We start from the raw sequence: 54,581 nt of genomic DNA, 5'->3' as shown, positions 1-54,581 counted from the left end.
GACGGCCGTGACGAGCCCGACGGCGGTGACGCCCCAGTACGCGCTGCGCCACCCGAGCTCCTGCCCCATCCACGTCGAGACGGGCACGCCGACGACGGTGGCGAAGGGGATGCCGAGCATGATCTGGCTCACCGCGCGCCCGCCGCGGCCGGGGGCGGCGAGGTCGACGGCGACGATCGAGGCGACGGCGAAGAAGGCGCCGTGCGGCAGCCCGGCGAGCATCCGGGCGCCGAAGAGCACGGGATAGCTCGTCGCGAGCGCGCTCAGGGTGTTGCCGACGACGAAGGCGGCCATGAGCGCGACGAGCATCGCGCGCCGCGGGACGCGCGTGCCGAGGACGGCGATGGTGGGGGCACCGACGACGACCCCGATCGCGTAGGCGGAGATCGTGTGGCCGGCCTCGGGGATGCTCACCCCGATCCCCTCGGCGATCTCGGGCAGCAGCCCCATGGTGACGAACTCGGTCGTCCCGATGGCGAAGCCGCCGAGGACGAGGGCGGTCATCGCGGCGCGGTGGGCGGTCGGTCCGAGGGCGGGGGGCGAAGGGGGAGCCGGGGGTGCAGCGGTCGTCACCGCAAGATTCTCCCCCCTCGCGAGGTGCGCGGCGAAACCGTCTCGGGCCGGCGCCGGCGCCACCTGCTCGTGACGGGTGGGTATTTCTCCCCATCGACGGTGCCACCTGCACCTCCATAGCGTGGGTGCAGCGCCCCACGGGGGAGGCGCCGCGCCCGAGGCGGGACCAGCAGGGGAGGTCCCGCCTCGTGGTGTGCCCCCCTTCGCCGGTCGAGAGGGTGAGCCCCCGCACGCAGGCCCGTGCCGACGCTGGGCAGACGCGCGAATACCGCTGGTCCGTGGGGTCATCCGCGGCTTGCGCTGTGCCACGATTACCCGCATGTCACACAACGCAGGGGGCCCCTCTGGCCCGAACGTCCCTCCGCCCCCCGGTCAGGGTCCCGGCGGTTCCTACGGCGGCCCGCAGGGCCCCGGCGGCCCTGGTGGTCCGGGTCAGCCCTACGGCGCCCCGCAGGGTGGCGCCCCCCAGAAGAAGAGCAAGACCGGCCTCATCGCCGGGATCGCGGGCGGCATCGCCCTGATCCTCGTGCTGTGCTGCGTCGGCGGCTTCTTCCTCTCCCGCGGTGACGACGACGAGTCCAGCTCGTCGAGCACGAGCGCCGCCTCGACGAGCGAGAGCACCTCAGAGACCTCCTCGGAGAGCCCCAGCGAGTCCGAGACCTCCTCGGAGACCCCGAGCGAGACGAGCAGCGACACCGGCTCCGGCTCCGGCGGCGACATCAGCCTCCCCTCCGAGTTCGACGGCTGGAAGAAGGTCGACACCAGCGTCAGCGCGCCGGCCGGCGGCCAGGTCGGTGCCTACACGAAGGGGCCCGAGGCCCTCTCGATCGTCACCATGGGCGAGAGCGCGGGCGTCATGGACAGCTTCGAGGGTCTGTGGTCGAACGAGGAGAAGGTCGGGGACGCGTCCTGCGGCAAGTACTCGAACCAGACCCAGTGCGCGAAGGTGCAGGACGGCAACATCATCCTCATCACGCACAGCGGTGACGCGAAGACCACGGCCGGCTACCTGGACGACTTCATCGCCGCCCTCTGACCGACCACCCGTCTCGACGGCCCTCGACCCTCACAGGCGGGGGCCGTCGTCGTGCCCGCCGACCCGCGGCACCCACGTCATAGGCTCCCGGCATGGCGACCTCTCACATCCGCACCACCCGTGACGGCGGCGTGGCCACCGTCGAGCTGCACCGGCCCGACAAGCTCAACGCGCTGACGCTCGACATGCTCGACGGCCTCGTCAGCACCGCCCACGAGCTCGGGCGCGACCGCTCGCTGCGGGCCGTGATCATCGCCGGGTCCGGCGAGTCCTTCTGCGCCGGGCTCGACTTCGCCACCGTCATGTCCGACCGGGCCGGTCTCTGGCGCGCCTTCGCCCCTCGGCCCTGGCGGGGGACGAACACCTTCCAGGAGGCGTGCTGGGCCTACCGCCGCCTGCCCGTGCCCGTCGTCGCCGCCGTGCACGGCAACTGCCTCGGCGGCGGGCTGCAGATCGCGCTCGGGGCCGACTTCCGGGTGACCACCCCGGACGCACGCTGGTCGGTCCTCGAGGGTCGCTGGGGGCTCATCCCCGACATGAGCGGCATCCAGGCGCTCTCGGAGCAGGTCGGCAAGGACGTCGCGAAGCGCCTGACGATGACCGCCGAGGTGCTCGACGGCGAGCGGGCGGTGGAGCTCGGCCTGGCCAGCGAGGTGGCGCTCGACCCGCGCGAGCGCGCCGGCGCCCTCGTCGACGAGCTGCTCACCCGCAGCCCCGACGCGCTGGCCTCGGCGAAGCGTCTCTTCGAGGGCACGTGGCACCGCGGGCCGCGGCACACCTTCGCCCGCGAGCGGGTCGAGCAGCTCGGCCTCCTCGTCGCCGCCAACACCAAGCGGGCGCGCTCGGCCGCCTTCGCCCGCACGACCCCCGAGTACGCCGACCGGGGCCGCCGCCTCCTGCCCTGACCCGCCGGATGGTGCACGCGCCCCGCACCGGGCAGGGGTGCGCTGGGAGACTGGGCCGGTGACCTCACCTCACCTCCCCATGCCCGACCTCGCCCCCGGCCTGCACGTGGTGCCCCCGACGCACGACGACGTGGCGGCGCTCGCGGCCCTCGCGACCGCGCAGAGACGGGCGGTGACCGGCAGCGGGTCGGTCGACGTCGACGAGGTCGCGATGGAGGTCACGGGCATCGGGTCGTGGACGCGTCGCCAGCTCCTCGTGCGCGACGGCGAAGGGGAGGACGCCCCCGTCGTCGCGTGGGCGAGGGTGCACGACCGTGCCGCCGGCCGGACGAACGTCGAGCTGACGGTCGCGCCCGACCGGGCGGACGGCGACGAGATCGCGGCGGCCCTGCTGCGCTGGGCCGAGGAGGTCGGCGTGACCTTCGCCGCCTTCCGCGGGCTCGGGGGCACGCTGCTCGACGTCAGCGTGCGCGCCGACGACGAGACCTACCGCCGCCGCCTCGAGGCTGCCGGGTACGAGGCGGTGCGCACCTGGCTGCAGATGAGCCGACCGGTGACCGAGGACGACGCCGGGCTCCCCGGCCCGCGCGAGGGGGTCGTCGTGCGCAGGGTCGCCACCCACGAGGACGGCATGCCCGTCGCCGAGGACGTCCAGACCGTGCACCGGATGCTCGAGGAGTCCTTCGCCGACCACTTCAACTCCTACCGGGAGTCCTTCGCGGAGTTCGTCCAGCGGCAGCGCGAGGCGACGGGTCACCGCTGGGACCACTGGTGGATCGCCGAGATCGACGTCGACGGGCAGTGGGTGCCCGGGGGCGCGGTCGTCTCCTCGGTGTCCGGCCGGGACGCCGACGGCCGGGTCGGCAGCTATGTCGACTACATCGGCGTGCACCGGCTGGCACGCGGGCGCGGGGTCGCGAAGGCCCTGCTGCACACCGTGATCCGCGACGCGCTGGAGCGCGGCCGCAACCGGGTCGCGCTCGAGGTCGACGCCGACAGCCCGACCGGTGCCGACGGGCTCTACGAGTCGATGGGGTGGACCACGGCGTACCGCACGACGTCCTTCCACCGGCACGTGGAGGTGCCCGGGGCGGACGGCCCGGTGCCGGTGGCCAAGCCGATCGACGACGAGGGCTGAGCCCGCGGCACCGGTCGGCTCGGCTCAGTCCTGCACCTCGAGCTGGAAGTCGAAGCCGCGCAGGCGCTCGGCGAGAGGCTCGGCCATCGCCGCCGCGGGGGTGAGCACGCCGCCGGGGCTGTCGACCTCGTCGAGCGCCAGGCACAGCGCGGCCTGACCGAGCATGATCGCGGTGCCGTTGTAGCCGGGGTCGTAGGGGGCACCCACCCGGGTGCGCACCTGCTGCCCGCTCGTCGTGCCCGCGACGACCTCCATCGCGAACATGCCCCGCTCGCGGGTCTCCTCGCTCGGGCCCTCGCCGGGCTCGGGGAGCACGCGGTCGAGGACGGCGCGGGTGGGGCCGAAGGCCATGCCCCCGGCCACCCCGAGCAGCCCGGCGGTCATCGCGACGGCCTTGAGCGGCGCGGTGCGCGAGCGTCCGAAGTCGCTCACCTCCTGGTAGCGGAAGTCGCGCCCGTAGGCGTAGCCGAGCAGCGCGTTGGTCCGGCGCACGACCCGGGTGTTGTACGACGCCATGACGAAGGGGCCCGTCCACCGGCCCTCGTCGGTGCGGCGCACCGGGATCGCCCGGGTGACGCGGGAGAGGGGAGAGGACCCGCCCCGAGACCTCGGGGCCGGCTCGGCTGCCCGGTCGGGGGACAGCCCGTAGGGGTCGGCGACGGTGCGTCGGGCGGTCTCGTCCTCGCGGGCGGCGATGGCCTGCTGGCGCATCGAGTCGATCGTGCCGCCGCTCAGCCCGCCGCGCATGCGCCGCACCGACAGGGTGGTCGTCGTCAGCTCGCCGAGCCCGCGCTCGCGGGCGGCCTCGGCGGTGAGCCAGACCCCGAGGTCCGAGGGCACGGAGTCGAAGCCGCAGGACGGCACGATGCGGGCTCCTGTGCGCCCGGCGAGCTCGTGGAAGGCGTCGGCCACGTCGTGCACGAAGAGCACCTCGCCGGTGAGGTCGGCGTAGTGGGTGCCGGCCTCGGCGCACGCTCGGACGACCTCGCGGCCGTGGCGGGCGTACGGGCCCACGGTCGTGGCGAGCACCCGGGGCCGGGCGGCCAGTGCGTCGCACGCGGGTCCGTCGGAGGCGTCGAGGACGACCCGCTCCCACTCGGCGGCGACCCCGCCGAGACGCTCGGCGACCGCGTCGAGCCGGGCGCGCGAGCGACCCGCGAGGGCGACCCGGAGGCCGGCGGGTGCGTGGTCGCGCAGGTGGGCGGCGGTCAGCTCGCCGACGAAGCCGGTCGCGCCGAAGAGGACGACGTCGAGGTCACGGGTGGTCGAGGCCATGACGCGACCCTACGCGGGCGAATTTCGGGGGAGCGCAAGACGCCTCCCCGAGCTGCTGAGCAGGTAGAACGGCAGGGCAGGGATCCCCTGACCGGCCCGAGGAAGTCCCCGCGGGCCCCCGCTTCAAGGAGGACGAGCATGACTCAGCCGAACGACGAGACGGTGCCCTCGGACGCAGCCCTCGGCGGTGTCCCGACGACCAGCGGTGACGGCGGCGCGGACGGCGGTGCCGATGGTGGCGCCGACGGCGGTGCCCACGGCCCCGCGGACGGCGGCGCCGGTGCGGGTGGCGACGGCGGTGCTGACGGTGGAGCCGATGGCGGTGCCGATGGTGGCGCGGACGGCGGTGCCGATGGCGGTGCTGACGGTGGAGCCGATGGCGGTGCCGACGGCGGCGCGACCCACGGCCCGGCCGACGGCGGTGCCCACGGCCCCGCGGACGGCGGCGCCGGTGCGGGTGGCGACGGCGGTGCTGACGGTGGAGCCGATGGCGGTGCCGATGGTGGCGCGGACGGCGGTGCCGACGGCGGCGCCGACCCCGTCGCACGTGGTCTCTGACATCTGTCGGTGAGCACCCCGACCTCGGGCCGGGCCGGTCAGGTGACCGGCCTGGCCCGACTCATCCGTACCGGGCGTGACGACTTCGCCCGGGATCACTGGGGCCGCGGGCCCCTGCTGTCCACCGCCGACCAGCTCGGCGGAGGTGGCTTCGACAGCCTCCTCGACGAGGACGCGGTCGACGAGCTGCTGACGACGCGGGGTCTGCGGACCCCCTTCGTCCGGGTGGCGAAGGCTGGTCGCACCCTCCCCGAGCGCTCCTTCACCGGACCGGCCGGTGTCGGCGCGAGCATCACCGACCAGGTCCGTGACGACGAGCTCGCGCGGCTCTTCGCCGACGGCCACACCATCGTCATGCAGGCTCTCCACCGCACGTGGGAGCCGGTGATGCGACTCGTCCAGGAGCTCTCGGACGACCTCGCGCACCCCGTGCAGGCCAACGCGTACATCACGCCGCCGCAGAGCACAGGCTTCTCCGCGCACTACGACGTGCACGACGTCTTCGTCCTGCAGATCAGCGGCGAGAAGAGGTGGCGCATCCACGCCCCCGTCCTCGTCGACCCCCTTCGCACCGAGCCGTGGGACCAGCGCGGCGACGCCGTCGCCGAGCAGGCGACGGGCGAGCCCGCGCTCGAGGCCACGATGCGGCCCGGTGACGTCCTCTACCTCCCGCGCGGGTGGCTGCACTCCGCGACCGCTCTCGGCGGCACGAGCACCCACCTCACCCTCGGCGTGCACACCTGGCAGGGCGGGCACGTCCTCGACGCCCTCGTCGACCACGCCCGTCGCGCTGTGGCCGACGACCCGCGGGTGCGCGCCTCGCTGCCCCTCGGCGTCGACCTCGGCGACCCGCACGCGCTCTCCGGCACCCTCGACCACGTGCGCGACGCCCTCGTCCGCGCCGTCCAGGAGGTGCCGGACGATGTCCTCGCGCAGAGCCTGCTCGGCCGGTCGCACGGGTCGCGCCGGGCCGCCCCCGTCGCGCCGCTGCGCACGGCGCGCGACCTCGCCGCCCTCGAGCAGGACCCGACGGGCTGGGTGCTGCGTCGGCGCGACCACCTCGGCGCCGTGCTCCACGGCGGCGTGCTGCGCAGCCGCGCCGGGACCGTGACCGTCGCCGCCGACGACTCCGCCTGCGTCACCCGTCTGCTCGACGAGGGCGTCGTCCCCGCGGGCGACCTCGGCGTCGACCTCGCCCGCCGTCTCGTCCTCGCCGGTCTGGCGACCCCGGACCGGGCGGTGTGACGAGGGCCCGAGCGCGCAGCCTAGGCTCGTGCCGATGACCCTGACCCCTGCCGACCAGCGCTGGCGGTGCTCGGTCGCCGCCCGCGAGCGCGACGACGCACCGATCGGCACGGCGGTGCCCGCCCCCCGGTGGATGCTCGTCGGGCACCCGGGCCCGTGGGCCGAGAAGGCCGCGCGCACCGACCCCGTCGCAGGTGTGCGCCCGGCTCTCGTCTCGCGGCTCGACGCCGTCGGGGCGCGGCTGCAGCTCATCCGCCCGCACGGCCGGTCCGAAGACTTCCAGGCCCCGTGGCCCGTCTTCCTCGTCGACTGCACGACGGGACGGATCGGGCGCTACACCTGGTCCGAGCCCGAGGACCTCGTCGAGATCGCCGCGCACTTCGCCGAGCTGCCCGAGGTCTGCACCGACCCCCTGGTCCTCGTGTGCTGCCACGGCAAGAAGGACGTGTGCTGCGCGGTCGAGGGGCGCCTCGTCGCCCGTGTCCTCGACGACGTGCTGCCCGGGTCGGTGTGGGAGACCACCCACCTCGGCGGTGACCGCTTCGCCGGCAACCTCGCGATCCTCCCGGAGGGCTCGATGTACGGCCGGGTCGACGGCACGAACGCACCCGACGTCGTCGTCGGTCATCTCGACGGCGTCGTCGACCTCGAGCGGTGGCGGGGCCGGTGCACGTGGAGCTCGCCCGAGCAGGTCGCGGTGCGCGACGTCCTCGCCGGCGGGGTCCGTCTCGCGGACGTGGCGTCGGCCCGGGCGAGCGCCGCGGGTCAGCACGAGTGGGACGTCGTCGTGAGCGCCGGGGGCGAGGAGCACGTCCGCCGCGTGCGGCGAGACTTCTCCGAGCCGCGGCGGCTGACGTGCGGTCTCGACCTCGCGGTCATGGCGCAGTGGTCAGTCGCCGAGCGGGCGCACTGACAGCTCGCCCGTGCCGCAGGTGCGGCCCTCCGCCGGCGGCTCCATGATGCGGGCCGCGTTGAGCACCGACACCCGGTCCAGGCTCGGCCGGCCCTCGAGGACCGAGCGGTAGAGGTAGCGCGTGAGCGTCTGCCCGCGGCACTGGTCGTCGATCGTCAGCAGGTCGAAGCTGCTCGGCTGGCCGACGAGCTCCTGGTCGGCCTCGTCGAGGCGGAAGTGCGAGAGCGTGCCGCCCCCGGTGAAGGTGCCGAGCGCGACCCGGTTGCCGTCGACGTCGGGGACGTGCCCGTGCCCGTGGACCCTCAACCGCCCCGGGGCGTCGGCGAGGGCGGGGGCCTCGTGCGAGAGCGTGAGGTCCGGCGGCTGGGCGTCGCCGAGGGCCTCGACCCATCGGTCGCGGGCGGCCTCCTGCGGCTCTGTGCTGCCGTCGTCGGCGTCGCCGTAGTACCGCGGGTCGCCGAAGCCGGCGATCCGCACACCGCCGACGTCGGCGAGGGCGTAGCTGCCGTCGCCCGGGTCGGGAAGGACGACGTCGTCGACCGTCGACAGGGCGTCGAGGAGCGCGGTGTCGTCGGCGGATGTCGCGTCGTGGTTGCCGCGGACGAAGACGTAGGGGACCCCGAGCGACTCGATACCGCGGGTGATCCGCGAGAGCCGCAGCTCCTCGACCCGGCCGAGGTTGACGAGGTCACCGGTGTCGACGACGACGTCGACGTCGCGCTCCTGCACGATCGTGCGCATGAGCGCGTACTGGTTGGAGGCGTGGATGTCCGAGACGAGCAGCACGGTGACCGCCGGGCGGGTGGCGATCTCGGTGGGCGTGTACTCGCTGCCCAGCGCGGCGGACAGGGCGAGGAGGTTGCGCAGGTAGGGCGCGGCCTGGCCGGCCCGCTCCTCGACGTCGGTGAAGAGCGAGGCGTTGTCGGCGGCCAGGCGCAGCAGACCGGTCGTCTCCAGGGCGGCGAAGCGCTCCTCGCGGTAGGTGCTCGCGGCGCCGATGCCGACGGCGGCGCACGTGAGGCCCCACACGAGCGCGGTGCCGACGACGGCCCGGGCCCCAGGTCGGCGGCGCCGCCACAGCGAGCGCACGGCGAGGACGGCGCCGGCGCCGAGCAGGGCGCCGCCGGCCATCCGCAGGCCCACGCCCACCGCGGCCTCCTCGATGACCCGGGCGCGCTCTGCCCCGCCGACGACGAGCTCGGTCGTGCTCACCCGGCCGCCGGCCACGACGTCGGTGACTTCCTCGCGGATCTGCGGCTCGACCTCGATGCCCGGGGCGAGGCCCGTGAAGTCGGCCGAGACGCTCCCCACGACCGTCTCGGCGCTGATCGAGGAGCGCTGCTCCCACGACGGCGACAGCCGGACCTGCGCGGAGTAGTAGTCGGTGCTCACCGTCGTCGGGAGCAGGACCGTCGTGACGACGCCCGTCACGAGGGCGACGAGCGCGGTGACGACGGCGGTGAGGACCACCCCGCCGACGCGGCGCACGGCGAAGGGGGACGGCATGGCTCGATGGTACGAAGGACGCCCCGGGTTACCCGCGGGTAGGATCTGGCCATGGATGCAGACGTCGTCGTCGTCGGACATGGCCTCGCCGGTCTCGTCGCCACCGCAGAGCTCGCCGACGCCGGTCGCCGGGTGCTCGTGGTCGACCAGGAGCCCCGCTCGGGGATCGGCGGCCAGGCCCACTGGTCCTTCGGCGGGCTCTTCTTCGTCGACAGCCCCGAGCAGCGCCGGATGGGCATCTCCGACAGCCACGAGCTCGCGCTCGCCGACTGGATGGGCTCGGCCGGCTTCGACCGGCCCGAGGACCACTGGCCCCGGGAGTGGGCTCAGGCCTACGTCGACTTCGCCGCCGGGGAGAAGAGGTCGTGGCTGCACCAGCAGGGCATGCGCTTCTTCCCGCTCGTCGGCTGGGCCGAGCGCGGGGACGGCACCGCGGACGGGCACGGCAACTCCGTGCCGCGCTTCCACATCACCTGGGGCACCGGACCGGGGGTCGTCGCCCCCTTCGCCGAACGGGTGGCCGCGGCCGAGCAGGCCGGCCTCGTCACCTTCGCCCACCGTCACCGCGTCGACGAGCTGCTCGTCGACGGGGGAGCGGTCACCGGGGTCCGGGGGGTGGTCCTCGCACCCGACGACCACCCCCGCGGCGAGAGCACGAACCGCGACCCCGTCGGCGACTTCGAGCTGCGCGCTCCCGCCGTCGTCGTCGCGAGCGGCGGCATCGGCGCGAACCACGACCTCGTGCGCGCGGCCTGGCCCCAGCGCCTCGGCGAGCCGCCGCGGCGGATGGTCACCGGGGTCCCGGCGCACGTCGACGGGCGGATGATCGCCATCACCGAGCAGGCCGGCGCGCGCGTCATCAACCGCGACCGGATGTGGCACTACGTCGAGGGGGTGCGCAACTGGGACCCGATCTGGCCCGGCCACGGCATCCGGATCCTGCCGGGACCGAGCTCGATCTGGCTCGACGCCACCGGTCGCCGCCTGCCCGCGCCGCTCTTCCCCGGCTACGACACCCTCGGCACGCTCGCCCACCTGAGGCGCACCGGGCACGACCACTCGTGGTTCGTCACGAACCGCACGATCGCCGGCAAGGAGTTCGCCCTGTCGGGCTCGGAGCAGAACGCCGACCTCACCGGCCGCTCGGTGCGCGCGGTCGCGCGTCGACCGGTGACCCCGGTGCCGCCGTCGGTCCAGGCCTTCCTCGACAAGGGCGTCGACTGGGTCGAGGCCGACTCGCTCGACGAGCTCGTCGCGCGGATGGGCGAGCTGCGCGAGGAGGGCGAGCCCGAGCTCGACGTCGAGACCGTGCGTCACGAGGTGCTCGCCCGGGACGCGCAGGTCGGCAACCCCTTCAGCAAGGACGCGCAGCTCGCGGCGATGGCGGTCGCCGGCCGCTACCGCGGTGACCGGCTGAGCAAGCGGGCCTACCCGCCCCACCCGATCACCGACCCCGCCCGCGGCCCGCTCGTCGCCGTGAAGCTGCACATCCTGTCGCGCAAGACGCTCGGGGGCTTCGAGACCGACCTGTCCGCCCGGGTGCTCGGCCACGACGGCGAGCCGATCCGCGGCCTGTACGCGGCGGGCGAGGCGGCGGGCTTCGGCGGCGGCGGGGTCCACGGGTATCGCGCGCTCGAAGGCACCTTCCTCGGCGGGTGCATCTTCTCCGGCCGCACCGCGGGCCGGGCGATCGCCGGCGAGCTCGCCGACTGACGCCGCCCGGGTCGAGGTGATGCGGTGCGTCCGGACGCACGACATCACCTCGACCGAAGCTGATCCCCCCTGTCGCCCCCTGACCGAGGAGGACGGCCCGGCCCCCTGCGCCGGGCCGCCCTCCTCGGCGGTCTAGGCCGTGCGCCGGGTCGCGTCCGGGGCCCGGCGGATGCCGGCCGCGGCGATGGCCCCGGCGAGGAGCGGCACGACGACGAGCACGACGAGCAGCGGCAGCCACGGGATGACGACGATCGGCGAGGCCACCACGGAGGTGCCCTCGACCGGGTCGAAGGACGTGCCCGTGAGGGGGACCGTGAGGGCGATGCCGGGCACTGCGCCGACGACCACCCCCAGGCAGACCCCGACCACCGCGAGGGCGAAGGTCTGCGCCCCGGCCATCCACCGGCGGGTGCGCCGGTCCGCACCGACGGCCGCGAGGGTCGCCTGGTCGCTCTCCTGCTCTGCGAGGCTCAGCGCCGTCGACGTCGTCGTGACGACGAGGAGCACCGCGGTGAAGATGCCGAGCAGGATCGCGATGATGAGGAAGAGCGGGTTCTGGTAGCCGCGCTCGACCTGCACCCCGCCGGTGTCGCCGACCTCGGTCTGGACGCGGTCCGCGACCTCCTGGCTCACCCCGTCGTCGCTGTGACCGACGAGCGTCCCGGTGACGAGGGGCCAGCCCGCGTCGTCGGCGACCTCGTCGGGGACGAGCAGGGTGAACCCCAGGCCTCGAGCAGCGTCGTCGTCGGACTCCGGCAGGTGGACGACCGGGAGGCGGGTGGCGCTCGTGCGGCCGTCCACCTGCGCGGTGCCGGTGTCGCCGTAGCGGACGTCGCCCCGGGTGACGGTGATCTCGCCGTCGCGCACCGCCCCGGCCGTGCGGTCGCCGCCGAGGAGGACGGCAGCGCCCGACCGGACCTGGCTCGCCTCGTCGCCGTCGAGGTCGAGGCGGCGCACGATCTCGTCGGCGGGCAGGACGGCCAGGCCCGAGGCGTTGGTCAGCGAGAGCGTGCCGGAGACGGAGGCGCAGCGGCCGCCCTGGGCGTCCACCGTCGCGTCGGCCGCCTGCTCGAGGGTGCACCCGGGCGGCAGGAGCTCGAGGACCGGCTGCGCCGCGTCGGGGTCGGAGTCCTGCGAGCCGGGCGTGCGCGCCGTCGCGAAGGTGACGCCGGGGGCGATCTGACCGGCGCGCGCGATGACGGCCTGCAGCGCGTCGGGCGAGGCGTAGGCGACGAGCTCGCCGGGCAGCGCGGAGGCGAGGTACTCGCGGCGGGACTGCTCGTCGTCGCTCGCGGTCGCGACGAGGGTCATCGTCAGCACGGCGGTGCCGGCGAGGATCGCGGCCACCGTCGGGGCGCTGCGGGAGCGGTGCCGGGCGAGGTCACGCGTCGCCATCCGCAGGGGCAGCGGCAGCCGGCCGCCGATCCTGGCGAGCAGGTGCAGGATCGTCGGGACGACCATGAGCGCGCCGAGCACGAGCGCGAAGGCTGCCGCCGCGATGACGAGGGCAGACAGCTGGCGCAGGGCGCCGCCGATGACGCCGGTACCGCCGAGGAGCACGAGCACGAGGCCGAGGACGAGCATCCACCGGCTGGGCGGCGGGGGAGCGTGCTGGCCCTTCATCACCCCGACGACGTCGAGCCGCGACAGGCGCTGCGCGGGCATGAGCGCCGCGATGACCGACGACAGCACGGCGAGCGCCGCGATGGCGAGGACGGCGAGCACGGGCACCTCGAAGGGCCCCATCGGCCAGCCGCGGCTGGTCGAGATCCACTGCGCCAGCCCCCAGGCACCGGCGACACCGAGGCCGGCGCCGAGGACCGAGCTGAGCCCGCCGAGGACGACGGCCTGGGCGAGCACGCTGCGGCGCAGCTGGCTCGTCGTCGCGCCGTTGCTCGCGGCGAGCGCGAGGGTGCGGCGCTGACGTGCCGCGCCGACGGCGAAGGCCGGTCCGACGAGGAGGGTGACGACGAGGACGAGCAGGACGCCGCCGATGACGACGATGTCGGTGACCTGGCCGTCCTGGGAGCTCTGCTGCGCGGCGATCGTCTCGGCAGCTCGGACGTCGACGGGGGGTCGAGCAGGACGGCGGCGCTCGTCACGGCGAGGCCGTAGCCGCCGAGCCGTCGTACCTCCTGCCAGCCCATCGGCTCGTCCCGCTCGACGAACCACGACACGGGAGACGCGGAGCTCGCCGGACCGAGGTCGGTCGTCACGGCGTCGTAGATGCCGCCCCACGTCGTGTAGGCGCGGACCGTGCCGACGACCTGGACGGTGCGGGTCGAGTCGCGGCCGTCGACGACCTGCACGGCACCCGACTGAGGGATCCCGCGATCGGCGACGGTGGGCGAGACGAGGATCTCGTCGGGCGAGGTCGGCCAGCGGCCCGAGAGCAGCTCGACCTTGTCGCCGAGCGCCTCGGGGTCGGTGACGCCGAGGGCGAAGAGGCGCGGGGTGCGGTCGCCGACGCGCATCGCGAGCTCGCGCTCGGTCCACGAGATGGCGCGCCCGTCGACGAGCTCGCCGATCGCCGCGGCGTCGCTCTCGACGTCGGTGCCGTCGCCGTACCCGGGGATCGGCGCCGCGCTCTCGTCCCGCGAGCTGTACCCCTGCGAGTCGGGCGACGGGCCCTGGTCGATCGCGGACGCCTCTGGGGGCCGGACGAGCGCGGTCGTGCCGCCGACCTTGTACTGCACGTCCTCGGACATGCTGATCTGCTGCGTTGCGCCGAGGGTGAGCGCCGCGCAGATGAGCGCGGTGGGCAGGCCGACCATGAGCAGGACGACGAGGCTGCGCCCCCGGTAGCGGCCGACGTCGCGCCGGGCCATGCGCAGGGCGACGCGCCACGACGAGACGAAGGTCCCCGTGGGGCGCTCGCCGACGCTGCCGCGCTCGGGCAGCGTGTCGCGGTCGGGGCGGGTCAGCGTGCTCACGACGCGCCCTCGGGCAGCAGGTCCTCGACCCGGCCGGGGTCACCGGTCGTGTCGACGACGCGGCCGTCGCGCAGGAAGACGACGCGGTCGGCCCACGCGGCATGGCGGGCCTCGTGGGTGACGAGCAGCCCCGCGACGCCCTCGTCGCACCGGCGACGCAGGATGCGCAGGACCTCCTCGCCGGTCTCGCTGTCGAGCGCGCCCGTCGGCTCGTCGGCGAGGACGAGGCGACGGCCGCCGACGAGGGCGCGGGCGATGGCCACCCGCTGCTGCTGACCGCCCGACATCTGGTCGGGGTAGCGGTCGGTGAGCTCTCGCAGGTCGAGCATGCCCAGGGCCTCGCGGGCGGCACGGCGACCGGCGCGCACCCCCACCCCGTCGAGCTCGAGGGGGAGCGCGACGTTCTCGCCCGCCGTGAGCGAGGGGATGAGGTTGTAGTCCTGGAAGACGAAGCCGACGCGGCGACGGCGCAGCTCGGCGAGCTGGCGCGGTCGCAGCTGGGCGACGTCGTGGCCCTCGATGATCACCTGGCCGCTCGTCGCGCGGTCGAGGCCGCCGGCGAGGTTGAGCAGGGTCGACTTGCCCGACCCGCTCGGGCCCATGACGGCGACGAGCTCGCCGGGCCGGATCGCGAGGTCCACCCCGCGCAGCGCGCTCACCGCGGTGTCGCCCTCGCCGTGCGTGCGGGTCACCCCGCTCAGCTGGAGGACCGCCCCCTTCGAGTCGGTGCGGGTGTCCCTGACCTGCGCCGTCGCCGTCATCGCTGCTCCCCTGCTCGTGCCGAGGCCGCCGCGGACGCGGGGGCCGTGCTGCTCGTGCCGCCGTCGGGCGGCGGCGTGGCCACCGGGCCACGCGGTCGGACCCGCTCGCGGGCGAGGCGCGACTCGACGTGGTCGAGCCAGCGCACCTCCGACTCCGCGGCGAAGATGAGGTTCTCGACGACGAGGAGCCAGGCGAGATCTCGCTGCCCGCCGCTCGTCGTCGTGCCCGACTCGTGCTGGTCGAGAGCGCTCTGCTTGAGCCGGGTGAGGTCGCGCAGGTGACGCAGGCTCGCCGTGCGCTGGGTCTGCACGAGCGTGGGCACGTCGACGCCGGGCGCGGTCACCGCGAGGGCGAGCTTGATGACGAGCTCGTCGCGGGGGCTGCTGTCGCGGACGACGGGCGTGCCCCACCAGCGCAGGACGTCGGTGCGACCCTCCTGGGTGAGGCGGTAGGTGATCCGCCCCTCCTCGTCGGGGGCGTCGGCCTGCTCGACGAGACCGTCGCGCTCGAGCCGGGCGAGGGTCGTGTAGACCTGCCCGATGTTGAGCGGCCACGTGCCGCCGGTGCGGGCCTCGAACTCTGCGCGCAGCTGCGCGCCGTACATGGGCTGCTCGTCGAGCAGTGCCAGCAGACCGAGCCGGACGGACATGAGGACCTCGTATCACCGGGGCGAATACTCGGTATGCATCGCCGGTGCGGCGAAGGTATACCCGGTATGCGCCCGGCGGCAAGCGGGTCGTCCGGTCGGCGCGTCCTCGCGTCCGACGGGGCCGGGTACGGCTCTCCCCCTCCGCCCGGCGGGGGCGAAGGGGGAGAGGGGAGGCGCCTGCGGTGACGCGACGAGCCGGGGCTCAGGGCACGAGGAGGACCTTGCCGATGTGCTGGCTCTCCTCGAGCTCGCGGTGCGCGTCGGCGGCACGCTCGAGCGGGTGGGTGCCCTGGATGACCGGGCGGAAGACGCCGTCCTCGATGAGGGGCCACACGTGCTCGCGGACCGCGGCGACGATGGCCGCCTTCTCGGCAGCGGGACGGGCGCGCAGCGAGGTCGCGATGACCGCGGCCCGCTTCTTCACGAGCGCCCGGAGGTCCAGCTCGGCCTTCGCGCCGCCCATGAGACCGATGTTGACGAGACGGCCGTTCGTCGCGAGGGCGTCGATGTTGCGGGCGAGGTACTTCGCGCCGATGTTGTCGAGGAGGACGTCGGCGCCGTGGCCGTCGGTCTCCTCCTTGAGCCGCTCGACGAAGTCCTCGTCCTTGTAGCTGATGAGGATGTCGGCACCGAGCTCGCGGCAGGCGTCGAGCTTGGCCTGCGAGCCGGCGGTGACGGCGACGCGGGCGCCGGCGGCCTTCGCGAGCTGGATCGCCGTCGTCCCGATGCCGGAGGAGCCCCCGTGGATGAGCAGGGTCTCGCCGGGCTGGAGGACGGCGGTCATGAAGACGTTGCTCCACACGGTGCAGACGACCTCGGGCAGACCGGCCGCGTCGACGAGCGAGACGCCCGCGGGCACCGGGAGGACCTGGGTGGCCGCGACCGCCACCGCCTCGGCGTAGCCGCCCCCGTCGAGCAGCGCGCAGACCTCGTCGCCGACGGCGAGGCCCTCGACCCCTTCGCCGATCTCCGCGACGGTCCCGCTCACCTCGAGACCGGGCAGCGGAGAGGCCCCGGGCGGCGGCGGGTAGGCGCCCTTGCGCTGGAAGAGGTCAGCCCGGTTGACCCCGGCCGCGGCCACGTCGATGACGACCTGACCAGGACCGGCCGCGGGGCGCTCGACCTCCGTGACCTGCAGGACGTCGGGCTCTCCGGGCTCAGTGATCTCGATCGCACGCATCATGGGCCCCACCCTACGGACGGGGCTCCGACGCGGATCGCTCAGGCGCCGCCCTGCTGCATGTCCTTGGGCAGGTGACCAGCGGAGCGCTGGTAGAGCTGCGCAGCCTTGCGGGTGGCCATCGTGCGGGCCAGGCCCATGGCCAGACCGGCGAGGGCGGCGTAGACGAGCGCCTCGCCGACGGGGCTCTCGGGGTTGCGCGGGTCGATGTCGACGTCGCGGCCGGCCTTCTTCCAGGCGGCGGTGACGACCTTGTTCGCGACGGTGCCCGCGGCGATGGCCAGACCGGTGCCCAGGACCTTCCAGAGTGCGTTGCCCATGATTTCCTCACCTCGACGTGCGTTGCGCACGACCGCCCGACCTGGGCAGTCGTGCCTGCCTTCGGCACTCTGCCACAGCCTGGGCTATCCTCGGCCCGTACGACAGGGGAGCGCTGAGCAGCGCTGAGAGTGCGGGTAGCCGCAGACCCTCCGACCTGATCCGGTTCGCACCGGCGTAGGGAGTCACGAAGATGACCCGATCCACCCGTCCCGTCCGCCTGCTCGCGCTCGCCGCGACCGGCCTGAGCCTCGCCGCGTGCTCGTTGAGCTCCGGCACCGACAGCGGGAGCGGCGGCGAGAGCTCGTCCGCCGGCTCCGGCAGCAGCACCACCGTGGCCTCGAGGTCGTGCGAGCCCGGCAGCACCCTCACCGTCCTCGCGCACGAGAGCTTCTCGCTGCCCGAGGAGGTCACGGCAGACTTCGAGGAGGAGACGGGCTGCACGGTGGAGGTCGTCACGGCCGGCGACGCCGGCCAGGTGACGAACCGCCTCGTGCTCACCAAGGGCAGCCCCGTCGCCGACGTCGTCTTCGGCATCGACAACACCTTCGCCGGGCGGGCGGTGAGCGAGGGGGTCCTCGCGCCGTACTCGCCGCAGCTGCCCCCGGGCGCCGACCAGTACGCGCTCGAGGGCGAGGGCGCCGACGTGCTCACCCCCGTCGACTTCGGCGACGTGTGCGTCAACGTCGACGACGCGTGGTTCGCCGCGAAGAAGATGGACCCGCCGAAGACCCTCGACGACCTCACCGACCCCGCGTACCGCGACCTCTTCGTCACCCCGGGTGCGTCGAGCTCAAGCCCCGGTCTCGCCTTCCTCCTCGCGACCGTCGCGGCGAAGGGGGAGGACGGCTGGCAGGACTACTGGCGCGACCTCATGGACAACGGCGCGAAGGTCACCTCCGGGTGGTCCGACGCCTACGGCGTCGACTTCACCGCGGGCGAGGGCAAGGGTGACCGTCCGGTCGTCCTGTCCTACGCGAGCTCGCCGCCCTTCACCGTGCCCGAGGGCGGGACCAGGCCGACGACGTCGGCCCTGCTCGACACGTGCTTCCGCCAGGTCGAGTACGTCGGCGTCGTCGCCGGCACCGAGCAGCCGGGCGGTGCCCAGGCGCTCGTCGACCTCATGGTGGACCCGCAGGTGCAGTCCGGCATCCCCGAGTCGATGTACATGTACCCGGTCTCGGGCGAGGTCGAGCTCCCGCGCGACTGGGCCCGGTGGGCGAAGGTCGCGCCCGAGCCCTTCGAGGTCGAGCCCGCGACGATCGAGGAGAAGCGCTCGACGTGGGTGCGCGAGTGGACGGACCTCACCTCCTGAGACGCGCGGGGTCACCGGCCGCGGCCGCGGCACTGCTCGCGCTGCTGCCGCTGGCCTTCCTCGCGGTCTTCTTCGTGCTGCCGCTGCTCGGCATGCTCGGGCGCGGCTTCGTCACCGACGGGACGCTCGACCTCTCCGGGGTCGGTGACGTCCTCGGCCGGTCTCGCACGGCCCGGGTGCTCGCCTTCACCGCCGGCATCTCGACGCTCGCGACGGCGGTGACCCTCGCGATCGGCGTCCCGACGGCCTACGTCCTGCACCGGCTGCGGGTCCCCGGCGCGGGCCTGCTGCGTGCGCTCGTCGTCATGCCCTTCGTCATGCCGACGGTCGTCGTGGGCGTGCTGTGGCGCGGGCTGCTCGCCTCGTCCGGCCCGCTCGGCGTCCTCGGCCTCGACGGGTCCTGGGTGGCGATCCTGCTCGCGATGGTCTTCTTCAACGTCGCCGTCGTCGTGCGCACGGTCGGCGCCGCGTGGGACGGGCTCGACCCGCGCACCGCCCAGGCCGCCGCCGCCCTCGGCGCCTCGCCCGGGCACGTCCTGCGCACGGTGACGCTGCCCGCCCTTCGCCCCGCCGTCGTCTCGGCGGCGAGCGTCGTCTTCCTCTTCTGCTCCACGGCCTTCGGCGTCGTGCTCACCCTCGGCGGGCTGCGCTACGCGACGGTCGAGACCGAGATCTACCTGCTGACGACCTCGCTGCTCGACCTGCAGGGCGCGGCGGTGCTCAGCGTGCTGCAGCTCGTCGTCGTCGTCACCCTGCTCGTGCTCTCCGAGCGCACGCGCAGCCGCGCGCGGGGGGTGCGCCGTCGCTCCCGCGCGAGCGTCCCGCGCGTGCCGGTCGCCCGCCGCCACCTGCCCGCTCTCGTCGTCGCCGCCGTCGCCGTGCTCCTCGTCCTCGCCCCGCTCGTCGGCGGGGTCGTGCGCTCGCTGCGCCGGGGGTCGACGTGGACGCTCGCGAACTACGCCCAGCTGACCAGCGAGGTGCCCGGCACCGGTGCCTCGGCCTGGCACGCGCTCGGCACGTCGTGGCGGATCGCCGTCGACGCCGCGCTCCTCGCGCTCGTGCTCGGCCTGCTCGTGGCCCTCGCCGTGACGCGACGTCCGCGCTCGCGGCGGGGTCGCTCGGTGCTCGCAACCCTCGACGCGACCTTCATGCTGCCGCTCGGCGTCTCCGCGGTGACCATCGGCTTCGGCTTCCTCATCACCCTCGACCGCCCGCCGCTCGACCTGCGCTCGACGCCGCTGCTCGTGCCCGTCGCGCAGGCGATGGTCGCCCTGCCCCTCGTCGTGCGCACCATCGCGCCGGTGCTGCGGGACGTCGACCGCCGTCAGGGCGAGGCCGCGGCGACGCTCGGGGCGGGCCCCCTTCGCGCCTGGGCGACGGTCGAGCTGCCCGTGCTGTGGCGCCCGCTGCTCGCGGCCGTCGGCTTCGCGCTCGCGGTCTCGCTCGGCGAGTTCGGCGCGACCGCCTTCCTCGCCCGGCCCGACGAGCCGACCCTGCCGGTGCTCGTCTACACGCTCATGGGGCGGCCCGGCGCCGAGGCGCAGGGCGGCGCGATGGCCGCCGCCGTCCTCCTCGCCGCGGTCACCGTCGCCGTCATGGGCCTCGTCGAGCGGCTGCGGCTGTCGTCCGTGGGGGCCTTCTGATGAGCGAAGGGGGACCCGGCCTCACCCTCGACGGCGTCACCGTGCGCTTCGGCGCGCTGACCGCCGTCGACGACGTGAGCCTGCACCTGCCGACCGGGCAGGTCCTCGCCGTGCTCGGTCCCTCGGGCTGCGGCAAGTCGACGCTGCTGCGCGCCGTCGCCGGGCTCGAGCCGCTGGCCGCCGGGCAGGTGCGCTGGGACGGGGCGGACCTCGCGACGACGCCGACGCACCGGCGCGGCTTCGCGATGATGTTCCAGGACGGGCAGCTCTTCGGGCACCTGTCGGTGGCGCGCAACGTCGGGTACGGCCTGCGGCTGCAGGGTCTGCGTGGTGCCGAGCTCACCCGTGAGGTCGACCGGCTGCTCGAGCTCGTGGGTCTGTCGGGGCGCGGTGACGACGACCCGCTGACCCTCAGCGGCGGGCAGCAGCAGCGCGTGGCGCTGGCCCGCGCGCTGGGCGCCCGCCCCCGGCTGCTCCTGCTCGACGAGCCGTTGTCCGCGCTCGACCGCGAGCTGCGCGAGCGCCTCGCCGCCGACCTGCGCGAGGTGCTCGTCGAGACCGGTACGACGGGCGTGCTCGTCACCCACGACCACGCCGAGGCCGAGGTCGTCGCCGACGACGTCGTGCGGATGGCCGACGGCCGCCTCGTCCCCCCTTCGCCCTGACCGGTCGCCTCAGCTTTCCCGCCCAGGGCGGGAACATGCGACTTCGGGAAGGGAATGTTCTTGCCCGAGGTCGAGCTTTCCCGCCCTGGGCGGGAAAGTGCGAAGGGGGATCAGCAGCGTGTCTTGCTCTCCTTGAACCACGACAGCCGCCATCCGTCGCGGGAGGGCCAGGAGGTGTTGCGCACGGAGAAGGTCGCGCGGACGCTGCGCAGGGCGGGGTCCTTCACCGGTGCGCCCGAGGCGTCGACGGTCTTGAGCGCGGAGCGGTCGATGCACCCGGACAGACGCACCGTGGGCCACACGGTGATCTTCTTCGAGTCGTCGAAGGTGAGGTCGAGCGAGGTGACCGTGAGGTCGGTGATCTCGGTGCGGCCGGTCTGCGCCCGCTCGGCGAGGATCAGCCGGTTCGCCCGGGTCGACGCGACGGTCTTCGCTGAGCCCTCGGCGACCGCCTCGAGGGTGGCGCCGGTCGGGTCGGCGGACGGGTTGTCGAAGATGCCGTCGGCGCTCGCGAAGTAGCCGGTGACGACCCCCTTCGCCCGCTGCCGGGCGTCGTCCTCGGGCGAGATCTCCTCGACCGGGGCGCGGTCCACCCCGCCGGTTCGCACGACGAGCGGGGTGGGCTCCTGCGCGCAGCCGGCGAGCACGACGAGACCGGCCGCGGCGACGAGCGCGAGCGGACGTGACGTCCTCATGCCGCGTTGACCGTCTGCGACTCGAGGACGCGGATGACGGCGGACCGCTCGAACTCCAGCTGTTGGCTGTCGTAGCCCAGCGCGTCGACCCACTCGACGTTCCAGTACGTGCGGATCGTCACGCGGTAGTAGCCGGGCTCCTTGTACCGGTGCCCGCACGTCGGGGAGTCGCGCAGCTTGAAGGAGGGGAAGTACTCGGTGCCCTTCTTGCAGCGCACGGTCGTGCCGTCGCCCATGTCCCACGTCGTGTGGGTGGTCCCGGCGGTGACGTAGTAGGGGGTGCCGGGCTCGCGCACCGTGACGGGCGGGTCGGCGTAGGTGTAGAGGTACTGGCCGGCGGCCCACATCCACACCGGCATGCCGACGACGCCGGCGCTGCCCTCGGCGTAGCGCCGCGCGCTGGGCGCCAGGCCGATGGGGAAGGCGACGAAGCGCATGTTGAGCACGGTCTGCGCGGCGCTCGAGGGGTTCCACCCCTCGATCTGCGGCGGGTTCTCGTACCAGTACGTCCCGATGGTCACACCGACGCTGTTGACGCAGTCGTAGAGACGACCGGTCGTGTGCCCCTCCCACTCGGGGCGGGAGTAGTCGACCTCGTCGTTGTTCTCGCCGAGGTAGCACTGGCGCTCGTTGTTCCACGGGCCGTTGATGCTGAAGCAGCTGATCGCGTCGTACGCCGGAGGGCCGCGGTGGCACAGCGGACGCTTCTTGCCGCCCCCCTTGCCGTCCCCGCCACCGGGGTCGCCGAGCACGAGCCGGCAGCCCGCCTGCAGCCCGAGCTTGCGGCAGATCTCGGCCTGGCTGCTCGGGGCGACCGCGAGGGCGGTGATGAGCAGCAGGGCCGTCGCGCACAGCACGGACAGCGCGCGCGACGAACGGCGGCGGGCGCGGTCGAGACGGCGGGTCCGGGGCATGGGGCGGTGCTCCTTCGGTGAGGTCATCCGACGCCTCGCACGGCATGGGTGCGCTCGAGCTGGTCGACCTGCTCGAGCAGCCGGCGCGACCCGGTGTCGAGGTCGGCGTCGTCGGTGCCGCCGAGCTCGCGCAGACCGGCGACCGCGCCCTCGAGCAGCTCGTCGTCGAGCTCGTGGGCGGCGAGGACCTGCAGGCGCCACAGCGGCTCGGCATGCGGCTCGACGGTGAGCCCGACGACGGTCGCGTCGTAGGCGGCGCTCACCCGGCCCTCGAGCAGACGGCGTCGGGCGAGCTCGGCCGCGGCCTCGCAGATGGCCTCGATCATCGTCGATCGCAGCGGTGCCGCCCAGAGGTAGTGGCGCGGTCGCGACCCGACGAAGGGGCGCCCGCGCACGAGGCCGAGGGCCTGCTCGAGATCGGTGGTCTGGGCCGAGCGGGTCTCGCCGGGCAGCAGACGCTGCCAGATGTCCCAGTCGGAGGGCAGTGCGGCAGCGGCGGCACGGCCCGACTCCGGTGCCCCGGTGAGGTCGTGGGCACCGCGCTGCGGAGCGAGATCGCCGATCCAGTCGCCGAGCGCGGCGAGGGCGCCGAGCCGGGCGCGGGCGTGGTCGTGCCCGCTGCGGTTGGGCCACATCGCGTCGTCGAGCTCGGCGTCGCTCGCGCCGGGGTGGAGGTGGAGGTAGGCCGCCAGCTCGGTGAGCCGCGCGCGGTGCACCTCGCGCACCTCGGGCCCGTGGTCGATGTCGACGGGGCCGAGGAGTCGCAGGACGGGCCCAGCCACCTGCGCGGCGAGGTCGGCGTCGCGCAGCGGGAAGTCGACGACCGGCGGCAGCGGCACCCCGGGGGTCGGCGTGACCTGGTTGCTCAGCCAGCGGGGAGTGCTCGCCGTCGCGGTCCACGAGCTGTCGGTCGCCCGCCGCACCGTCTCGACGAGAGCGGCGGTGTCCTCCTCGGCATACCGCCCTGAGGTCGCGACGACCGGGGTGTTCCAGCGAAGGGGGACCCGTCGCGCCGCGGTGATCTCGTCGACGTGACGACGGGTGGGCTGGTCGTCCTCGCTGCTGACGACGACCCGGCCGTCGTCGTCGAGGACGACGCCGGGCGAGCCCATCGCGGCCGCGGCAGCGCCGACGGTGGCCAGCGTCGGCTCCTGCGCCGGTGCCCAGTAGTCGTCGGACTGCACGGCGAGCTGGAAGAGCTCGACGACGGCGGCGACCGCGGCGTCGTCGGCACGCTGGGCACGCAGCTGCAGCTGGCTGGGGGCGAGGACCGCGGCGTCGGGGTCGGCGCCCATCGACAGCGACCACAGACCGTCGACGGGGGTCTCGCTCGTGTGCACGAGGGCGATGCGCGGCGAGCTGGCTGCCGCCCGCACGAGACGGTCGCGGTCGGCCGCGCTCGGCTCGCCGCTCACGAGCACGACCTCACGCGCCGTCGTCTCGGCGGTGACGCCCGCGGCGACGAAGTAGCCGGTCGCGTCGGGCACGTGCCGCAGGCGGGGAGAGCCGATGGCGTCGACGAGCGCGGGGTCGCCGCCGACGACGGTGATCGTCGTCCAGTCGGCCCACGCGCTGCCGGCGAGGTCGAGGGCGAGGGCGGCGACGACCGCGCGGGTCGTGCGCTGCTCGCCGACGACGGCGAGGGTCTGCGCGTGCGCGAGGTCGACGAGCACGTGCGCGTCCTCGGCGTCGGTCCCGAGGGAGACGAGCGCCGGGTAGGGCGGGGGCACCTCGGCGAGGGCGAGGGCGTCGAGCCCGCGGGCGCGCTCCGCCGCCAGGGTCCACACCCGGGGGTCGGCGGTCGACGTCCACGGCGCGGGGAGCGCGAGCGGGCCGTCGAGCTGCACGTCGACGTGGTCCCGCGTCAGGCGCACCGACTGCAGGCCGGGCAGCGTGACGTCCTGGGCAGCGGCGGCCCGGGCGAGATCGCGCAGGGCGAGGTCGACCGTGTCGCGGGAGTGACCCTCCGCCGCCAGACGCAGGGTGCGCTCGAGCGGCGTCGTCTCGCTCGTCCGACGCCCGGCTCGCAGGCCCCGTCGGCGGGCCGCGCCGAGCAGCCCGAGCAGGCCGACGGCGGTGAGCCCGCCGATGCCGACGGCCGTGCCGGCCCAGCCGTCGTCGGGGTCGGCGACGAGGACCGGGTCCGCGGTCTCGGAGGACTCGCCGGTCGCCGGGGTGTCAGCCGCGGTCTGCCCGACCGTCGTCGCGGCGTCGCCCGCGGTGACCGCGGACCCGGCACCGGCGGCGGTCTCGGCGCCCAGGTCATCCGGCACGTCGGCGGCCGAGTCGTCGTCGGTCGGGCCGTCGTCGGTGGTGGGGGAGGACGGCGCGGTCGTGGACGGCGAGGTCTCGGCCGACCCGCCCGTGCCGGGGGATGTGGTCCCGCCGTCGGACCCCGTGCCGCCGGGGACGGAGAGCTGCCAGCCGGGCTTGATGAGGTCGGGGTCGGTGAGCCGCTCGCCGCCGGGCTGCTCGAGGTCCGAGGAGGCCTGGGCGATCTCGCCGTACCGCGAGCCGTCGCCGAGCTCGTCCTCGGCGATCTCCCACAGGGTGTCGCCGGGCTGGACGGTCACCTCGTGACCGGCGTCGTCGGCGGAGGGCGCGGGCGTCTCGTCGGGGACCTGGAGCTCGGCGCCGGGGGTGATCCAGTGCGAGGAGATGCCGGGGTTGAGCTCGAGGATCTCGTCGTACCGGGCGCCGTCGCCGAGGTGCTGCTCGGCGATCGACCACAGCGTCTCGCCCTGCGCGACCGTGTGCGTCCGGGTGGCGACCTCCGGTGCGGACTCGACGGAGCTCGCGGCGTCGTCGGCCGCACCGATGCCGGTCTCGGCGGTCGTGCTCGCGACCGCCGCCGCCCCGCCCGCCTGGTCGGCGACGACGCTCGCCGTCGCGCTGGCCGTGGCGGCGCTCGCCGCACCACCGCCCGGGGACGCGCTCGCGCTGCCGGCCAGGCTCGTCACGGCCGGAGCGGCGATGAAGAGCAGGGCGGCCGTCGCGACGAGGCTGCGGGCCATGCCCTGCGGCAGGGACAGGCCCGGCAGGTCGGGCGCCTGCGCGCCGGCAAGCCGGGCGACGACCTCGACGACGATGCACAGTGCGAAGAAGAGCCAGGCCAGCCAGGCCGCGTAGGTGAAGATCGTGCGGAAGACGGTGCCGTCGGCCGGCTGGCGCACGGCGTCCCAGATCTCGCCGACCTGCGGGGTCGACGAGGGCACAGGACTCGCCCCGATCGCGAGCAGCAGCCACGGGACGCCGCCGAGGATCGCGAGGATCCCGACGAGCGCGAGCAGACCCCGCAGTCGTCTCATCGCCGGTACTCCTCGCCGTCGAGGTCGGTCTGGGCCAGGGTGGCCGTCGACTCGCCCTCGACCGTCCACGGTCCCAGGCCGATTGCGCCGAGGAAGACCGGTTCGTAGGTCGCGCGGGTCCGCACGGTGATCTCGCGGCCACCCGGGTCGAGGACGACCGAGTCGACCTCGAGGCCCTGCGCGACGACGTAGTCGCGCGCGGCCTGGGTCGAGCGGTTGTCGAGCACGACGCGGTCGCCCTGGATCGCGTCGCCGGCCTCGAGCTGCTGGCCGGCCGCCCGTGCTGCCTCGTCGGCGACGAGATCGGCCCGCTGCGTCGCCCGGACCTGACCGCCGCCGTCGACGACGAGCCCGAGGAGCGGGATGACGGCCAGGGTCGCGCTGATGAAGTAGGCCGAGAGCGACCCGCGGTCGTCGCGGACGCGCCGGCGAAGGGGGAGACGGGCCACGGCTCAGCGCTCCCGGTAGACGTCGAGCGGGCTCGTCGCCGAGCCCTCGAGCGTCACGTCGCCCAGGCCCGGGATCTCGACCCCGGAGATGTCGACCTGGCAGCTGACGGTCACGGCGACCTCCGCCGGGGTGCCGGGGTCGGTGCGGAAGGCCGCGAGGTCGACCGTCACGGCCGGGGTCCCGCGGCACTGGAGGTCCTGCTCGGCGAGGTACTCGTCGGCCGCGCGCTGCGCGTTGGTCGTCGCGGCGTCCTCGCCGCGGCTGAGCGTGGCCGAGCGTGCCGCCTCGGAGGCGGCGTTGCCGATCGCCTGCTTGGCGATGGCGACCCGTCCGCCGATGATGAGCATCGCGAGGATCAGCACGAAGGCCGGGCCGAGGATGACGAGCTCGATCGAGGTCGACCCCCGCTCGTCGCGCAGCCGTGCACGCCGGGTCACGGGCCCGCACCGCCGATCGGCAGCGGCTCTGCCGGGTCCTCGGGTCCCCCTTCGCCGACCCCGTCGGGGTTGACCGGGTTGCGGGGGGCCGAGAAGTCCTCGAGCGGGCGGGTCGAGGACTGGGTGACCTTCGGGTCCCAGCCGGGGATGACCGACAGGGTCGTGCCCGTGACGGTCACCGTCACCGCGTCGTCGGTGCGCTCGACGCTCACCTCCGGCGAGCCGAGGATGCCGTCGCCACCGGCTCGCCCGGCGAAGGACATCGCCGCCTCCTGGCCGAGGCTGTCGCTCGACCCCTTCGCCGCCGCGTCGCGGGCACCCTCCTGCGCGGAGGCCATGGCCACCCCGCGGGCGTGGTAGTAGATAGCGCCCTGGACGGTGACGAAGAGCAGCGTGAGGGCAAGGGGGAAGAGGATCACCATCTCGATGGAGACCGACCCCCGCTCGCGCGCCCGGCGGGCGCGCCCCCCCTGCCCGCGCGTCACTTGATCTCGTTGGCCTTGTCGGTCACGAAGCCGCGCACGGCGACGACGACGAGAGTGGCGATCGAGATAGCCGCGACCGCCCAGAGGACCTGCTCGATGGTCACCGAGCCGCGGTCCTCTCGCGCCCGCCGCAGGACGTCGACCTGGTCGGTGGTGTGGTCCGTGGCCCGCAGGCCGAGGATCTGGAGGGTGGTGATCAGCGCGATCATGGCTGCTCCTGCTCTGAGGTTCGAGGGCATGCAGGGGCGACAGACCGAACCCCCGGCACGACGAGGGTAACGGGGTGCGACCCTGCGGTGGAACGGGGAAGAGTCCCCGTCGTCGGTGGTCTCATCACGACCCCACGATCCGCAGCAGCGCGGGGGTGACGAGGATGGCCATGAAGATCAGGCCGAGGGTGGACATCGGGATCGAGAGCCGCTCGCCGGTGGCATTCGCCTCTGCGAGAGCCGAGTTGAGCTCGGCGGTGCGCATGCTCTGGCTGCGGGCGCGCAGCGTCGTGTAGACCTGGGCCCCCTCCTCGCCGGAGAGCCGCATGATGTCGGCGAGGTCGGCGAGCTCAGGCAGCCCGAGGTCGTCGGAGAGCTTGCGCAGCGCGTCCCACGGGGGCTGGCCGGACCAGCGCGAGCGGGCCAGCTCCTCGCCGATGCGGCGGAAGACCCACGCGTCGCCGATGCCCGCTGCGATCTCCATCGCCTGCCGAGGGCCGGACCCGGCGTTGCGCTCCAGCGCGACGAGGTCGATGTAGGAGGCGAGCGCCCGGCCGAACTCCGTGCGCGCCTTCGCGGCGTCGTCGCGCACGTTGTAGTCGGGCAGGAAGAACATCAGGCTGCCCAGGAGCAGCGCGCCCATGATCGCGAAGAAGACCGGGACGGCGAGCCCGACGGCGGCGAAGAGGATCATCAGCGCGAAGGGGATGACCAGCCCGACGACGGCGAAGAGCACCTTCTCGCCGAAGAAGCGGTGCACGGGGATGCGCAGGATGGCCAGCTCCTTGGTCGGCACCGCGCCGAGCGCGTCGAGCGGCAGCGTGCGCATGGCCCAGCGGCCGAGCGTGTCCTTCGCATCGGCGTCCGTGCCCGCGCGCTGCGTGCGGTCCTCCTCGGCGAGCGAGCGCTCCGGCGAGAGCCGGTCCAGCGCGGAGGAGAGGTCGACCTGGGCGGGTCGAACGCGCCACAGCAGCATCGACAGCCCGAGCCCGACGAGGGCGCCGGCGAGGAGCATGAGGGGCAGGTCGCCGGTGGTCATGCGTCGGCCTCCTCGGCCACGGCCGTGCCGATGAAGCGGGGCAGCTCCTTGCCCTTGGCCATCTGCTTCATCCACACGAGGGCGGCGACGTACAGGCTGAGCAGGAAGCCCAGGGCGATCTGCCCGACTCCGCTCTTGTACGGCTCGACGTACTCGTTGGTGAGGAAGAGGACGCCGAGGACGACCATCGTGATGATCGTGACCCAGCGGGCCGTCGCGCGGGGCTTGGCGCGGTCGGCCTCGATCATCCGGCGGGCCCGCACGTCCTCGGCGACCGACATCGCCACCGACTCGAGGACGCTGGCCAGGCCCGCACCGCGACGCTGGGCGCCGAGCAGGAGGTTGGCGGCGAGGAGGTCGCCGGTGGAGTCGTCGAGGTCGTCGGCGAAGGCGCGCAGCGCGTCGCCCGTGGGCCAGCGGGCACGCAGCCGGGCGGCGAGCAGGCGGACCTCCGGCTGGATGGCCTTGGGCGCGCTGCGCAGGGTCGCGATGATGGCCTGCTCGAGACCGACGCCGACGGTGAGGACACCGGCGAGCGAGCGGGTCCACTCCTCCATCGCCTCGAGCCGCTCGATGCGCTGGCCCGCGTTGCCCGACCCGAGCAGCCAGGGCAGGCCGAGGACGAGGGCCGGCAGGATGACCATGGCGATGACCCAGCCGGTGAGCAGGGCGACGACGAGCCCGAGCACGACCGAGGCGACGGCGAGCTGCTGGGTGCGCCTGGGCAGTCGCCCCCACCGCGAGTCGTCCCGCGCGCGGGCGACAGCCGGCTGCGTGACCCGGACCGGGGTCTTGCGCACGCCGAGGACGAAGGTCACGACCGCCAGCGCGAAGATCGCGCCGACGAGCAGCGACCAGAGCCAGATCACGCCGAGCTCCGGGCGAAGTAGTCGGCGATGTCGAAGCCGTAGCGCTCGAGCTCGCGGTAGTCGTCGGGGAGCACGCCCGGCACGGGCGGGCCGCCGTTCGGGTTGGGCTGGTAGACGTGCGTCGTCGCCGCCCCGTCCTCGCCGGGCTGCACGACGACGATCTCGCTGATGTAGCGCTCGCGGCGGGACTCGCCGTCGGGCGAGGACTGGGTGTCGAGGTGCAGCTGGACGATGACGTTGATGTGCTCGGCGATGGCACGCTGCGCGTAGGCCTCGGTGACGTGCGAGCCGGCCTCCATCGCGCAGGTGATGAGCTTGCGGATCGCGCCCACGGCGTTGGCGGAGTGGGTCGTGCTGATCGAGCCCGAGCCCGACTGCATCGCCTTGATCATCGCGAGCACCTCGCGCCCGCGGACCTCTCCGACGATCTGGCGAGAGAGGTTGAAGCGGAAGGAGTCGTAGAGCAGGTCGTCGAGCGGGATCTCGCCGGCCTGGCGCCCGTCGGGGCCGACCTCGCCGGAGCCGGGCCGCGCCTCCCACGCGACGATCCGCCGGTGCTTCTCCGGCAGCTCGTGCAGGTGCAGCTCGTACTCGGTCTCGAAGGTGCCGATCCGCTCCCACGGGTCGAGCTCGGCGCACAGCGCACGGACCATCGTCGTCTTGCCCGCGCCCTGAGGGCCGGCGACGACGATGCTCTTCTTCGCCCGGACCGCGGCGCGCAGGAAGGACACGGCCGTCATGTCGAGCATCCCGCGCTGCGCGAGCTCCTCGAGGGTGATCTCGCGCAGCCGGTGGCGCCGGATGACGAGCGAGGGTCGCGGGGTGACCCACGCGGTCGCGGCGAGACGGGCACCGCCGTCGAGCCGCATGTGCAGCCGCGGCTGGGCCTCGGAGAAGGGCCGGGCGTTGACCTCGGAGCGGCTGGCGAGGAAGACGAGGAAGTCGATGAGCTCCTGGTCGGTCTCGGCGACGGGTGGGCCCGGCCGCAGCGTGCCGTCGGTGTACTCGAGCATCACCTGGTCGCACCCGGTGATCTCGATGTTCTCGACGCGCTCGTCGTCGACGAGGGGCTGCAGCCGGCCGAGCCCGAAGAGCGCGTTGAAGACGGCTTCGGCGACCCGCTCCTGTTCGTCGAGCGACCACGCACGCCGACCGGTGGCGAGGTGCTCGGCGGCGGTGGTCTGCAGCAGCTCCAGGATGATCGCCCGGCCGAGCTCACGCTGCTGGGCGGTGGTGAGGTTGCTCCGGTCGTGCAGGGCGCCGGTGAGCATCTCCGAGGCCTGGGTGCGCAGGTCGGCGACCTGGGTCCAGTCGATGTCGCTGCCGTGGACGGCCTCGGCGGGCAGGGACCCGCCCTGGACCCGGCTCACGGCCGGCAGGGCGGGCGACGAAGGGGGCAGCGGCGCGGCGTCCGGTGCGAAGGTGCCCGACGGCGGGGGGCCGACCTCGGGCAGGGGTGCGCTGCCGGCGTCGCCCGGCACCGACGGCACGGCCGGTCGAGGGGCGGCGGTGTGGCGGGCGTACGGCGAGGAGGTGCCCGCACCCGCGGCGAGCCGGGCGGAGACGTCGGCGTCCTGCGGTACCGGCTCGTCGAGGTCGCCCCCGGCGAAGAGCGGCAGCGAGGTGGGGTCGGTCGGTCCGTGCTCAGACATTGCTGTCGGCCTTCCGCTGGACGGAGCTGAGGCGCTGCCGGTTCGTCGCGATGACGCCCTGCGCCGAGCTCACGGCGGCGGCGAGGCTGCGCTGGAAGGCGCCCGAGGCGTACTTCTTGCCCGGCTGTGCCCCCGTCGACAGCACGAGCGCGTCCTCGGGCGCCCAGGCGATCTCGGCGACGACCGGCAGCCCGAGGACCTTACGGATCTCACGGGCGCTGTAGGGGCGGCCTGAGCCGACGACGACGAGACCCAGGCTCTCCTCCGAGCCGGTGCTCAGCAGCTGCTCGCGCACCGCCTTCGCCCAGGAGCGGGCGCCGGCGACGGCCGGCAGGTCGGAGCGCACGACGAGCAGGGAGAGGTCGGCGGAGCGCACGAGCGGCTGGGCGGAGTGGGCCACGCCGATGCGGCCGGCGTCGACGACGACGTCCGTGCCCCGCTGCTCCATCCCGCGCAGCACCCCGGTGAGCGGCTCCCAGAGGTTGACGAGCGACGCGGCCTGCTGGTGCGAGCGGATGCCCGGGACGAAGGAGACGGGTGAGCCGGGGATCTCCATGGCCACGGTGGCGATCGCGGCGTTGAGGTTGCCGACCCGGTTGGCGACGGCGAGCTCGACGAGCCCGCGGTCGTGCGCCGCCTGGCCCTGGAGGTAGCCGGCGAGGACGGCGGGGGAGCCGGTCGCGTCGGCGTCGACGAGGTAGACGGGGCGCTGCCAGGCCAGGGCCAGGCCGAGCGCCGTCGTCGTCACGCCGGGCGCGCCCGCGGCGGAGAAGAGGGTGATGACCGCCATCAGCTGCTCGACCCGCTGGGCGTGGGGGAGCCGCCGGAGGAGCTCGAGCCGCTCGGGGACGTCGACCCCGCCGGAACGTCCGCCGGCGCCCCGCCGACGGGGAAGCCGTCGGTCTTGGCGTTGAGGTCCTGCTCGGCCCGGTCGCGGGTGTTGAGCACGAGCGAGACGTTGCCCGTGCCCGACGCCGCGGCCACCCGGGGGGCGTCCTCCGCGCGCACGAGGATGTCGACGATCATCCCGCGGGCGTCGGTGGCGGGACGGGTGCTCTTCACGTAGCCGAGGTACTCGTCGGGGTTGGCCGCGGGGTCCTCGTCGAGGGAGTAGACGACGCGCACCTGGTCGCCGTTGCGCAGGATGTCGCTCGGCATGCGTCCCGGCTCGAGGTAGAGACCGACGACCGAGGTGTCGGCGGGCACGTCGAGCTCCTCGGTCACCGCGTCCTGGGTGACGATCGAGCCCGGGGCGAGGTCGTACTGCGCGTACAGCCCCTCGAGCTTGCGCGCGTCGGACCAGGCGAGCGGCCGGACCGCGCTGTCGTAGCTGACGTTGGCCATGACGAGGTCGTCGGCGGTGATCTGCTCGCCGCGCGACACCCCTTCGCGCACCGCGACGACCTCGTTGGTGCCCGCGATCTCGGTGAGGAGGTAGGCCGCGAGGAGCGCACCGACCGCGGTGAGGATGACCGAGACGGCGATGAGCATGGGGCGCCGGCGCAGCTTGGGCGGGGCCGCGGCGACGTCGCCGTCACGCCGGGTCGACCGCGTCTGCTCGGGCGGGATCTGCTCGGTCGGGATGCTCATGCTCGCGGGCTCCTGAGGGCGGGGTCGGGTGGGGGAGCCTCGCAGCCCCCTGCTCCAGCGCGCTCAGGCTATGCGACGGGGAGGGTCCCCGGTACCCGCGCAACCGTTGGGTTTCGGCGATGTCGGCCGTCCGCGACGACGGGCTCGGCCCGCCTCGCTGGCAGCATGACCGCATGGCCACGTTGCTCGTCGTGCACCACTCGCCCACGTCGTCGATGCGCGCCCTGCTCGACGCAGCGCTCGCAGGCGGCGGCGACGACGAGATCGAGGGGGTCGACGTCGTCGTCTGCGACGCGCTCGAGGCGACGGCGCAGGACGTGCTCGACGCCGACGGCTACGTGCTCGGCACGACGGCGAACTTCGGCTACATGTCGGGGGCGCTCAAGCACTTCTTCGACAGCACCTTCCTCGCCGTCGGCGGCGCTCTCGACGCGGACGGCCAGGGCGCGGTGGGGACGCCGCGGCGCACCCCCTTCGGGCTCTACGTGCACGGGCGCTACGACACGACGGGCGCGGTCCGCTCGGTCCACGGCATCGTCGGGGCGCTCGGCTGGACGCAGGCGTCGGCGGACGTCGAGGTGCTCGGCGACGTCGACGACGACGCCCGGGCGCGGGTGCGCGAGCTCGCCGCGACGATCGCGGCGCTGCTGGGCTGAGCCCGGTCGGCCTCAGCCGTGACGCGGGACGTGCCGGGTGTGCCGGGCCGTGTAGCGACGGTTGACGAGGTGCTGGGCGAGGAGCAGCCCGCCGACGAGGAGCGCGTAGCCGGCGAGGGCGACCCAGCCGCCGATCAGCCCGACGACGGCGCCGAGCAGGACGATCGCGGAGACGACGACGGCGAGGGCGACCTGGTTGCGGCGCACCGCGTCGAGCGACTCGGCGCTCGCGTGGCGGTGGCGGGTCGCGGGGGAGGCCACGGGGGACGGAGCCGGTGCAGCGGCGGGGGCGGGCGGGGCCGCTGTGGGGGCAGCGGGTGCCGTCGTGGGTGCCTGCGAGACCGGGGCGGTCGTGGCGCCGGCGGGCAGCTCGACGGGGACGACGACGTGGTGGCCCAGGGCCAGGCGCGGGATGACCGCGGTCTCGACGTCGTCGGTGTCGACGTCGAACCAGGCGGCGAGCATCTCGGCCTCGAGGACGCCGTAGTCGTTCGCGGAGGTCTCGGGTCGGGTGGTGGCGCGCTCGGTCATGCCTGCGATTGTCTACTGCCGCCGGGCTGCTCGGGCGCAGGCACGCCGCAGCCGGGTCGCCTCGTTGGTGAGCCGCTCGCGCTGCGTCGACTGCGTGCGCAGCCACTCGCGTGCCTGGGCCACCGCCTCCCGGGCTCGGGCGAGCGCCTCCTCTGCCTCGGCGAGCTGCGAGGTCGCCAGGTCGACCTCGGCCTCGACGGTCTGCAGCCGCAGCTCGGTCTCGCGCAGCTCGGCCGCCTCCGGCGCCTCCGGGGGCTCCTCCGTCTGCTCCGCCTCGGTGGTCTCGTCCCCCTCGCCCCGCCCGGCGCCGGCCGCGCCCCCGGGCAGGACCCGCAGCCGGGCTCGCGCGGCGACCGCGTCGTCGAGGTCGACCTCGCCGAAGCCGGAGTAGCGCAGGGCCCGCACGAGCATCCCCGACGCCAGCGCCGCCTGGCTCGTCTCGTCGGCCAGGGCGGCGACGACGGTGGCGGCGACCTCGTCCTCGCCCGCGGGCGAGAGCTGCCGGTCCTCCCCCTTCGCGACCTCCCGGGTCGCCGCGACGACCCGTCGCACGAGGGCGTCCCGCTCGGGGCGCGCGTCGCGCAGGGCGGCCGCATCCCCTTCGCCCTGGGCCGAGCGCATCCGCTCGCCGAGCTCGCCGATCTCGGCGAGCAGCTCGGGGGAGCGGCGGGCGAGGAGGTTGAGCAGCCACGCGGTGACCGTCGGCTTGCGCAGGGCCTTGATCTCGCGGCCCAGGTCCCCGCCGGCCTCCTTGGCCAGGCGGGTGCGCACCGCGACGAAGTCGCCGAGCCCGGCCCCGTAGAGCTCGCCCACCGCCTCGTCGAGGTCCATGCGCCGATCCTGCCAGCACGCTCCCACCTCGCGCCCAGGCCACGCCCCTAGGCTGGCGCCGCATGAGCGGCCTGACGTCCACCCCTGCGCGCACCCGCCCGGCGACCCGATGGGTGGCCGTGGCCACGACGCTGCTCGTCCTCGGCTCGCTCGCCGGCTGCGGGCTCGTCGCGCTGCGGGCCGACCGGGTCGGCGAGGGCAGCGGTCTCGTCTTCGGCTTCCTCGCGTGGAATCTCTTCCTCGCCTGGGTGCCGTACGTGCTCGCCCTGCTCATCGGGACCCTCGACCGCGACGGTCGGCCGGGCTGGTTGCTCCTGGGCGTCGGCGTGGTGTGGCTCGCCTTCCTGCCCAACGCGCCGTACATCCTCACCGACTTCATCCACCTCGGCGCGGTGGCCGGGGTGCCGCTGTGGTTCGACGCGGCGCTCATCGCCAGCTTCGCGGGGACCGGTCTGGCCCTCGGCCTCGTCTCGCTCGTCCTCGTGCACCGGGTCGCGGCGCGTCGTCTGGGGCCGGCCGCGGGCTGGGTCGGCGCGGTCCTCGTGCTGGCGCTGAGCGCCGTCGGCGTCTACCTCGGCCGCTTCCCGCGCTTCAACTCCTGGGACGTCGTCACCAACCCCGGCGGGCTCGTCTCGGTCGTGCTGAGCCGCGCCTCGGACCCCCTGGGCAACCCCTTCCTCCTGCAGTTCGTCCTCGGTCTCTCGGGCGTCCTGCTCGTCAGCTACGTCCTCACGTGGCTGCTCGCGGCGGGCCTGCTCGGCCCGGCGCGCCGCACCGCCGTCCCGCCCTCGCGGACGCCGGCGCGCGGCCCCCTTCGCGCTGACTAGCGTGGTCGGCACCGACCGAAGGGAGATCGACATGGGTGCGCTCACCACCGAGGACCCCACGACGGGCACCGCGGTGCCGGAGGACGCGCTGCGTCGCGACATCCGGCTCGTCACCTCGCTGCTGGGTCAGACGCTCGTGCGGGCCGAGGGGCAGGAGCTGCTCGACCTCGTCGAGGAGGTGCGTGCGCACTCGAAGGAGGGCTCGCTCGCCCAGCTGCCGACCATCGACCTCGACCTCACGACGAAGGTGGCCCGCGCCTTCACCGCGTACTTCCACCTCGCCAACGTCACCGAGCAGGTGCACCGCGGACGGGCGCTCGTCGAGCAGTGCGCCCGGGAGGGCGGCTGGATCGCCCAGGCGGTCGAGCGCATCCGCGCGGCGGGGATCGACGGCGAGCGGCTCGGCGAGGAGGCGGCGCGCGTGTGCGTGCGCCCCGTCCTCACCGCGCACCCCACGGAGGTGACCCGACGCTCGACGCTCGACAAGCTGCGCCGCATCGCCGCGCTCCTCGACGAGCCCGACAGCACGCGACGCACGCGACGTCTCGCCGAGAGCATCGACCTGCTGTGGGCGACCGACGAGATCCGGGTAAAGGCCCCCGAGCCGACCGACGAGGCCCGCAACGGCATCTACTACCTCGAAGGTCTCTCGCGGGCCGCCGTGCCCGACGTCGTCGAGGAGCTGCGCGACGAGCTCGGCGAGGCCGGGGCGGGGCTCTCGCTCGACGCCGTGCCGCTGCGCTTCGGCACGTGGATGGGTGGCGACCGCGACGGCAACCCCAACGTCACGCCCGAGGTGACCCGTGAGGTGCTCGGCCTGCAGGCGGTGCACGGCATCGGCCTGCTGCGGGACCGCGTCGACGTGCTGCGGCGCGACCTGTCGGTGAGCGACCACCTCTCGACGACGTCGGACGAGCTCGACGAGCGCCTGGCGACGATGCTCGACCAGCTGCCGCAGATCGAGCTGCGCTACCGCCGGCTCAACGCCCAGGAGCCCTACCGGCTCTACCTCACCGCGGTCGGCGTGCGCCTCTGGCTCACGCAGGAGCGGGTGCGCCGGGGCGAGGCGCACGTGCCGGGCCAGGACTACGCCGACGACGTCGAGCTGCTCGACGACCTGCTCGTCCTGCACCGCTCCGTGAGCGAGCACCAGGGCGAGCTCGTCGCCGCGGGCGAGCTCGAGCGCCTCGTGCGCACGGTGCGCTCGACCGGTCTGACCCTCGCCGCGCTCGACGTGCGCGAGCACTCGGCGAAGCACCACGACGCCGTCGGGCAGCTGCTCGACCTCACCGGCGACCTCGACGAGCCGTACGCGGCGCTCGACCAGCCCGGCAGGATGCGGGTGCTCGGGGCCGAGCTCGCAGGCCGGCGGCCGCTGGCCCGTCGTCCGCTGCCCCTCGAGGGCAACGCGGTGACGACGGCGCGGGCCTTCGACGCGGTCGTGTGGGCGCTCGACTCCTTCGGTGCGCGCACGGTCGAGAGCTACATCATCTCGATGACGCGGCACGCCGACGACGTGCTCGCCGCGGTCGTCCTCGGCCGCGAGGCCGGTCTCGTCGACATCCAGGCCGGGGTGGCCCGGGTGGGCTTCGTGCCGCTGCTCGAGACCGTCGAGGAGCTCGGCAAGGCCGAGGAGATCATCACCGCGCTGCTGTCCGAGCCGTCCTACCGCGAGGTCGTGCGCCTGCGCGGCGACGTCCAGGAGGTCATGCTCGGCTACTCGGACTCGAACAAGTCGGGCGGCATCGCCGCCTCGCAGTGGCAGATCCAGCGTGCGCAGCGGGTCATCACCGATCTCGGCGCCCGCTTCGGGGTGCGGATGACCTTCTTCCACGGCCGCGGAGGCTCCGTCGGGCGCGGGGGTGGCCCGACGTACGACGCGATCCTCGCGCTGCCCGCGGGCACCGTCGCCGGCGAGGTGAAGATCACCGAGCAGGGCGAGGTCATCTCCGACAAGTACGCGCTGCCCGTCCTCGCCCGGCAGAACCTCGAGCTGATGATCGCCGCGACGCTCGAGGCGAGCGTGCTGCACCGCGAGCACCGGCGCAGCGCCGACGAGACCGAGCGCTGGGACGCGCTCATGGACCGGGTGGCCGGGGCGGCGCAGGAGCGCTACCTCGAGCTCACCGAGCGCGAGGGCCTCGCGGGGTACTTCCTCTCGGCGACGCCGGTCGACCTGCTCGGGCAGCTGCGGATCGGGTCTCGTCCCTCGCGCCGGCCCGGGGCGGACGCGGGGCTGGACGACCTGCGCGCGATCCCGTGGGTCTTCGGGTGGACCCAGAGCCGGCAGATCGTCCCGGGCTGGTACGGCGTGGGCTCGGGCCTGGCAGCGGCCGGCGAGGACCTCGAGACCCTGCGCGAGATGTACCAGAGCTGGCCCTTCTTCCGCTCCTTCCTCGACAACGTCGCGATGACGCTGGCCAAGACCGACCTCGGCATCGCCCGGCAGTACGTCGCCGCGCTCGCGCCCGACGGCGAGGGCACGCTCGACGACATCGCCGCCGAGCTCGACCGCACGGTCGCCGAGGTCTTGCGGGTCACCGGCGACGCGGCGCTGCTGGACCGGGAGCCGACGCTGCGCACGACGCTCGAGATCCGCGAGCACTACCTCCAGCCGCTGCACCACCTGCAGGTCGACCTGCTGCGGCGTCAGCGCGACGGCGAGGACGACCCGCGCCTGGGTCGCGCGCTCCTGCACACGGTCTCCGGCATCGCCGCGGGGATGCGCAACACGGGGTGACCTCGGCCCCGAGGTGACCGGGCGAGGGGCGAAGGGGGGCTCGTCCCCCCTTCGCCGCCGGCCTGGTCGTCGTCGGGGCCAGGCCCTACCGTCGTGCCATGAGCGCGAGTGGTGGGGACCGACCGCTGACCGGGCGGGTGGCGCTGGTGTCCGGTGCGACCCGAGGCGCCGGGCGAGGGGTCGCCCGCGCTCTCGGCGAGGCGGGGGCGACGGTCTGGTGCACCGGGCGCACGACGCGTGAGCGGCGCTCGGAGTACGACCGTCCCGAGACGGTCGAGGAGACCGCCGAGCTCGTCACCGCAGAGGGCGGCGAGGGCGTCTGGGCCGAGGTCGACCACGCCGACGAGGCGAGCGTCCGCGCCCTCGTCGAGCGCATCCGCGAGGTCCACGGGCGTCTCGACATCAGCGTGTCGAGCCTGGGTGGCGAGCACCTCCACGGCGAGTGGGACCAGCCGGTGCGGGCCCAGGACGTCGAGACCGGGCGACGGATCCTGCGCGGCGGGATCGAGACCCACCTCCTCACGACGCCGTACGCGCTCGACCTGCTCCACCGCACGCCCGGCGGGCTGCACGTCGAGCTCACGGACGGCGACGCGGCCTACAACGACACCCGCTACCGGATCAACGCCTACGTCGACCTCGTCAAGACCGGGCTGACCCGGCTCGCGCACAGCCTGGGCCACGAGCTCGCCGAGCACGGGGGCACCGCGATGGCCGTGAGCCCGGGCTGGCTGCGCTCGGAGATGATGCTGGACGCCTTCGGGGTCGACGAGGAGACCTGGCAGCAGGCCTGGACCGACACCGGGCGGGGTGGTGTGGCGCCCGAGGCCTTCGCGGTGTCCGAGTCGCCCCTGCTCGTCGGGCGGTGCGTCGCGGCCGTCGCCGCGGACGAGGGCCGGACCCGGTGGAACCAGCTCTCGACGACCTCGGAGGTGCTCGCCGCCGAGTACGACGTGCGCGACGCCGACGGCTCGCAGCCGCGGGCGTGGTCGTACATCACGGTCATGGAGGACGGCAGCACGCCGGACGTCGCGGACTACCGCTGAGCGTCCGGCTCAGGACCCCTTCGGCCAGTCGTCGGGGGTGCTGGCGCCGCCGGCGACGACCTGCTCGCCCTCGGGCACGTGGTCGGTCCAGCGGTCCTGGGGGCGGTAGCCCAGCTCGAGCATCGTGCTCGTGACGTCCCACCGGCGGTCGGGGTTGTCCGAGATCGCGTAGTAGAGGCCGTAGCCGACGTCCTCGACCTCGATCGCGCAGCGGAAGACGCGCTCGGCGTCGTCCTCGCTGAGCCACATCGCGCGGAGCAGCTCGACCTCGGTCTCGGTGGGGTCGGGGCTCACCCACCCGATGCGCAGGCACAGCACGGACAGCCCGTGGGCGTCGTGGTAGTAGCGCCCGAGCGTCTCGCCGAAGACCTTCGTCACGCCGTAGAGCGAGTCCGGCCGCGGCAGGTCCGTCGGCCCCACCGGCCAGTGCTCGTCGCGGTCGTACATGCCGAGGACGTGGTTCGAGGAGGCGTAGACGACCCGTCGCACGCCCGCGTCGCGGGCCGCCTCCAGCACGTTGCGGGTGCCGACGACGTTGGCGCCGAGCACGTCGTCCCACGTCGACTCCGGCGACGCGGCCCCGGCGAGGTGGACGACCGTGTCGACGCCGTCCATGAGGGCGCGGACCTCGTCGTAGTCGGTGAGATCGGCCTCGCGCAGCTCGCGCTCCTGCTCCGGCGTGCGCGGCGTCCGCCCGTGCATGACGACGTCGTAGTCGTCGCGCAGCCGGTCGGACAGGACGAGGCCGATGCCTCCGGTGGCACCGGTGATGAGGATGCGTCGGGTCATGGCCCCAGTCTCACGTCCGGCGAGGGCCCGCCGGGCGAAGGGGCGGACCCGATCCGCGGACGTAGGCTGAGCGACGATGTCCAGCACGAGCGCCCCGGAGCGTATCCCCCGCGAGATCTGGGTCCTCGTCGCCGCGGCCTTCGTCATCGCCGTCGGCTTCGGTCTCATCAGCCCCGTCCTACCGGCCTACGCCCGCAGCTTCGACGTGGGCGTCGCGGCGGCCTCGGTCGTCGTCTCGGCCTTCGCCTTCTTCCGGCTCCTGTTCGCACCGGCCGGCGGGTCGCTCGTCTCGCGGCTGGGGGAGCGGCCGGTCTACCTCGCCGGGCTCGTGATCGTCGCGCTGTCCTCGCTCGCGACCGCCTTCGCCCAGTCGTACTGGCAGCTGCTCGTCTTCCGCGGCGTCGGCGGCCTGGGGTCCACCCTCTTCACGGTGTCGGCGATGTCGCTCCTCGTGCGTCTGGCGCCGCCGCGCATCCGTGGCCGGGTCTCGTCCGCGTACGCCAGCTCCTTCCTCCTCGGCGGCATGCTCGGCCCGGTCATCGGCGGGCTGCTCGCGCAGCTCGGGCTGCGGGTCCCCTTCGTCCTCTACGCCGTGGCACTGCTCGTCGCGGCGGGCGTCGTCGCCGTCTTCCTCGGCGGCACCCGGCTGCGCAGCGTGTCCGACGGCGAGTCGCGCCCGACGATGCTCGTCTCCGAGGCGCTCGCCTCGCCGACCTACCGCGCGGCGCTCGCCTCCTCCTTCGCCAACGGGTGGTCGAGCTTCGGGGTCCGGGTCGCCGTGCTGCCGCAGTTCGCGGTCGCGATCCACGACGCGACGTGGGTCGCGGGCGCTGCGCTGGCCATCTCTGCCGTCGGCACGGCCGCGGCGCTGCAGGTCGCGTCCCGGTGGTCGGACACCATCGGACGGCGCCCTCTCGCCCTCGCCGGCCTCGCGATCACCGCCGTCGGGATCGGCCTCGTCGGCACGAGTCAGCGCCTCGACGTGCTCTTCGTGCTGTGCGTCGTCGCCGGCATCGGCGCCGGGCTGCTCAACCCCTCGCAGCAGGCCGCCGTCGCCGACGTCGTCGGCAGCGAGCGGGCCGGCGGGCGGGTCCTCGCCCGCTTCCAGATGGCTCAGGACGCGGGAGCGATCATCGGGCCGATCCTCATCGGGGTCGTCGCCGACCGCTTCGGGTGGACGACCGCCTTCGCCGTCACCGGGGTGATCACCGCTCTGGCCATCGGCCCGTGGCTGCGGGCGCGCGAGAGCGCCCCCGGCGTCGTCGCGCCCGAGACGGCCTAGCCGGAGACGGACCTGCCCCCGACCGGCCGGGCGGGGATCGACGACAACCCCGGCCCGTGCAGCTCGTCGACGGCGTGCCGGCGACCGCTGAGCAGCAGGACGATCGCGAGGGCGGGACCACGCACCTCCGGGCCCTGGCCGACGACGAGGTCCGTGTCGTCGGCGACCAGCCGCACCGCCCGGGCGACGGAGCGGCCGCCGCCGATCGCGTCGGGCGTCTTCGCCTGGTAGCGCGCGGCGCCCTCAAGGGTCTTTGCCGGGTAGGCCCGACGGATCCCGAGCGCGCCACGGATGTCCTCGCCGTGGGCGACCTCCTCGACGAGCCGCGACTCGAGCGAGGCCAGCCATGTCGGCGGCCCGCTCGTGCGGTCGACGACCTCGCGCAGCCGCGCGAGGGTCTGCTGCGGCGTCGCCCCGCGGTGGGCGGCGACGCCCGCGGCGTTCTGCCGGTCGAGGTCCCCCTTCGCCCGCACCATGGCGCGCAGCAGACCGACGGGGGTGGTGAGCGCGTTGTCGACGAGATGGGCGGCGACGTCGTGCACGCTCCACCCGGGCGCGAGCGAGGGCGTGTCCCACTGCGACGGGGCGAGGCCGCAGAGGTCGTCGACGAGCGCTCGCCGCTCGGCGTGGACGAGGTGCCAGATCTCGCTCATCGTGTGTCGGCGATCTCGTGCAGGCGGGCGACGTAGTCGGCCCACCACCGCTCGTCCTGCTCCGGCAGGTTGTCGCCCGCGCGGCGCAGACCGACGGACCCGTCGAGCTGCTCGCGCAGGACGTCCATGTGGCCGGCGTGACGAGCCTCGTCGACGGCGAGGTGGACGATGATCTGGTCGAGCGTCACCTCACGACCCTCCGGTCCCCACCACGGCACGAACCCCCTCGCGTCCAGGTCGAGCGCCTCGACCGTCGCGTCGGCGTGGGCGAAGGCCCGGTGCGCGAGGTCGAGGACGTCGGCCATCGACTCGTCGTCCGTCGCGTAGAAGTCGAGGTTGTCGTCGAGCGAGGCGCCGGGCGCGTCCCACGGGTACGCGATGCCCGCGGGCCGCCCGAAGCAGTCGCCGAGGTAGCCCAGCTCCATGAGGGCGCAGTGCTTGAGCACGCCGAGCAGGTTCGTGCCCGTCACGGTGCGTGGGCGCCGCGCGTCGGCCTCGCTCACCCCGTCGAGCTTGGCGAGCATCGCCTGACGCTGCTCGCGGACGTAGCCGTGCAGGATCTCCTTGGTCGTCACGCCGCTCAGGTCTGCTCGCCGGCGATGTTGACCATCCACGGCATGCCGTAGCGGTCGACGAGCATGCCGAAGTCGTCGCCCCACATCTGCCGCTCGAGCGGCATCGTCACCTGACCGCCCTCGGCCAGGCGCTCGAAGCACCCACGCAGGTCGTCGTCGGGCCCGCCGCTGACGGACAGCGTGATCGCGTCGCCGACGGCAGGCGTGCCCTCGGTGCCGGGGGCCATGTCGCTCGCCATGAGGGACAGCCCGGTCGGTGTGTCGAGGCGGGAGTGCATGACCCCCTCGTTGCCCGGGTCGCCCATCTCGGCGAAGGTCGAGACCGACAGCTCGCCGCCGAGGGCGGTGCGGTAGAACTCCATCGCCTCACGCGCAGTGCCGGGGAAGGTGAGATACGGGTTGAGCGTCGCCATCGCAGTGCCTCCTCGTCGGGGCCGTCCTCGTCGACGGCCAGGCGCCGAGACTAGGACCGAGCCCTGACAGCCCGCAGCGTCCCGGCGCCCGCCGGTCCCCCCTTCGCCTCCCGTCGTCCGCCCACGTCTGGCAGGGTCGGCCCGGTGACGGGACGCGCGCGGGGGTGGCTGGTGCTCGCGGTGCTGGCGGGGACGGTGCACGCGCTCTCCAGCCTGTACTGGGCGATCGGCGGCGACTGGCTGCTCGAGACCCTGGGCGAGCGCATCGTCACGGCCTTCGCCGACATGCGCTGGGTCCTCGTGCCCGTCGGCCTCGTCAAGCTCGTCGCCGCTCTGGCGCCCCTGTGGCTCGACCGCCGCGGCTGGCCGCTGCGACCGCTCACCCGAGGTCTCGCCTGGCTCGGCGGCGCCGTGCTCGTCGTCTGGGGCGGTCTCAACACCGTCGTCGGCCAGCTGGTCCTCGCCGGCGCGATCCGGCCCGACGGCGGGTACGACCGGCCCGGGATGATCGGGCACGCGTGGCTGTGGGACCCCCTCTTCCTCGTGTGGGGGCTCGCCCTGCTCGCCCACCTCGTCGTGACTCGTCGTCGCCATGGGTGAGACCTCTGCCGCCCGAGGCGCCGACTTTCGCCGGGGGTCTCGGCCCCGGGGTCGCAACCGGTGGCGGTGCACACGGTGCTCGGCCACACTGGTACCGAGAGAAGGGGACAGCCATGGGGGCGACAGCGGCTTACTCGGGCACGGGAGATGACAGTCCGAAGGGGGCGGCTGAGCAGCACCAGCTCGAGAATCCCGGCGCGCCGAACCCCCCGTCGATCGCCGTTGAGGACCCGGCGGCCCTGCTCACGACCGTCCAGACGATGGCCGAGAAGTGGATGACGGCGATCACCGGTCTCACCGGGCTGCTGGGGATCTCGGGCATCGCCTTCGGCGACGACGTTCTCACGGACACCGTGGGCCTGCGGCAGTGGGCCCTCGTAGGGGCATTCCTCGTCGCCCTCCTCGCGTCGGCGCTGGCGCTTGTCGCGTGCACCGGGGCCGCGCACGGCTTCCCGCCGCTGCCCGGACGTGCGGGGGGCGGCAGGTGGAGAACCGCCGCAGCCGGCTGGGACCGGGACGTGCAGAGGGCCGACCGGGCACTGAGGTCCTTGTGGGTCGCGATGACAGCGGCGCTCGTCGCCTTCGGCGCCACGATCATCGCCCTCGTCCTCGCGCTCGTCTGAGGTCCCCCGCTGCCTAGGGTGGCGCCATGACGACGGCCGACGACTGGGACGTGGTCGTCGTGGGGGCCGGGCCGGCGGGCAGCATCACCGCGCTCGCCGCCCTGCACGACCGGCCGGGGGCGCGGGTGCTGCTCCTCGACCGGGCCGACTTCCCACGGGACAAGTCGTGCGGCGACGGCATCGCGCCTCACGTCCTCGACGTGCTCGACGCCGTGGGTGCCTCTGACGTGGCCGCCGACCTGCGGCGCGAGCACCGCCCGATCGGCACGCTCGAGCTCGCTCTCGGCGACCTGAGCAGCACGCGCGAGATGCGCCGCCCCGCCCTCGTCATCCCCCGAGAGCGTCTCGACGCCCGTCTCGTCGAGGCCGCGGTGGCGGCGGGCGCGGTCCTGCGGCGGCACCGCGTGCGCGACGTGCAGGTCGAGGCCGACGGGGTCGTCGTCGACGGCGAGACCAGGGCCGGCGTGCTCGTCGGCGCGGACGGCGCGCAGTCGCAGGTCCGTCGCTCGCTCGGCCTCACCCTGCCTGGCCGTCTCGCGCTCGGCCTGCGCGGCTACGCGCCGACACCTCCAGGACGTGCCGGGCGACAGGTCATCCGCTTCGCTCAGGACCGCCAGCCGTCGTACGCATGGGCCTTCGACCGGGGCGACGGCTGGTCCAACGTCGGGTACGGCGAGATCCTGCGCGACCGGCGAGACCGGCCGACCCACGCGCTGATGCGCGAGCGGCTCGAGGAGCTGCTGCCCGACTCGACCGAGGGGGCCCAGTCGTGGCGCGGGCACCACCTGCCGCTCTCGACCGCCCGGTGGGGCTCCGTCCAGCCCGACGGTCGCGTGCTGCTCGTCGGCGACGCGGCCGGGCTCATCAACCCGATGACGGGTGAGGGGATCTACTACGCGGCGGTGACCGGGCAGGTCGCCGGTCGCACGGCCGCGCGGGCGGACGAAGGGGGAGACCCCGGCCGTCTCTACCGCAGCGAGGTGCAGGGCCGGCTGCGGGCGAACCTCGTGAGCACGGCCGTCGGTGGCAAGGTGGCGTCTCACCCCTTCGTCCTCGCCGCGGGGCTGCGCGCCGCCGCCGCAGACCAACGGGTCTTCGACGACCTCGTCGAGCTCGGTCTCGGGCCCGGCCGGATCACCCCGCGGGTCGTCGCCGGCCTCGTCCGTCACTCCCGCTGACGCGGCTCAGCGGCTCTCGAGGTCCTCGCGCAGCCGGTCCAGCGTGCGGCGGATGTTGCCCGCCTGGTAGACGTCGAAGGTCCGTCCGCGCGTGACGAGGCGGTCGAAGCGTGCCGCGAGCGGGTCCGGCCACCGGGTGCGGTCGTCCTGCCAGGTCTCGGTGACGCGGGTCCGACCGGGGGCGACCTCCTCGAAGGTGTAGGACCACGTCGCGACAGACACCGGCACGAGGACCCGGCCGAAGCCGTAGCGATGCACCCGGAAGGCGAAGCGCTCGCCGGGCTCGGCCGCGATGACGGTGCACCTCGTCGACCACCGCGCGGGCCCCCGACGGTTGTGCCCGACGAAGCTCTCGCCCGTCGTCAGCCCGCCGCGGCCGGGGTCGCCCGTGCCGACGTTCTCCGGGCTCCACCGCCCCATCCGGTCGGGGTCGGCGATCTCGGCGTAGACGGCCTGGGGGTCGGCGGCGATCTCGACGCTGCCGGACACGGTCATGGGGCGGGACATGGCTCGACCCTGCCAGATGGGGTCGTCCCCCTTCGCCCGCCCACGGATGTGGCCCTGGCCTCAGTGCTCGACCTCCTCAGTGCCCCTCGCCGAGCCGCCCGCTCAGCAGCTCGTGCCGCTCCGCCGACGCCGGGTTGAGACCGACGGCGTCGAGCCGCTTGCCCATCCGCTCGTACTTCGCCCGCACGCCGTCGAGGGCGGCGACGCTCGAGGCGTCCCAGATGTGGCTGTCGGTGAGGTCGACGACGACGCGCTGCGGGTCGGCCGCGTAGTCGAGCTGGTAGACGAGGTCGTTGCTCGAGGCGCTGGACGTCCTCGCCGACCCGGCGTCGGACGCCGGCCGGGAGCGCGCGGCTCGCGAGCACGTCGGGCAGGTCTACGCCGACGCCGAGCACCGCCTCGCCGACCTCCGCCGCACGACGGTGCGGGCCGAGGAGCTCACGGCGAGCCTGTGCGAGGCGATGGCGCCGCCGCCGCCCGGCTGACCCCTTCGCCCCCCTTCGCCCCCTCGCCCCCTCGCTCCGTTCGCGGTGCCACCTCACGACCCGGCTACGGCGCAGTAGTGGTCGTGATCGCGACCAGTACTGCGCCGTAGCTCGCGGGGTGCGAAGGGGGAGTCAGCTCGCCTGGGTCGCGCCCGCCCGGCGGCTGCGGATCGACAGGATCGTCCCGCCGATGATCGCCGCGGTGAAGGACCCGAGGAGCACGCCGATCTTCACGTGCTCGTCGGCCACGCTCGAGGCCCCGAAGGCGAGCTCGCCGACGAGCAGCGAGACGGTGAAGCCCACACCGGCGATGAAGCCGGCGCCGACGAGGTCGCCCCAGCGCAGGCTCGGGTCCAGCCCGAATGAGGGCAGCCGGCTGAGGAGCAGGCTCGTGCCGACGATGCCGATGGGCTTGCCGACGACCAGCCCGACGATGATCCCGAGCGTGATCGGGTCGCCGAGCGCGCTGCGAAGGCCCTCGACCCCGCCGACGGTGACCCCGGCGGCCAAGAAGGCGAAGACCGGCACGGCGACGAGCGTCGAGAAGACGCCCCACTGGTCGGCGAGGTGGGCGGTGAGGCTGTCGTAGACCGGCTCGCCGTCCTCGGTCCCCGTCTGCACCCGCGCCCGGGTCGACGCGATCGCCGGCACGGTGAAGCCGAGGAGCACGCCGGCGACGGTCGCGTGGATGCCGGACGCGTGGACGAGCGCCCACGTCGCGACCCCGAGCGGCAGCAGCAGCCACCACGTGCGCACCCCGCGCTGGGTGAGCACCGCGAAGAGCGCGAGCGGCACGAGCGCGAGGAGCAGCCACTGCAGGTGCAGGCCCTGCGTGTAGGCCACGGCGATGATCGTGATGGCGATGAGGTCGTCGACGATCGCGAGGGTCAGCAGGAAGATGCGCAGGGCCGGGGGCAGGAAGCGCCCGACGACCGCGAGCACGGCGACGGCGAAGGCGATGTCGGTCGCCGTGGGGATCGCCCAGCCCTGGAGGGCGCCCTCGGACGAGCGGGTGATCGCGATGTAGATGACGGCCGGCACGACGACGCCGCCGACGGCTGCCGCGATGGGCATCGCGGCCCGGCGCGGGTCGCGCAGGCTGCCGGCGACGAGCTCCTCCTTGAGCTCGAGGCCGACGACGAAGAAGAAGATCGCGAGCAGGCCGTCGGCCGCCCACTGGCCGATCGTCAGGTCGAGGTGAAGGGCGGCGGGGCCGACGGTGGTGTCGCGCACCGACTCGTAGAGGTCGACGGCCGCCGTGTTGGCCAGGAGGAGCGCGAGCAGTGTCGCGACGAGCAGGAGCGAGCCGCCGAAGGCGTCGCTGCGGGCGCTCGCGCGCACACCGCGCCACACCTCGTGGGGCATGCGGCGCAGAGGGGTGTCGGTCAGGGGTCCGGGCATGGAGTGCCTCACGTGGTCAGGGGAGGTGGGGGCGTCTGCGTCCCGCGACGGGGGCCGCGTCGCTCACGCAGGCGGCGGGCAGCCGGCGATCTCGCCGTGCGCGTTTGTGCCCCACTCGCTCGTCCACCCGTTGGTCCCGGGGTGGCGGACCGTGCGCTGCAGCGCACGCATGCGCGTCGCGTCCGCCAGGTGGCGGGGGAGGCGCAGCAGACCGGTCACCCGCCTGATCTTACGGGCGTCGAGGTGGCGGCTGCCGTTCGCGCTGCCTCGCGAGACGCCCGGGCTCTGCTCTCCCGCCAGCCCGCTGCCGCCCCCTTCGCCGAGCCCGTCGATGGGTCGACGAAGGATCGTCATGTCGAGGTGACGATCCTTCGTCGAACCGGCAGCGGACGGGTGGCCGACGGGGGCGGGTGCCAGACCAGAGGGGCGGGAATCATCTGCGCCGGTCGGTAGTTGAGTCAGACGTACTCAACTTTTCGGCTCCGGATTTGCGCAGGCCCGCAAGGGCTTCGTAGGTTGAGCCGCAGAGACCAACCCTTGACGAAGGGGGCGCCCGCCCCTTTCGACCCGGACGAAGGAGAACCCCCATGGGACGTGCCGTCGGCATCGACCTCGGTACCACCAACTCGGCCGTCGCGTACCTCGACGCCGGCGAGCCGGAGATCATCGCGAACGCCGAGGGCGGTCGCACCACCCCGTCCGTCGTCGCCTTCTCCAAGGGCGGCGAGGTCCTCGTCGGCGAGATCGCCAAGCGTCAGGCCGTGACGAACGCCGACCGCACCATCCGCTCCGTCAAGCGCCACATGGGCACCGACTGGACGAGCGAGGACATCGACGGCAAGAAGTACACCGCGCAGGAGATCAGCGCCCGCACGCTGATGAAGCTCAAGCGCGACGCCGAGGCCTACCTCGGCGAGGACGTCACCGACGCGGTCATCACCGTGCCGGCGTACTTCGACGACGCCGAGCGCCAGGCGACGAAGGAGGCCGGCGAGATCGCGGGCCTCAACGTCCTGCGCATCGTCAACGAGCCGACCGCGGCGGCCCTGGCCTACGGCCTCGACAAGGGCAAGGAGGACGAGCTCATCCTCGTCTTCGACCTCGGTGGCGGCACCTTCGACGTCTCCCTGCTCGAGGTGGGCAAGGACGCCGAGGACGGCTTCGCGACCATCCAGGTCCGCGCCACCTCCGGTGACAACCAGCTCGGTGGCGACGACTGGGACGACCGCGTGGTCAAGCACCTCCTGCAGAGCGTCAAGAGCAGCACCGGCGTCGACCTCTCCGGCGACAAGATCGCCATGCAGCGCCTGCGCGACGCCGCGGAGCAGGCGAAGAAGGAGCTCTCCTCGAGCAGCTCCACGTCGATCAACCTCCAGTACCTCTCGATGGGCGAGAACGGCCCGATCCACCTCGACGAGACGCTCACCCGGGCGCAGTTCGAGCAGATGACCAAGGACCTCCTCGACCGCACGAAGACCCCCTTCGAGAACGTCATCAAGGACGCCGGCATCAAGCTCGGCGACATCGACCACGTCGTCCTCGTCGGTGGCTCCACCCGCATGCCCGCCGTCTCCGAGCTCGTCAAGCAGCTCACCGGCGGCAAGGAGCCCAACAAGGGCGTCAACCCCGACGAGGTCGTCGCCGCCGGGGCGGCCCTGCAGGCCGGTGTCCTCAAGGGCGAGCGCAAGGACGTCCTGCTCATCGACGTCACCCCGCTCTCCCTGGGCATCGAGACCAAGGGCGGTCTCTTCACCAAGCTCATCGAGCGCAACACCGCGATCCCGACCAAGCGCAGCGAGGTCTTCTCGACGGCGGAGGACAACCAGCCCTCCGTGCTCATCCAGGTCTTCCAGGGCGAGCGCGAGATCGCGCAGCAGAACAAGCCGCTGGGCACCTTCGAGCTCTCGGGCATCGCCCCGGCGCCCCGTGGCGTGCCGCAGGTCGAGGTCACCTTCGACATCGACGCCAACGGCATCGTCAACGTCTCCGCGAAGGACCGTGGCACCGGCCAGGAGCAGAAGATCACCATCTCGGGCGGCAGCGCGCTGTCCAAGGAGGAGATCGAGCGCATGGTGCAGGAGGCCGAGGCCCACGCCGAGGAGGACAAGCAGCGGCGCGAGGAGACCGAGGCCCGCAACACCGCGGAGAACCTCGTCTACTCGACCGAGAAGTTCCTCTCCGACAGCGGCGACAAGCTGAGCGACGACCAGCGCAAGCCGGTCGACGACGCCCTCGCCGACCTCAAGGACGCCCTCAAGCCGGAGTCCGGCGTGAGCGCTGCCGACCTGTCCAAGAAGGTCGACACCCTCAACGAGGAGTCGCAGAAGATGGGCGCCGCCCTCTACGCGGCCTCCGCCGAGCAGGGCGAGGGTGCCGGCGCCGCCGGTGACCAGCCCGGCGCCGACGCGGGCAGCACCCCGGCCGACGACGACGTCGTCGACGCCGAGGTCGTCGAGGACGAGGACGAGGAGCGCAAGTGAGCGACTCGACGAGCAACCACGAGCCCGAGGACGTCGTCCACGACGCCGACGGCGACGCGGTGAACGTCGAGGCCGTCAACGACGGCGTGCCGGCCCCCGCGCAGGGGGCCGGCACCCCGGCCGCCGACGCGGACGGGACGCCTGCGGCCGAGACCGCACCTGGGGCCGAGGCCCCGGGCGCGGGCTCCGACGCCCACCCCGACACCGCGCTCGCGGCCGAGCGGCTCGGCGACCTGCAGCGCCTGCAGGCCGAGTACGTCAACTACAAGCGCCGCGTCGACCGCGACCGCGCCGACATCCAGATCCGGGCGGCGCACGACGTGCTCGAGACCCTGCTGCCGGTGCTCGACGAGATCCACCTCGCGCGCCAGCACGGGGACCTCGACGAGGGCCCCTTCCGGGCCATCGCCGACAAGCTCGAGCAGGCGCTCGGCCGGTACGGCCTGGTCCAGGTCGGCGCGAAGGGCGAGCCCTTCGACCCGGCGGTCCACGAGGCCCTCATGCACGCCGCGTGGGACCCGAGTGACAGCGAGCTGCCGAGCGACGCGACGACGACCACGGTCGTCACCGTGCTCCAGCCCGGGTACAAGGCCGGCGAGCGCGTGCTGCGCGCGGCGCGCGTCGCCGTCGCCGACCCCGAGTGACCCACCCGCACACCCCCTGAGAGGAGGACGGCATGGCTAGTCAGGACTGGTTCGAGAAGGACTTCTACAGCATCCTCGGCGTCTCGCAGGGCGCCGACGACGCGGAGATCAAGAAGGCGTACCGCAAGCTCGCCAAGCAGCACCACCCCGATCGCAACCCCGGGGACGCCGCGGCGGAGCAGCGCTTCAAGGACGTCGGCGAGGCGCACGCCGTCCTCTCCGACCCCGAGCAGCGTCGTGAGTACGACGCCGTGCGCCAGATGGCGCGCGGGGGCGCCCGCTTCACCGCGGGCGGCCCCGGCGGGGCCGGGGGCGCCGGCTTCGAGGACGTCTTCTCCTCGATGTTCGGCGGCGGGGGCGGTGGCGGCTCCCGGGTGCGCTACTCCTCGCAGGGCTTCCCCGGCGGGGGCGGCGGCGAGCCCGACCTCGAAGACATCATGGCGATGTTCGGGCAGGGCGGGGGATCCCCCTTCGGCCAGCCCGGTGGGGGTGCGGGCTTCCGCGCTCCCCGTGGCCCGCAGAAGGGTCCCGACCTCACCGCCCGCACGACCCTGTCCTTCCGCGACGCGGTCGAGGGGTCGACGGTGCAGCTGAGCGCCGACGGCGAGCGGATCACCGCGAAGATCCCCGCGGGCGTCAAGGACGGCCAGCGGATCCGGCTGCGCGGCAAGGGCGGTCAGAGCCGCACCGGCGGCGAGCGGGGAGACCTCATGCTCACCGTCGCGGTCGAGCCGCACCCGGTCTTCGGCCGGGACGGCGACAACCTGACGATCGAGCTGCCGGTGACCTTCGCCGAGGCCACGCTCGGCGCGACCGTGAGCGTCCCGACGCTCGACGGCCGCCCGGTCAAGGTCAAGGTCGCCCCGGGCACCCCGAGCGGTCGCGTCCTGCGGGTCAAGGGTCGCGGGGTGCCGACGAAGGGGGGATCCGGTGACCTCCTCGTGCGCGTCGAGGTCGTCGTCCCGACCGACCTCACCGACGAGCAGCGCGCGGCCGTCGAGGCCCTCGCGCAGGACGGCGACTCGCTGCGCGCGGACCTGCTTGCGAGGGCGGGGGACTGACCCGTGGCCCGCTCCGCCTTCAGCCCCGATGACGAGACCCCGGTCTTCGTCATCTCGGTCGCGGCCGAGCTCGCGGGCATGCACGCCCAGACCCTGCGGCAGTACGACCGCATCGGTCTCGTCACCCCCTCGCGCACGCGCGGCGGCGGTCGCCGGTACTCGGCGGCCGACGTCGCGCGTCTGCGCGAGGTCCAGCGGCTCTCGCAGGACGAGGGCGTCTCGCTGAGCGCGATCCAGCGCATCTTCGAGCTCGAGCACCAGGTCGACGCGCTGCGCGCGCGCGTCGGCGAGCTCACCGAGGAGCTCGAGTCGGCTCGTATCGCGCTGGGCCAGGGCTCGCGCTTCTTCGCCGTCGGCTCCGGCGGCGACATCGTCGCGCTGCGCCACGGCCAGCGCCCCCGGCCACGCACGGCCTCGCAGGCGCTCGTCCTGTGGGACCCGCGCCGCTGACGCGACTCCCCCTTCGCACCCCCTCGCGCGCCCCCCTTCGCACCCCCCTGGTGCCGAGACCCGCTCGTCGTCCGTGACACCCGCTCCTCGCGGGACCGCGACGAGCGGGGCTCGCGGACCACGAGCGGGGGTCAGCGAGCGTGTCAAGGACGCTTGACAACGACCGGTCGCCCCTCTGTAAAGTCTGCTTGACACCGCACCGGAGGGACCGGCCGCGGGCGAAGGGGGACCGCCATGACCCGCACGACCACCACCGCGCCGACCTCGGCGTACATCCGCGCCGGGCTGCTCGCCGGGGGCATCACCGCCGCTGCGGGCATCGGGGCCGGCCTCGTGCGGGGAGAGGACTTCTGGCTCGCCGCAGGCATCTTCGGCGCCGCCGCGCTTGGCCCTGCCCTCGCCCTCGGCTGGCTGCTCTTCGTCAGCGACCACACGGTGCCCCAGGACGCCCACGCCGAGGACAGCGTCGAGCGGCGCTGGGCCGAGCAGGCCGGGTCCGGTGCCTTCCTCGACGTCGTCATCGCCTCGGGTGTCACGCTCGTCCTGCTCTCCGTGCTCGACGTCGACATCTCCGCGACCGGCGTCCTCACCCTCCTCGTGGTGCTCGCCCTCGCCGACTCGGCCGTGCGGTACGCGGTCGTCTCGCGTCGCGGCGCCTGAGGGGGCGCCGGATGGACAACGACCTCGCGGCCCGGCGCGCCGAGCGCGGCTGGTCGCAGGCGCGCCTGGCCGAGGAGCTCGGCGTCTCGCGCCAGACGGTGATCTCCATCGAGCGCGGCCGCTTCGACCCGAGCTTGCCGCTGGCCTTCCGGGTGGCCCGGACCTTCGGCTGCCGGGTGGAGGACGTCTTCTACCCCGACACCGCCGAGGACTGAGCGACGCGCCCGCGGGCTGCGACGTAGAGGCCGACGACCATGACGACCACCGCGACCGCCGCGAGCTCGCCGACGCTCTGGCTCGTCTCGACGCCGTAGCCCACGAGCGCCGCGGCGACGTTGGCGCAGGTCGCGACGCTCACCCAGCCGAGGTACAGCCCGAAGGTGCCGTCGACGAGCAGCGCCTCCGCGGCGCCGACCGCGGGCCGGTCGTGCAGCCGCGCGACGAGCGCGCCGAGCACGAGGAGCAGCGCGACGATGACGACGACGCTCAGCCACAGCAGGCCCCACTGGGTGACGAAGATCCACGCCGCGTTGAGGAGCATCGACGCCGCCGCGAGGTAGCCCGTGCGCCGGTGCCGGGGGTCGGTCGCCGTGCTCGGGAAGAGCTGGTAGATCGCGTACGCCGTGAGCAGCGCGTAGATGAGCGACCAGATCGAGAAGGCGGTGCCCGCGGGGGCGAGGAGGGTGGCGTCGGCGGACAGCGCACCGCTGCTCGACTCCGAGACCTCCATGCCGATGACGCCGACCCCGGTGAGCACGCCGAGGACACCGACGAGGTGGCTGACGACGACGACGACCTGACGGGTGCGGTCCGCGCGGGCGGGCTGCTCGCTCATCCTTCGACGATAGGAGCCGGGCCGTCTCTCACCGGCCTCGGACGCCCGTGCTGTCCAGGGTGGGCCCCCCGAGCGCGCGGGCCGCGGCGAGCCTCTTCATCCCCTCGGCGGGGCGGATCGGCTCGGGCCACCGCGCGGCGATGCGGTCGCCCTCGTACTCGCGGCGCAGCCGCCGCCGCACGAGCGGCACGACCTCCTGGCGCACGAAGGCCGCCTCCTGGCGGGCCGCGTGCCGCCAGCCGCGGGGCTCGTGCGGGACGAGGTCGCCGATCTTCAGCGTGTGGGGCACGCCCATCGTCTCGGCGACGAGTGCCGCCATCCGCTTGTGGCCCTGTCGGGACATGTGGATCCGGTCCGGAGCCCACAGCGCCGGGTGATCGAAGTCGCGGACGCGGGCGTGGTCGACGAGCAGCGTCCCGTGCCGGTCGACGAGCTCGCGCACCCCGTCGTTGAAGAGGTGGACCCGGCGCACGAGCGGGTCGAGCAGCCGGGTCGTGCGCACGTCGTACGCGGTGAAGAGGACGACCTGCGCACCGGAGCCGACGAGCCGGTCCAGGGCCGCCTCGTAGCGCTCCAGCAGCGAGGTGAGGTCGGCCCGCAGCGAGAGCAGGTCGTTGCCCCCGGCGTAGAAGGTCACGTGGGTGGGCCCGAGGGCGAGCGCCGCGTCGAGCTGGTCGGCGACCACCTGGTCGAGGAACTTGCTGCGGATCGCGAGGTTCGCGTACTGCCACGCCGGGTCGGCGCGGCCCAGCTGGCGGGCCAGCCGGTCGGCCCAGCCGCGCACGGAGTTCGGGTAGTGCAGGTGGGGGTCGCCGATGCCCTCGGTGAAGGAGTCGCCCACGGCGACGAGCAGGCCAGTCATCTCGCGCCCCATGCCACCCGCCCGGGCGGCCGGCTCGCAAGCCGCGCGCGGGGTCGCGACGAAGGGTTGTCCGAGCCGTCACCGGGGGTCCCCGGGCGGCCGTCGTGCGTTCACCTCTCGCCCGTGCGACCGCCCGAAGGGGGAGCGAAGGGGTGGTCGTCGTCGGTGGTCGCTGCCAGGGTGGGGCCATGCCGATGCCCCAGGACCCCGCCTCTCGCTACGACCGCCGCAACACCCCGCTCGTGCGGGTCGTCGACGCCGTGCCCGACGACGCGTGGGACGCGCCCTCGCCCTGCGAGGGGTGGAGCGCGGCCGACGTGCTCCAGCACCTCGTGGACACGCAGCGCACCTTCCTGCTGACGAACGGCGCGAGCCTGCCCGACCCGGCGCCCGTCGTCGCCCAGGGCCCGGCGCTCGCCTGGCGGACGCACTCCGAGGCGGTCGCCCGCGCCCTCGCCGACCCGCGGGTGGGCGAGG

57 protein-coding genes and 1 riboswitch (2 of these 58 running past the window's edge) are annotated in these 54,581 nt (G+C 74.2%); of the genes, 25 read left to right on the top strand and 32 right to left on the bottom strand.

The window, feature by feature from the left end:
• Nucleotides 1–573, bottom strand: partial view of an MFS transporter gene (locus L6241_RS14170; RefSeq protein WP_368246792.1) — the 5' end (the start) only. It extends 663 nt beyond the left edge of the window; the window shows 573 of its 1,236 coding nt (coding positions 1–573); it begins with the start codon at nt 571–573; its stop codon lies off the left edge, out of view.
• 319 nt (nt 574–892) lie between these two features.
• Here L6241_RS14170 and L6241_RS14165 point away from each other — a divergent pair, with 319 nt between their 5' ends.
• From L6241_RS14165 to L6241_RS14155, 3 genes are all read left to right on the top strand, one after another.
• Nucleotides 893–1,609: a hypothetical protein gene (locus tag L6241_RS14165; RefSeq protein WP_368246791.1), complete on the top strand. Its 717-nt coding sequence runs from the start codon at nt 893–895 to the stop codon at nt 1,607–1,609.
• 92 nt (nt 1,610–1,701) lie between these two features.
• Nucleotides 1,702–2,514 (top strand): crotonase/enoyl-CoA hydratase family protein, encoded by an 813-nt coding sequence (locus L6241_RS14160; protein WP_123092523.1) that lies wholly within the window; start codon nt 1,702–1,704, stop codon nt 2,512–2,514.
• A gap of 58 nt (nt 2,515–2,572) precedes the next feature.
• On the top strand, nt 2,573–3,652 hold the full coding sequence (locus L6241_RS14155) for a GNAT family N-acetyltransferase (protein ID WP_252975807.1): 1,080 nt from the start codon (nt 2,573–2,575) through the stop codon (nt 3,650–3,652).
• Nucleotides 3,653–3,676: 24 nt separating this feature from the next.
• On the opposite strand, the gene L6241_RS14150 is transcribed toward L6241_RS14155, so the two are convergent.
• Together L6241_RS14150 and L6241_RS14145 are read right to left on the bottom strand one after the other, a co-directional pair.
• On the bottom strand, nt 3,677–4,927 hold the full coding sequence (locus L6241_RS14150; protein WP_368246790.1) for a trans-acting enoyl reductase family protein: 1,251 nt from the start codon (nt 4,925–4,927) through the stop codon (nt 3,677–3,679).
• 123 nt (nt 4,928–5,050) lie between these two features.
• A complete protein-coding gene (locus tag L6241_RS14145) occupies nt 5,051–5,488 on the bottom strand; it encodes a hypothetical protein (RefSeq protein WP_368246789.1) in 438 nt (145 codons plus the stop codon).
• A gap of 6 nt (nt 5,489–5,494) precedes the next feature.
• On the opposite strand from L6241_RS14145, the gene L6241_RS14140 reads away from it, so the two are divergent.
• Together L6241_RS14140 and L6241_RS14135 are read left to right on the top strand one after the other, a co-directional pair.
• Nucleotides 5,495–6,730 (top strand): cupin domain-containing protein, encoded by a 1,236-nt coding sequence (locus tag L6241_RS14140; protein WP_368246788.1) that lies wholly within the window; start codon nt 5,495–5,497, stop codon nt 6,728–6,730.
• 34 nt (nt 6,731–6,764) lie between these two features.
• Entirely contained in the window at nt 6,765–7,643 is an 879-nt protein-coding gene (locus tag L6241_RS14135; RefSeq protein WP_251720501.1) for a sucrase ferredoxin, read from the top strand.
• Here the strand turns inward: L6241_RS14135 and L6241_RS14130 are convergent.
• Nucleotides 7,620–9,149, bottom strand: coding sequence for a metallophosphoesterase (locus L6241_RS14130; protein WP_368246787.1), 1,530 nt, complete (start codon nt 9,147–9,149; stop codon nt 7,620–7,622). The genes L6241_RS14135 and L6241_RS14130 overlap by 24 nt on opposite strands.
• Nucleotides 9,150–9,200: 51 nt before the next feature.
• Here L6241_RS14130 and L6241_RS14125 point away from each other — a divergent pair, with 51 nt between their 5' ends.
• Entirely contained in the window at nt 9,201–10,862 is a 1,662-nt protein-coding gene (locus L6241_RS14125; RefSeq protein ID WP_368246786.1) for an FAD-binding dehydrogenase, read from the top strand.
• A 132-nt stretch (nt 10,863–10,994) separates the two neighbouring features.
• Here L6241_RS14125 and L6241_RS14120 read toward each other — a convergent pair whose 3' ends face one another.
• The 5 genes from L6241_RS14120 to L6241_RS14100 all read right to left on the bottom strand — a co-directional run bounded on the left by L6241_RS14120 (nt 10,995) and on the right by L6241_RS14100 (nt 16,706).
• Entirely contained in the window at nt 10,995–13,898 is a 2,904-nt protein-coding gene (locus tag L6241_RS14120; RefSeq protein ID WP_368246785.1) for an FtsX-like permease family protein, read from the bottom strand.
• Complete coding sequence (locus L6241_RS14115) at nt 13,792–14,556, bottom strand: ABC transporter ATP-binding protein (protein WP_368246784.1); 765 nt, start codon at nt 14,554–14,556, stop codon at nt 13,792–13,794. Before L6241_RS14115 ends, L6241_RS14120 begins: the two co-directional genes overlap by 107 nt.
• Nucleotides 14,553–15,206, bottom strand: coding sequence for a PadR family transcriptional regulator (locus L6241_RS14110; protein ID WP_368246783.1), 654 nt, complete (start codon nt 15,204–15,206; stop codon nt 14,553–14,555). Before L6241_RS14110 ends, L6241_RS14115 begins: the two co-directional genes overlap by 4 nt.
• 202 nt (nt 15,207–15,408) lie before the next feature.
• Complete coding sequence (locus L6241_RS14105) at nt 15,409–16,386, bottom strand: NAD(P)H-quinone oxidoreductase (protein WP_251720554.1); 978 nt, start codon at nt 16,384–16,386, stop codon at nt 15,409–15,411.
• A gap of 41 nt (nt 16,387–16,427) precedes the next feature.
• Nucleotides 16,428–16,706, bottom strand: coding sequence for a DUF4235 domain-containing protein (locus tag L6241_RS14100; protein WP_368246782.1), 279 nt, complete (start codon nt 16,704–16,706; stop codon nt 16,428–16,430).
• A gap of 94 nt (nt 16,707–16,800) precedes the next feature.
• A riboswitch (TPP riboswitch) is annotated at nt 16,801–16,905 on the top strand.
• Between L6241_RS14100 and L6241_RS14095 the strand changes: the two genes are divergently transcribed.
• The 3 genes from L6241_RS14095 (at nt 16,898) to L6241_RS14085 (ending at nt 20,327) form a co-directional block, all read left to right on the top strand.
• The gene (locus L6241_RS14095; protein WP_251720495.1) at nt 16,898–18,019 is read left to right on the top strand and encodes a thiamine ABC transporter substrate binding subunit; all 1,122 of its coding nucleotides are present in this window, start codon (nt 16,898–16,900) and stop codon (nt 18,017–18,019) included. It overlaps the preceding riboswitch by 8 nt.
• On the top strand, nt 17,998–19,662 hold the full coding sequence (locus tag L6241_RS14090) for an ABC transporter permease (RefSeq protein WP_368246781.1): 1,665 nt from the start codon (nt 17,998–18,000) through the stop codon (nt 19,660–19,662). The genes L6241_RS14095 and L6241_RS14090 overlap by 22 nt, the downstream gene beginning before the upstream one ends.
• Nucleotides 19,662–20,327 carry an ABC transporter ATP-binding protein gene (locus tag L6241_RS14085; protein WP_368246780.1) on the top strand — a complete coding sequence of 222 codons (666 nt, stop codon included), beginning with the start codon at nt 19,662–19,664 and terminating at the stop codon, nt 20,325–20,327. Before L6241_RS14090 ends, L6241_RS14085 begins: the two co-directional genes overlap by 1 nt.
• A 110-nt stretch (nt 20,328–20,437) precedes the next feature.
• On the opposite strand, the gene L6241_RS14080 is transcribed toward L6241_RS14085, so the two are convergent.
• From L6241_RS14080 to L6241_RS14025, 12 genes are all read right to left on the bottom strand, one after another.
• Nucleotides 20,438–21,022, bottom strand: a complete 585-nt coding sequence (locus tag L6241_RS14080; RefSeq protein ID WP_368246779.1) for a hypothetical protein — start codon at nt 21,020–21,022, stop codon at nt 20,438–20,440.
• On the bottom strand, nt 21,019–21,936 hold the full coding sequence (locus tag L6241_RS14075) for a hypothetical protein (protein ID WP_368246778.1): 918 nt from the start codon (nt 21,934–21,936) through the stop codon (nt 21,019–21,021). Before L6241_RS14075 ends, L6241_RS14080 begins: the two co-directional genes overlap by 4 nt.
• 23 nt (nt 21,937–21,959) lie before the next feature.
• Entirely contained in the window at nt 21,960–25,244 is a 3,285-nt protein-coding gene (locus L6241_RS14070; RefSeq protein WP_368246777.1) for a LysM peptidoglycan-binding domain-containing protein, read from the bottom strand.
• Nucleotides 25,241–25,693 carry a TadE/TadG family type IV pilus assembly protein gene (locus tag L6241_RS14065; protein WP_251720490.1) on the bottom strand — a complete coding sequence of 151 codons (453 nt, stop codon included), beginning with the start codon at nt 25,691–25,693 and terminating at the stop codon, nt 25,241–25,243. Before L6241_RS14065 ends, L6241_RS14070 begins: the two co-directional genes overlap by 4 nt.
• Before the next feature lie 3 nt (nt 25,694–25,696).
• Nucleotides 25,697–26,131, bottom strand: coding sequence for a TadE/TadG family type IV pilus assembly protein (locus L6241_RS14060; protein ID WP_251720489.1), 435 nt, complete (start codon nt 26,129–26,131; stop codon nt 25,697–25,699).
• Nucleotides 26,128–26,616, bottom strand: coding sequence for a TadE family protein (locus L6241_RS14055; RefSeq protein ID WP_229300244.1), 489 nt, complete (start codon nt 26,614–26,616; stop codon nt 26,128–26,130). Before L6241_RS14055 ends, L6241_RS14060 begins: the two co-directional genes overlap by 4 nt.
• Nucleotides 26,613–26,825, bottom strand: a complete 213-nt coding sequence (locus L6241_RS14050; RefSeq protein WP_251720488.1) for a hypothetical protein — start codon at nt 26,823–26,825, stop codon at nt 26,613–26,615. The genes L6241_RS14055 and L6241_RS14050 overlap by 4 nt, the downstream gene beginning before the upstream one ends.
• A 124-nt stretch (nt 26,826–26,949) precedes the next feature.
• Nucleotides 26,950–27,864 carry a type II secretion system F family protein gene (locus L6241_RS14045; RefSeq protein ID WP_251720487.1) on the bottom strand — a complete coding sequence of 305 codons (915 nt, stop codon included), beginning with the start codon at nt 27,862–27,864 and terminating at the stop codon, nt 26,950–26,952.
• Nucleotides 27,861–28,733 (bottom strand): type II secretion system F family protein, encoded by an 873-nt coding sequence (locus L6241_RS14040; protein ID WP_368246776.1) that lies wholly within the window; start codon nt 28,731–28,733, stop codon nt 27,861–27,863. Before L6241_RS14040 ends, L6241_RS14045 begins: the two co-directional genes overlap by 4 nt.
• A complete protein-coding gene (locus L6241_RS14035; RefSeq protein ID WP_368246775.1) occupies nt 28,730–30,385 on the bottom strand; it encodes a CpaF family protein in 1,656 nt (551 codons plus the stop codon). Before L6241_RS14035 ends, L6241_RS14040 begins: the two co-directional genes overlap by 4 nt.
• Nucleotides 30,378–31,175: a hypothetical protein gene (locus tag L6241_RS14030; RefSeq protein WP_354588789.1), complete on the bottom strand. Its 798-nt coding sequence runs from the start codon at nt 31,173–31,175 to the stop codon at nt 30,378–30,380. Before L6241_RS14030 ends, L6241_RS14035 begins: the two co-directional genes overlap by 8 nt.
• A complete protein-coding gene (locus tag L6241_RS14025; RefSeq protein WP_251720483.1) occupies nt 31,175–31,975 on the bottom strand; it encodes an SAF domain-containing protein in 801 nt (266 codons plus the stop codon). The genes L6241_RS14030 and L6241_RS14025 overlap by 1 nt, the downstream gene beginning before the upstream one ends.
• 173 nt (nt 31,976–32,148) lie before the next feature.
• On the opposite strand from L6241_RS14025, the gene L6241_RS14020 reads away from it, so the two are divergent.
• Nucleotides 32,149–32,631, top strand: a complete 483-nt coding sequence (locus tag L6241_RS14020; protein ID WP_368246774.1) for a flavodoxin family protein — start codon at nt 32,149–32,151, stop codon at nt 32,629–32,631.
• A 12-nt stretch (nt 32,632–32,643) separates the two neighbouring features.
• Here L6241_RS14020 and L6241_RS14015 read toward each other — a convergent pair whose 3' ends face one another.
• Both L6241_RS14015 and L6241_RS14010 read right to left on the bottom strand, forming a co-directional pair.
• Nucleotides 32,644–33,162 carry a hypothetical protein gene (locus L6241_RS14015; RefSeq protein ID WP_368246773.1) on the bottom strand — a complete coding sequence of 173 codons (519 nt, stop codon included), beginning with the start codon at nt 33,160–33,162 and terminating at the stop codon, nt 32,644–32,646.
• A 12-nt stretch (nt 33,163–33,174) separates the two neighbouring features.
• The gene (locus L6241_RS14010; RefSeq protein WP_368246772.1) at nt 33,175–33,993 is read right to left on the bottom strand and encodes a hypothetical protein; all 819 of its coding nucleotides are present in this window, start codon (nt 33,991–33,993) and stop codon (nt 33,175–33,177) included.
• Between the two features lie 62 nt (nt 33,994–34,055).
• On the opposite strand from L6241_RS14010, the gene L6241_RS14005 reads away from it, so the two are divergent.
• The 3 genes from L6241_RS14005 to L6241_RS13995 all read left to right on the top strand — a co-directional run bounded on the left by L6241_RS14005 (nt 34,056) and on the right by L6241_RS13995 (nt 38,606).
• Nucleotides 34,056–34,820, top strand: coding sequence for a DUF1361 domain-containing protein (locus L6241_RS14005; protein ID WP_368246771.1), 765 nt, complete (start codon nt 34,056–34,058; stop codon nt 34,818–34,820).
• A 31-nt stretch (nt 34,821–34,851) separates the two neighbouring features.
• Nucleotides 34,852–37,560, top strand: a complete 2,709-nt coding sequence (gene ppc / locus L6241_RS14000; RefSeq protein ID WP_368246770.1) for a phosphoenolpyruvate carboxylase — start codon at nt 34,852–34,854, stop codon at nt 37,558–37,560.
• A gap of 98 nt (nt 37,561–37,658) precedes the next feature.
• Nucleotides 37,659–38,606 carry an SDR family oxidoreductase gene (locus tag L6241_RS13995; protein ID WP_368246769.1) on the top strand — a complete coding sequence of 316 codons (948 nt, stop codon included), beginning with the start codon at nt 37,659–37,661 and terminating at the stop codon, nt 38,604–38,606.
• 9 nt (nt 38,607–38,615) lie between these two features.
• Here L6241_RS13995 and L6241_RS13990 read toward each other — a convergent pair whose 3' ends face one another.
• Nucleotides 38,616–39,395 carry an NAD-dependent epimerase/dehydratase family protein gene (locus tag L6241_RS13990; RefSeq protein ID WP_368246768.1) on the bottom strand — a complete coding sequence of 260 codons (780 nt, stop codon included), beginning with the start codon at nt 39,393–39,395 and terminating at the stop codon, nt 38,616–38,618.
• Between the two features lie 76 nt (nt 39,396–39,471).
• On the opposite strand from L6241_RS13990, the gene L6241_RS13985 reads away from it, so the two are divergent.
• Nucleotides 39,472–40,677 (top strand): MFS transporter, encoded by a 1,206-nt coding sequence (locus L6241_RS13985; protein WP_368246767.1) that lies wholly within the window; start codon nt 39,472–39,474, stop codon nt 40,675–40,677.
• Here the strand turns inward: L6241_RS13985 and L6241_RS13980 are convergent.
• The 3 genes from L6241_RS13980 to L6241_RS13970 are packed head-to-tail and all read right to left on the bottom strand — an operon-like array spanning nt 40,674 to nt 42,318.
• Complete coding sequence (locus tag L6241_RS13980; RefSeq protein ID WP_368246766.1) at nt 40,674–41,330, bottom strand: maleylpyruvate isomerase family mycothiol-dependent enzyme; 657 nt, start codon at nt 41,328–41,330, stop codon at nt 40,674–40,676. The two genes, L6241_RS13985 and L6241_RS13980, sit on opposite strands and share 4 nt — an antisense overlap.
• Nucleotides 41,327–41,905 carry a DinB family protein gene (locus L6241_RS13975; RefSeq protein WP_368246765.1) on the bottom strand — a complete coding sequence of 193 codons (579 nt, stop codon included), beginning with the start codon at nt 41,903–41,905 and terminating at the stop codon, nt 41,327–41,329. The genes L6241_RS13980 and L6241_RS13975 overlap by 4 nt, the downstream gene beginning before the upstream one ends.
• A gap of 5 nt (nt 41,906–41,910) precedes the next feature.
• Nucleotides 41,911–42,318, bottom strand: coding sequence for a VOC family protein (locus tag L6241_RS13970; protein ID WP_368246764.1), 408 nt, complete (start codon nt 42,316–42,318; stop codon nt 41,911–41,913).
• A 144-nt stretch (nt 42,319–42,462) separates the two neighbouring features.
• Between L6241_RS13970 and L6241_RS13965 the strand changes: the two genes are divergently transcribed.
• The 3 genes from L6241_RS13965 (at nt 42,463) to L6241_RS13955 (ending at nt 44,719) form a co-directional block, all read left to right on the top strand.
• A complete protein-coding gene (locus tag L6241_RS13965; RefSeq protein WP_368246763.1) occupies nt 42,463–42,918 on the top strand; it encodes a DUF3995 domain-containing protein in 456 nt (151 codons plus the stop codon).
• 260 nt (nt 42,919–43,178) lie between these two features.
• Entirely contained in the window at nt 43,179–43,541 is a 363-nt protein-coding gene (locus tag L6241_RS13960; protein ID WP_368246762.1) for a hypothetical protein, read from the top strand.
• A 26-nt stretch (nt 43,542–43,567) separates the two neighbouring features.
• A complete protein-coding gene (locus tag L6241_RS13955; protein ID WP_368246761.1) occupies nt 43,568–44,719 on the top strand; it encodes a geranylgeranyl reductase family protein in 1,152 nt (383 codons plus the stop codon).
• A gap of 6 nt (nt 44,720–44,725) precedes the next feature.
• Here L6241_RS13955 and L6241_RS13950 read toward each other — a convergent pair whose 3' ends face one another.
• Nucleotides 44,726–45,226, bottom strand: coding sequence for an SRPBCC family protein (locus L6241_RS13950; protein ID WP_368246760.1), 501 nt, complete (start codon nt 45,224–45,226; stop codon nt 44,726–44,728).
• Between the two features lie 293 nt (nt 45,227–45,519).
• Here L6241_RS13950 and L6241_RS13945 point away from each other — a divergent pair, with 293 nt between their 5' ends.
• Nucleotides 45,520–45,711: a hypothetical protein gene (locus L6241_RS13945; RefSeq protein WP_368246759.1), complete on the top strand. Its 192-nt coding sequence runs from the start codon at nt 45,520–45,522 to the stop codon at nt 45,709–45,711.
• A 132-nt stretch (nt 45,712–45,843) separates the two neighbouring features.
• Here L6241_RS13945 and nhaA read toward each other — a convergent pair whose 3' ends face one another.
• Nucleotides 45,844–47,112, bottom strand: a complete 1,269-nt coding sequence (gene nhaA / locus L6241_RS13940) for a Na+/H+ antiporter NhaA (RefSeq protein ID WP_368246758.1) — start codon at nt 47,110–47,112, stop codon at nt 45,844–45,846.
• Nucleotides 47,113–47,175: 63 nt separating this feature from the next.
• Nucleotides 47,176–47,466, bottom strand: a complete 291-nt coding sequence (locus L6241_RS13935; protein WP_368246757.1) for a hypothetical protein — start codon at nt 47,464–47,466, stop codon at nt 47,176–47,178.
• A 233-nt stretch (nt 47,467–47,699) separates the two neighbouring features.
• On the opposite strand from L6241_RS13935, the gene dnaK reads away from it, so the two are divergent.
• From dnaK to L6241_RS13905, 6 genes are all read left to right on the top strand, one after another.
• Entirely contained in the window at nt 47,700–49,592 is a 1,893-nt protein-coding gene (dnaK, locus tag L6241_RS13930) for a molecular chaperone DnaK (protein ID WP_368246756.1), read from the top strand.
• On the top strand, nt 49,589–50,236 hold the full coding sequence (gene grpE / locus L6241_RS13925) for a nucleotide exchange factor GrpE (protein WP_368246755.1): 648 nt from the start codon (nt 49,589–49,591) through the stop codon (nt 50,234–50,236). Before dnaK ends, grpE begins: the two co-directional genes overlap by 4 nt.
• A 32-nt stretch (nt 50,237–50,268) precedes the next feature.
• Nucleotides 50,269–51,297 carry a DnaJ C-terminal domain-containing protein gene (locus L6241_RS13920; protein ID WP_368246754.1) on the top strand — a complete coding sequence of 343 codons (1,029 nt, stop codon included), beginning with the start codon at nt 50,269–50,271 and terminating at the stop codon, nt 51,295–51,297.
• A 3-nt stretch (nt 51,298–51,300) separates the two neighbouring features.
• The gene (locus tag L6241_RS13915; RefSeq protein WP_368246753.1) at nt 51,301–51,747 is read left to right on the top strand and encodes a helix-turn-helix transcriptional regulator; all 447 of its coding nucleotides are present in this window, start codon (nt 51,301–51,303) and stop codon (nt 51,745–51,747) included.
• 234 nt (nt 51,748–51,981) lie between these two features.
• The gene (locus L6241_RS13910) at nt 51,982–52,407 is read left to right on the top strand and encodes a hypothetical protein (protein ID WP_368246752.1); all 426 of its coding nucleotides are present in this window, start codon (nt 51,982–51,984) and stop codon (nt 52,405–52,407) included.
• Between the two features lie 11 nt (nt 52,408–52,418).
• Nucleotides 52,419–52,622, top strand: coding sequence for a helix-turn-helix transcriptional regulator (locus tag L6241_RS13905; RefSeq protein WP_191564049.1), 204 nt, complete (start codon nt 52,419–52,421; stop codon nt 52,620–52,622).
• On the opposite strand, the gene L6241_RS13900 is transcribed toward L6241_RS13905, so the two are convergent.
• Together L6241_RS13900 and L6241_RS13895 are read right to left on the bottom strand one after the other, a co-directional pair.
• A complete protein-coding gene (locus tag L6241_RS13900; RefSeq protein WP_252975848.1) occupies nt 52,598–53,242 on the bottom strand; it encodes a tryptophan-rich sensory protein in 645 nt (214 codons plus the stop codon). The genes L6241_RS13905 and L6241_RS13900 overlap by 25 nt on opposite strands.
• Before the next feature lie 28 nt (nt 53,243–53,270).
• Nucleotides 53,271–54,104, bottom strand: a complete 834-nt coding sequence (locus tag L6241_RS13895; protein WP_368246751.1) for an SGNH/GDSL hydrolase family protein — start codon at nt 54,102–54,104, stop codon at nt 53,271–53,273.
• 188 nt (nt 54,105–54,292) lie between these two features.
• Here L6241_RS13895 and L6241_RS13890 point away from each other — a divergent pair, with 188 nt between their 5' ends.
• A protein-coding gene (locus tag L6241_RS13890) for a TIGR03086 family metal-binding protein (protein WP_251720881.1) crosses the window boundary here: on the top strand, nt 54,293–54,581 show its 5' portion. Its footprint extends 275 nt past the window's final position; the window shows 289 of its 564 coding nt (coding positions 1–289); the start codon lies at nt 54,293–54,295; its stop codon lies off the right edge, out of view.

It is taken from the genome of Janibacter sp. Y6 (assembly GCF_040900765.1).
Classification (GTDB): Bacteria; Actinomycetota; Actinomycetes; order Actinomycetales; family Dermatophilaceae; genus Marihabitans; species Marihabitans melonis.
The sequence above is the reverse complement of the archived record's forward strand: the minus strand, read 5'-3'. Positions and strand labels throughout refer to the sequence as shown.

Coding starts and splice junctions, on each gene's coding strand:
- L6241_RS14125 (WP_368246786.1), top strand. CDS start 9,201: ATGGATGCAGACGTCGTCGTCGTCGGACATGGCCTCGCCGGTCTCGTC.
- L6241_RS14085 (WP_368246780.1), top strand. CDS start 19,662: ATGAGCGAAGGGGGACCCGGCCTCACCCTCGACGGCGTCACCGTGCGC.
- L6241_RS13900 (WP_252975848.1), bottom strand. CDS start 53,242: ATGAGCGAGCAGCCCGCCCGCGCGGACCGCACCCGTCAGGTCGTCGTC.
- L6241_RS14115 (WP_368246784.1), bottom strand. CDS start 14,556: ATGACGGCGACGGCGCAGGTCAGGGACACCCGCACCGACTCGAAGGGG.
- L6241_RS13935 (WP_368246757.1), bottom strand. CDS start 47,466: ATGACGATCCTTCGTCGACCCATCGACGGGCTCGGCGAAGGGGGCGGC.
- L6241_RS14050 (WP_251720488.1), bottom strand. CDS start 26,825: ATGATCGCGCTGATCACCACCCTCCAGATCCTCGGCCTGCGGGCCACG.
- L6241_RS14080 (WP_368246779.1), bottom strand. CDS start 21,022: ATGAGGACGTCACGTCCGCTCGCGCTCGTCGCCGCGGCCGGTCTCGTC.
- L6241_RS14150 (WP_368246790.1), bottom strand. CDS start 4,927: ATGGCCTCGACCACCCGTGACCTCGACGTCGTCCTCTTCGGCGCGACC.
- L6241_RS13995 (WP_368246769.1), top strand. CDS start 37,659: ATGAGCGCGAGTGGTGGGGACCGACCGCTGACCGGGCGGGTGGCGCTG.
- L6241_RS14025 (WP_251720483.1), bottom strand. CDS start 31,975: ATGAGCATCCCGACCGAGCAGATCCCGCCCGAGCAGACGCGGTCGACC.
- L6241_RS14135 (WP_251720501.1), top strand. CDS start 6,765: ATGACCCTGACCCCTGCCGACCAGCGCTGGCGGTGCTCGGTCGCCGCC.
- L6241_RS14120 (WP_368246785.1), bottom strand. CDS start 13,898: ATGCCGCGTGGGCCGACCGCGTCGTCTTCCTGCGCGACGGCCGCGTCG.
- L6241_RS13950 (WP_368246760.1), bottom strand. CDS start 45,226: ATGTCCCGCCCCATGACCGTGTCCGGCAGCGTCGAGATCGCCGCCGAC.
- L6241_RS14035 (WP_368246775.1), bottom strand. CDS start 30,385: ATGTCTGAGCACGGACCGACCGACCCCACCTCGCTGCCGCTCTTCGCC.
- L6241_RS13980 (WP_368246766.1), bottom strand. CDS start 41,330: ATGAGCGAGATCTGGCACCTCGTCCACGCCGAGCGGCGAGCGCTCGTC.
- L6241_RS13960 (WP_368246762.1), top strand. CDS start 43,179: ATGGCCGAGAAGTGGATGACGGCGATCACCGGTCTCACCGGGCTGCTG.
- L6241_RS14010 (WP_368246772.1), bottom strand. CDS start 33,993: ATGGACCTCGACGAGGCGGTGGGCGAGCTCTACGGGGCCGGGCTCGGC.
- L6241_RS14075 (WP_368246778.1), bottom strand. CDS start 21,936: ATGCCCCGGACCCGCCGTCTCGACCGCGCCCGCCGCCGTTCGTCGCGC.
- L6241_RS14105 (WP_251720554.1), bottom strand. CDS start 16,386: ATGCGTGCGATCGAGATCACTGAGCCCGGAGAGCCCGACGTCCTGCAG.
- L6241_RS13905 (WP_191564049.1), top strand. CDS start 52,419: ATGGACAACGACCTCGCGGCCCGGCGCGCCGAGCGCGGCTGGTCGCAG.
- L6241_RS14005 (WP_368246771.1), top strand. CDS start 34,056: ATGAGCGGCCTGACGTCCACCCCTGCGCGCACCCGCCCGGCGACCCGA.
- L6241_RS14070 (WP_368246777.1), bottom strand. CDS start 25,244: ATGAGACGACTGCGGGGTCTGCTCGCGCTCGTCGGGATCCTCGCGATC.
- L6241_RS14020 (WP_368246774.1), top strand. CDS start 32,149: ATGGCCACGTTGCTCGTCGTGCACCACTCGCCCACGTCGTCGATGCGC.
- L6241_RS14160 (WP_123092523.1), top strand. CDS start 1,702: ATGGCGACCTCTCACATCCGCACCACCCGTGACGGCGGCGTGGCCACC.
- L6241_RS13985 (WP_368246767.1), top strand. CDS start 39,472: ATGTCCAGCACGAGCGCCCCGGAGCGTATCCCCCGCGAGATCTGGGTC.
- L6241_RS14130 (WP_368246787.1), bottom strand. CDS start 9,149: ATGCCGTCCCCCTTCGCCGTGCGCCGCGTCGGCGGGGTGGTCCTCACC.
- L6241_RS13955 (WP_368246761.1), top strand. CDS start 43,568: ATGACGACGGCCGACGACTGGGACGTGGTCGTCGTGGGGGCCGGGCCG.
- L6241_RS14015 (WP_368246773.1), bottom strand. CDS start 33,162: ATGACCGAGCGCGCCACCACCCGACCCGAGACCTCCGCGAACGACTAC.
- L6241_RS14110 (WP_368246783.1), bottom strand. CDS start 15,206: ATGTCCGTCCGGCTCGGTCTGCTGGCACTGCTCGACGAGCAGCCCATG.
- L6241_RS14145 (WP_368246789.1), bottom strand. CDS start 5,488: ATGTCAGAGACCACGTGCGACGGGGTCGGCGCCGCCGTCGGCACCGCC.
- L6241_RS14095 (WP_251720495.1), top strand. CDS start 16,898: ATGACCCGATCCACCCGTCCCGTCCGCCTGCTCGCGCTCGCCGCGACC.
- L6241_RS13910 (WP_368246752.1), top strand. CDS start 51,982: ATGACCCGCACGACCACCACCGCGCCGACCTCGGCGTACATCCGCGCC.
- L6241_RS14030 (WP_354588789.1), bottom strand. CDS start 31,175: ATGGCGGTCATCACCCTCTTCTCCGCCGCGGGCGCGCCCGGCGTGACG.
- nhaA (WP_368246758.1), bottom strand. CDS start 47,112: ATGCCCGGACCCCTGACCGACACCCCTCTGCGCCGCATGCCCCACGAG.
- L6241_RS14100 (WP_368246782.1), bottom strand. CDS start 16,706: ATGGGCAACGCACTCTGGAAGGTCCTGGGCACCGGTCTGGCCATCGCC.
- L6241_RS14165 (WP_368246791.1), top strand. CDS start 893: ATGTCACACAACGCAGGGGGCCCCTCTGGCCCGAACGTCCCTCCGCCC.
- ppc (WP_368246770.1), top strand. CDS start 34,852: ATGGGTGCGCTCACCACCGAGGACCCCACGACGGGCACCGCGGTGCCG.
- L6241_RS13990 (WP_368246768.1), bottom strand. CDS start 39,395: ATGACCCGACGCATCCTCATCACCGGTGCCACCGGAGGCATCGGCCTC.
- L6241_RS14045 (WP_251720487.1), bottom strand. CDS start 27,864: ATGACCACCGGCGACCTGCCCCTCATGCTCCTCGCCGGCGCCCTCGTC.
- L6241_RS13970 (WP_368246764.1), bottom strand. CDS start 42,318: ATGGCGACGCTCAACCCGTATCTCACCTTCCCCGGCACTGCGCGTGAG.
- L6241_RS13920 (WP_368246754.1), top strand. CDS start 50,269: ATGGCTAGTCAGGACTGGTTCGAGAAGGACTTCTACAGCATCCTCGGC.
- L6241_RS13895 (WP_368246751.1), bottom strand. CDS start 54,104: ATGACTGGCCTGCTCGTCGCCGTGGGCGACTCCTTCACCGAGGGCATC.
- dnaK (WP_368246756.1), top strand. CDS start 47,700: ATGGGACGTGCCGTCGGCATCGACCTCGGTACCACCAACTCGGCCGTC.